This is a genomic window from uncultured Roseobacter sp., from assembly GCF_947499265.1.
Classification (GTDB): Bacteria; Pseudomonadota; Alphaproteobacteria; order Rhodobacterales; family Rhodobacteraceae; genus Roseobacter.
The window spans coordinates 1-57081 of sequence record NZ_CANMNK010000004.1 but is presented as its reverse complement, the minus strand read 5'-3'; the positions used below and the strand labels follow the sequence as shown (position 1 = coordinate 57081).

Annotated in this window: 54 protein-coding genes, 1 tRNA gene, 4 pseudogenes and 1 riboswitch (1 of these 60 only partly in view); of the genes and pseudogenes, 42 read left to right on the top strand and 17 right to left on the bottom strand. The window is 56.1% G+C overall.

All coding sequences use genetic code 11. The annotated features are described in order from the left end of the window. From Q1A63_RS11200 to Q1A63_RS11185, 4 genes are all read right to left on the bottom strand, one after another. A protein-coding gene (locus Q1A63_RS11200; RefSeq protein ID WP_298971873.1) for an acyl-CoA synthetase crosses the window boundary here: on the bottom strand, nt 1–309 show its 5' portion. It extends 1587 nt beyond the left edge of the window; the window shows 309 of its 1896 coding nt (coding positions 1–309); it begins with the start codon at nt 307–309; the stop codon falls past the left edge of the window. Nucleotides 310–492: 183 nt separating this feature from the next. Then, complete coding sequence (locus tag Q1A63_RS11195) at nt 493–2304, bottom strand: ABC transporter transmembrane domain-containing protein (protein ID WP_298971870.1); 1812 nt, start codon at nt 2302–2304, stop codon at nt 493–495. 263 nt (nt 2305–2567) lie between these two features. Beyond that, nucleotides 2568–2641: transfer RNA gene (locus Q1A63_RS11190), tRNA-Gly, on the bottom strand. A 397-nt stretch (nt 2642–3038) separates the two neighbouring features. Next, nucleotides 3039–4100, bottom strand: a complete 1062-nt coding sequence (locus Q1A63_RS11185) for a hypothetical protein (protein WP_298971739.1) — start codon at nt 4098–4100, stop codon at nt 3039–3041. Here Q1A63_RS11185 and Q1A63_RS11180 point away from each other — a divergent pair. From Q1A63_RS11180 to Q1A63_RS11170, 3 genes and pseudogenes are all read left to right on the top strand, one after another. Beyond that, nucleotides 4099–4251 (top strand): hypothetical protein, encoded by a 153-nt coding sequence (locus tag Q1A63_RS11180; protein WP_298971737.1) that lies wholly within the window; start codon nt 4099–4101, stop codon nt 4249–4251. The genes Q1A63_RS11185 and Q1A63_RS11180 overlap by 2 nt on opposite strands. A 113-nt stretch (nt 4252–4364) precedes the next feature. Beyond that, nucleotides 4365–4998: pseudogene (locus tag Q1A63_RS11175) on the top strand (tyrosine-type recombinase/integrase). A gap of 166 nt (nt 4999–5164) precedes the next feature. Beyond that, a complete protein-coding gene (locus tag Q1A63_RS11170) occupies nt 5165–6184 on the top strand; it encodes an IS110 family transposase (RefSeq protein WP_298971734.1) in 1020 nt (339 codons plus the stop codon). Between the two features lie 297 nt (nt 6185–6481). On the opposite strand, the gene Q1A63_RS25655 is transcribed toward Q1A63_RS11170, so the two are convergent. Then, nucleotides 6482–7069 (bottom strand): LysR family transcriptional regulator, encoded by a 588-nt coding sequence (locus Q1A63_RS25655; RefSeq protein WP_366524333.1) that lies wholly within the window; start codon nt 7067–7069, stop codon nt 6482–6484. Between the two features lie 142 nt (nt 7070–7211). On the opposite strand from Q1A63_RS25655, the gene Q1A63_RS11160 reads away from it, so the two are divergent. Together Q1A63_RS11160 and Q1A63_RS11155 are read left to right on the top strand one after the other, a co-directional pair. Then, entirely contained in the window at nt 7212–7631 is a 420-nt protein-coding gene (locus tag Q1A63_RS11160; protein WP_298971732.1) for a RidA family protein, read from the top strand. A 12-nt stretch (nt 7632–7643) separates the two neighbouring features. After that, nucleotides 7644–8093, top strand: a complete 450-nt coding sequence (locus tag Q1A63_RS11155) for a VOC family protein (protein WP_298971730.1) — start codon at nt 7644–7646, stop codon at nt 8091–8093. Nucleotides 8094–8234: 141 nt separating this feature from the next. Here the strand turns inward: Q1A63_RS11155 and Q1A63_RS11150 are convergent, their stop codons facing one another. Further along, nucleotides 8235–9263: an aldo/keto reductase gene (locus tag Q1A63_RS11150; RefSeq protein WP_298971727.1), complete on the bottom strand. Its 1029-nt coding sequence runs from the start codon at nt 9261–9263 to the stop codon at nt 8235–8237. A gap of 170 nt (nt 9264–9433) precedes the next feature. On the opposite strand from Q1A63_RS11150, the gene Q1A63_RS11145 reads away from it, so the two are divergent. Next, a complete protein-coding gene (locus Q1A63_RS11145; protein ID WP_298971724.1) occupies nt 9434–10339 on the top strand; it encodes an AraC family transcriptional regulator in 906 nt (301 codons plus the stop codon). 231 nt (nt 10340–10570) lie between these two features. Continuing rightward, nucleotides 10571–11650, top strand: coding sequence for an alpha/beta fold hydrolase (locus Q1A63_RS11140; protein WP_298971722.1), 1080 nt, complete (start codon nt 10571–10573; stop codon nt 11648–11650). A 231-nt stretch (nt 11651–11881) separates the two neighbouring features. Here Q1A63_RS11140 and Q1A63_RS11135 read toward each other — a convergent pair whose 3' ends face one another. From Q1A63_RS11135 to Q1A63_RS11125, 3 genes are all read right to left on the bottom strand, one after another. Further along, nucleotides 11882–12145, bottom strand: coding sequence for a hypothetical protein (locus Q1A63_RS11135; RefSeq protein WP_298971720.1), 264 nt, complete (start codon nt 12143–12145; stop codon nt 11882–11884). 388 nt (nt 12146–12533) lie between these two features. Next, nucleotides 12534–13973, bottom strand: coding sequence for a LuxR C-terminal-related transcriptional regulator (locus Q1A63_RS11130; protein WP_298971718.1), 1440 nt, complete (start codon nt 13971–13973; stop codon nt 12534–12536). Further along, the gene (locus tag Q1A63_RS11125) at nt 13970–14776 is read right to left on the bottom strand and encodes a LuxR C-terminal-related transcriptional regulator (protein WP_298971716.1); all 807 of its coding nucleotides are present in this window, start codon (nt 14774–14776) and stop codon (nt 13970–13972) included. Before Q1A63_RS11125 ends, Q1A63_RS11130 begins: the two co-directional genes overlap by 4 nt. A gap of 185 nt (nt 14777–14961) precedes the next feature. On the opposite strand from Q1A63_RS11125, the gene Q1A63_RS11120 reads away from it, so the two are divergent. From Q1A63_RS11120 to Q1A63_RS11085, 8 genes and pseudogenes are all read left to right on the top strand, one after another. Next, nucleotides 14962–15375: a nuclear transport factor 2 family protein gene (locus tag Q1A63_RS11120; protein ID WP_298971714.1), complete on the top strand. Its 414-nt coding sequence runs from the start codon at nt 14962–14964 to the stop codon at nt 15373–15375. Then, nucleotides 15375–16547 carry an MFS transporter gene (locus Q1A63_RS11115; RefSeq protein ID WP_298971712.1) on the top strand — a complete coding sequence of 391 codons (1173 nt, stop codon included), beginning with the start codon at nt 15375–15377 and terminating at the stop codon, nt 16545–16547. The genes Q1A63_RS11120 and Q1A63_RS11115 overlap by 1 nt, the downstream gene beginning before the upstream one ends. Further along, complete coding sequence (locus Q1A63_RS11110; RefSeq protein WP_298972639.1) at nt 16547–16729, top strand: hypothetical protein; 183 nt, start codon at nt 16547–16549, stop codon at nt 16727–16729. The genes Q1A63_RS11115 and Q1A63_RS11110 overlap by 1 nt, the downstream gene beginning before the upstream one ends. Beyond that, nucleotides 16684–17094, top strand: coding sequence for an amino acid synthesis family protein (locus Q1A63_RS11105; protein ID WP_298972596.1), 411 nt, complete (start codon nt 16684–16686; stop codon nt 17092–17094). Before Q1A63_RS11110 ends, Q1A63_RS11105 begins: the two co-directional genes overlap by 46 nt. Before the next feature lie 162 nt (nt 17095–17256). After that, a complete protein-coding gene (locus Q1A63_RS11100; protein ID WP_298971710.1) occupies nt 17257–17907 on the top strand; it encodes a tyrosine-type recombinase/integrase in 651 nt (216 codons plus the stop codon). A 93-nt stretch (nt 17908–18000) separates the two neighbouring features. Beyond that, nucleotides 18001–18975, top strand: a pseudogene (locus tag Q1A63_RS11095) (IS110 family transposase). A 911-nt stretch (nt 18976–19886) separates the two neighbouring features. Further along, nucleotides 19887–21089 carry an extracellular solute-binding protein gene (locus tag Q1A63_RS11090; protein ID WP_298971708.1) on the top strand — a complete coding sequence of 401 codons (1203 nt, stop codon included), beginning with the start codon at nt 19887–19889 and terminating at the stop codon, nt 21087–21089. Between the two features lie 24 nt (nt 21090–21113). Further along, nucleotides 21114–23066, top strand: coding sequence for a hybrid sensor histidine kinase/response regulator (locus tag Q1A63_RS11085; protein ID WP_298971705.1), 1953 nt, complete (start codon nt 21114–21116; stop codon nt 23064–23066). Here Q1A63_RS11085 and Q1A63_RS11080 read toward each other — a convergent pair. Continuing rightward, entirely contained in the window at nt 23053–23721 is a 669-nt protein-coding gene (locus Q1A63_RS11080) for a response regulator transcription factor (protein WP_299631592.1), read from the bottom strand. The two genes, Q1A63_RS11085 and Q1A63_RS11080, sit on opposite strands and share 14 nt — an antisense overlap. Before the next feature lie 231 nt (nt 23722–23952). On the opposite strand from Q1A63_RS11080, the gene Q1A63_RS11075 reads away from it, so the two are divergent. Next, nucleotides 23953–24411, top strand: a complete 459-nt coding sequence (locus Q1A63_RS11075) for a DUF6647 family protein (RefSeq protein WP_298971699.1) — start codon at nt 23953–23955, stop codon at nt 24409–24411. 369 nt (nt 24412–24780) lie between these two features. Continuing rightward, on the top strand, nt 24781–25539 hold the full coding sequence (locus Q1A63_RS11070) for a homocysteine S-methyltransferase family protein (protein WP_366524332.1): 759 nt from the start codon (nt 24781–24783) through the stop codon (nt 25537–25539). Nucleotides 25540–26031: 492 nt separating this feature from the next. Here Q1A63_RS11070 and Q1A63_RS11065 read toward each other — a convergent pair whose 3' ends face one another. Further along, nucleotides 26032–28563 (bottom strand): cation:proton antiporter, encoded by a 2532-nt coding sequence (locus Q1A63_RS11065; RefSeq protein WP_299631587.1) that lies wholly within the window; start codon nt 28561–28563, stop codon nt 26032–26034. 517 nt (nt 28564–29080) lie between these two features. Here Q1A63_RS11065 and Q1A63_RS11060 point away from each other — a divergent pair. The 19 genes from Q1A63_RS11060 to Q1A63_RS10975 all read left to right on the top strand — a co-directional run bounded on the left by Q1A63_RS11060 (nt 29081) and on the right by Q1A63_RS10975 (nt 43501). Continuing rightward, complete coding sequence (locus tag Q1A63_RS11060) at nt 29081–29740, top strand: transposase (protein WP_298971692.1); 660 nt, start codon at nt 29081–29083, stop codon at nt 29738–29740. A 113-nt stretch (nt 29741–29853) separates the two neighbouring features. Beyond that, nucleotides 29854–30156, top strand: coding sequence for a hypothetical protein (locus Q1A63_RS25650; protein WP_366524331.1), 303 nt, complete (start codon nt 29854–29856; stop codon nt 30154–30156). Between the two features lie 6 nt (nt 30157–30162). Beyond that, a complete protein-coding gene (locus Q1A63_RS25645; protein ID WP_366524330.1) occupies nt 30163–30402 on the top strand; it encodes a hypothetical protein in 240 nt (79 codons plus the stop codon). Between the two features lie 581 nt (nt 30403–30983). Beyond that, nucleotides 30984–31087, top strand: a riboswitch (TPP riboswitch). Between the two features lie 58 nt (nt 31088–31145). Beyond that, nucleotides 31146–31925: a bifunctional hydroxymethylpyrimidine kinase/phosphomethylpyrimidine kinase gene (gene thiD / locus Q1A63_RS11050; RefSeq protein ID WP_299631585.1), complete on the top strand. Its 780-nt coding sequence runs from the start codon at nt 31146–31148 to the stop codon at nt 31923–31925. Continuing rightward, on the top strand, nt 31922–32902 hold the full coding sequence (locus Q1A63_RS11045) for an FAD-dependent oxidoreductase (RefSeq protein ID WP_299631583.1): 981 nt from the start codon (nt 31922–31924) through the stop codon (nt 32900–32902). The genes thiD and Q1A63_RS11045 overlap by 4 nt, the downstream gene beginning before the upstream one ends. Beyond that, the gene (thiS, locus tag Q1A63_RS11040) at nt 32880–33077 is read left to right on the top strand and encodes a sulfur carrier protein ThiS (RefSeq protein ID WP_299631581.1); all 198 of its coding nucleotides are present in this window, start codon (nt 32880–32882) and stop codon (nt 33075–33077) included. The genes Q1A63_RS11045 and thiS overlap by 23 nt, the downstream gene beginning before the upstream one ends. A 1-nt stretch (nt 33078) precedes the next feature. Then, nucleotides 33079–33849: a thiazole synthase gene (locus tag Q1A63_RS11035; RefSeq protein WP_299631579.1), complete on the top strand. Its 771-nt coding sequence runs from the start codon at nt 33079–33081 to the stop codon at nt 33847–33849. Further along, the gene (locus tag Q1A63_RS11030) at nt 33846–34442 is read left to right on the top strand and encodes a thiamine phosphate synthase (RefSeq protein ID WP_299631577.1); all 597 of its coding nucleotides are present in this window, start codon (nt 33846–33848) and stop codon (nt 34440–34442) included. Before Q1A63_RS11035 ends, Q1A63_RS11030 begins: the two co-directional genes overlap by 4 nt. Next, nucleotides 34439–35395: a HesA/MoeB/ThiF family protein gene (locus Q1A63_RS11025; protein WP_299631575.1), complete on the top strand. Its 957-nt coding sequence runs from the start codon at nt 34439–34441 to the stop codon at nt 35393–35395. Before Q1A63_RS11030 ends, Q1A63_RS11025 begins: the two co-directional genes overlap by 4 nt. A gap of 10 nt (nt 35396–35405) precedes the next feature. Then, nucleotides 35406–36344 (top strand): ABC transporter substrate-binding protein, encoded by a 939-nt coding sequence (locus Q1A63_RS11020; RefSeq protein ID WP_298971674.1) that lies wholly within the window; start codon nt 35406–35408, stop codon nt 36342–36344. Beyond that, entirely contained in the window at nt 36341–37009 is a 669-nt protein-coding gene (gene tenA / locus Q1A63_RS11015) for a thiaminase II (RefSeq protein ID WP_298971673.1), read from the top strand. Before Q1A63_RS11020 ends, tenA begins: the two co-directional genes overlap by 4 nt. Next, on the top strand, nt 37006–37707 hold the full coding sequence (locus tag Q1A63_RS11010) for an ABC transporter ATP-binding protein (RefSeq protein WP_298971671.1): 702 nt from the start codon (nt 37006–37008) through the stop codon (nt 37705–37707). The genes tenA and Q1A63_RS11010 overlap by 4 nt, the downstream gene beginning before the upstream one ends. Beyond that, entirely contained in the window at nt 37704–38357 is a 654-nt protein-coding gene (locus tag Q1A63_RS11005) for a TenA family protein (protein ID WP_298971668.1), read from the top strand. The genes Q1A63_RS11010 and Q1A63_RS11005 overlap by 4 nt, the downstream gene beginning before the upstream one ends. Further along, nucleotides 38354–39097: an ABC transporter permease gene (locus tag Q1A63_RS11000; protein ID WP_298971665.1), complete on the top strand. Its 744-nt coding sequence runs from the start codon at nt 38354–38356 to the stop codon at nt 39095–39097. The genes Q1A63_RS11005 and Q1A63_RS11000 overlap by 4 nt, the downstream gene beginning before the upstream one ends. Nucleotides 39098–39662: 565 nt before the next feature. Continuing rightward, complete coding sequence (locus tag Q1A63_RS10995) at nt 39663–40154, top strand: MarR family winged helix-turn-helix transcriptional regulator (protein WP_298971663.1); 492 nt, start codon at nt 39663–39665, stop codon at nt 40152–40154. 11 nt (nt 40155–40165) lie between these two features. Continuing rightward, complete coding sequence (locus Q1A63_RS10990) at nt 40166–40657, top strand: ricin-type beta-trefoil lectin domain protein (RefSeq protein ID WP_366524329.1); 492 nt, start codon at nt 40166–40168, stop codon at nt 40655–40657. 569 nt (nt 40658–41226) lie between these two features. Beyond that, nucleotides 41227–41448 carry a hypothetical protein gene (locus Q1A63_RS10985; protein ID WP_298971660.1) on the top strand — a complete coding sequence of 74 codons (222 nt, stop codon included), beginning with the start codon at nt 41227–41229 and terminating at the stop codon, nt 41446–41448. A gap of 161 nt (nt 41449–41609) precedes the next feature. Further along, nucleotides 41610–42962: a sulfatase-like hydrolase/transferase gene (locus tag Q1A63_RS10980; protein ID WP_298971658.1), complete on the top strand. Its 1353-nt coding sequence runs from the start codon at nt 41610–41612 to the stop codon at nt 42960–42962. A gap of 89 nt (nt 42963–43051) precedes the next feature. Then, nucleotides 43052–43501, top strand: coding sequence for a YHYH protein (locus tag Q1A63_RS10975; RefSeq protein WP_298971656.1), 450 nt, complete (start codon nt 43052–43054; stop codon nt 43499–43501). Nucleotides 43502–43651: 150 nt separating this feature from the next. Here Q1A63_RS10975 and Q1A63_RS10970 read toward each other — a convergent pair whose 3' ends face one another. Genes Q1A63_RS10970 through Q1A63_RS10960 form a run of 3 tightly spaced genes read right to left on the bottom strand, consistent with a single transcriptional unit; the run spans nt 43652 to nt 48200 of the window. After that, entirely contained in the window at nt 43652–45223 is a 1572-nt protein-coding gene (locus Q1A63_RS10970) for a sulfatase-like hydrolase/transferase (RefSeq protein ID WP_298971653.1), read from the bottom strand. Beyond that, on the bottom strand, nt 45220–47127 hold the full coding sequence (locus tag Q1A63_RS10965) for a TRAP transporter fused permease subunit (protein ID WP_298971650.1): 1908 nt from the start codon (nt 47125–47127) through the stop codon (nt 45220–45222). The genes Q1A63_RS10970 and Q1A63_RS10965 overlap by 4 nt, the downstream gene beginning before the upstream one ends. A 59-nt stretch (nt 47128–47186) precedes the next feature. After that, the gene (locus tag Q1A63_RS10960) at nt 47187–48200 is read right to left on the bottom strand and encodes a TAXI family TRAP transporter solute-binding subunit (protein ID WP_299631567.1); all 1014 of its coding nucleotides are present in this window, start codon (nt 48198–48200) and stop codon (nt 47187–47189) included. Nucleotides 48201–48289: 89 nt separating this feature from the next. On the opposite strand from Q1A63_RS10960, the gene Q1A63_RS10955 reads away from it, so the two are divergent. Next, nucleotides 48290–49201 carry a LysR family transcriptional regulator gene (locus tag Q1A63_RS10955; RefSeq protein ID WP_298971646.1) on the top strand — a complete coding sequence of 304 codons (912 nt, stop codon included), beginning with the start codon at nt 48290–48292 and terminating at the stop codon, nt 49199–49201. A 237-nt stretch (nt 49202–49438) separates the two neighbouring features. On the opposite strand, the pseudogene Q1A63_RS10950 reads toward Q1A63_RS10955, so the two are convergent. Next, nucleotides 49439–50208: pseudogene (locus Q1A63_RS10950) on the bottom strand (glucose 1-dehydrogenase). A 59-nt stretch (nt 50209–50267) separates the two neighbouring features. Between Q1A63_RS10950 and Q1A63_RS10945 the strand changes: the two are divergent. From Q1A63_RS10945 to Q1A63_RS10930, 4 genes are all read left to right on the top strand, one after another. Then, nucleotides 50268–51221 carry a helix-turn-helix domain-containing GNAT family N-acetyltransferase gene (locus Q1A63_RS10945; protein ID WP_298971645.1) on the top strand — a complete coding sequence of 318 codons (954 nt, stop codon included), beginning with the start codon at nt 50268–50270 and terminating at the stop codon, nt 51219–51221. A gap of 220 nt (nt 51222–51441) precedes the next feature. Then, complete coding sequence (locus Q1A63_RS10940; protein WP_299631565.1) at nt 51442–51813, top strand: hypothetical protein; 372 nt, start codon at nt 51442–51444, stop codon at nt 51811–51813. A 51-nt stretch (nt 51814–51864) separates the two neighbouring features. Beyond that, entirely contained in the window at nt 51865–53058 is a 1194-nt protein-coding gene (locus tag Q1A63_RS10935) for an isoprenylcysteine carboxylmethyltransferase family protein (RefSeq protein WP_298971643.1), read from the top strand. Nucleotides 53059–53102: 44 nt separating this feature from the next. Continuing rightward, complete coding sequence (locus tag Q1A63_RS10930; protein WP_299631562.1) at nt 53103–54446, top strand: cytochrome P450; 1344 nt, start codon at nt 53103–53105, stop codon at nt 54444–54446. On the opposite strand, the gene Q1A63_RS10925 is transcribed toward Q1A63_RS10930, so the two are convergent. After that, the gene (locus tag Q1A63_RS10925; protein ID WP_298971638.1) at nt 54438–54932 is read right to left on the bottom strand and encodes a DCC1-like thiol-disulfide oxidoreductase family protein; all 495 of its coding nucleotides are present in this window, start codon (nt 54930–54932) and stop codon (nt 54438–54440) included. The two genes, Q1A63_RS10930 and Q1A63_RS10925, sit on opposite strands and share 9 nt — an antisense overlap. A gap of 218 nt (nt 54933–55150) precedes the next feature. Here Q1A63_RS10925 and Q1A63_RS10920 point away from each other — a divergent pair, with 218 nt between their 5' ends. Next, the gene (locus Q1A63_RS10920; protein WP_298971636.1) at nt 55151–55474 is read left to right on the top strand and encodes a hypothetical protein; all 324 of its coding nucleotides are present in this window, start codon (nt 55151–55153) and stop codon (nt 55472–55474) included. Between the two features lie 496 nt (nt 55475–55970). On the opposite strand, the pseudogene cydB reads toward Q1A63_RS10920, so the two are convergent. Continuing rightward, a pseudogene (cydB, locus tag Q1A63_RS10915) lies at nt 55971–56975 on the bottom strand (cytochrome d ubiquinol oxidase subunit II). Nucleotides 56976–57081: the final 106 nt, after the last annotated feature.

Genomic DNA, 57081 nt, shown 5'->3' with positions numbered 1-57081 from the left:
CCCGCCGAGAAGCGCCAGAACCGTTTCATTGGCATTTGGCATGATGTAGGCGACCACATCGTTTTCGCCGATGCCCAGGGAGCGGAACAGGTTTGCCGCCTGCGTCACCTGCTCTTTGAGATCCGTCCAGGTCAGCGTTTCCGCCTTGTCCCCGGGGCCTGAGAATATCTGGTAACTGACCGCGTTATGGTTGGGAAATTTGCCTGCGGTTTCGCTGAGCAACGCATAGAGCGTTTTTGGCAGTGGACGATCCACCCATGGCATTGCAGCCTCGATCGCATCGCGATCTTCGATCCCGGCAAAGGTCATTCATTTTCCTCCCAAACGCCCGTTTTCGAGCGATTTATCTGTGGCAAAGAAGATGGGGCCTAATGCAATTTAGTGCAAGCTCCGCGATAATCGCCACAGCATCCGGAACGCTGCGTCACACGCCGTGACGCTGGGGCACAAAACCAATGTGTCGGCCTGCGAAGGGCGTGTCAATCTGCGCTGCTACTCTGCAGCCATGCCATCGGTAAACTGCAGCCGGGCCAGACGCGCATAAAGCCCGTCTTCCGCGACAAGCTCATCATGTGGTCCGCTGGCGACCACCCTGCCCTGATCCATCACGACAATCCGGTCCGCTTTCTTAACCGTGGCCAACCGATGCGCAACGATGAGCGTCGTGCGCCCCCGGCTCAGGGTGTCGACTGCGGTTTGTACGGCGCGTTCGCTTTCCGCGTCCAAGGCGCTGGTCGCTTCATCCAGCAGCAAGACGGGCGCATCGCGCAAAATGGCCCGCGCAATGGCGATCCGTTGCTTCTGCCCGCCCGACAGCATCACGCCGCGTTCTCCGAGATAAGCGTCATAGCCATCCGGCAGGGCCGCAATGAAATCATGCGCTGCGGCGGCTTTAGCGGCATTCTCAATCTCCGCATCCGTGGCGTCGGGACGGCCAAAGCGGATGTTGTCCCGGGCCGAGGCCGCAAAGATCACAGGGTCCTGCGGCACCAGCGCGATGGATTTGCGGAAGGCGTCCCGCTGCAGCTGGCTCAGGTCCATACCGTCCAATGTGATTTTCCCCGCAGAGGGGTCGTAAAAGCGCAGGATCATCTGGATGATGGTTGTCTTGCCCGCTCCCGAGGGTCCGACAAATGCCACCGTTTCGCCGGGCTCGATGTTCAGGCTGACGTCATCCAGCGCATTGATCTTGGGCCGTGACGGATAGGCAAAGGTCACATTTTCAAAGGCGATCCGACCGGTCACGGGTTGCGGCAGCGCCAGACCCGTTTGCGAGTCCTGCACACTATCTTGGGTCTGCAAAAGTTCCACCAGACGTTCGGTCGCCCCGGCTGCCCGTTGCAACTCGCCCCAGATCTCTGACAGCGCCGCAACACCCCCGGCCACCATGACCGCGTAGATGACAAATTGCACCAACGCGCCTTGCGTCATGTCACCTGCCCGCACGTCCCGCGCGCCAATCCACAGCACGCCCACGATGCCTGCAAAGACAAGGAAAATCACGATGACTGTCATCAGGGCGCGGGTCCAGATCCGGCGGCGCGCGGAATCGTAAGAGAGTTCGGTAAATTCGGAGAACTTCGACCGGCTGGCCGTCTCATAGGTGAATGCCTGCACGGTTTGCACAGCACTCAGCGCTTCCGAGGCATTGCCCGAAGACGCCGCGATCCAGTCCTGGTTTTCCCGGCTCAGAACCCGCAGTCGGCGCCCCAGCACAAGGATCGGCACCACCACGGCGGGCACAATCAGCAGCACAAGCCCGGTCAGTTTTGCCGAGGTCAGCAGCATCAGCACGAGGCCGCCAATAAAGATCAGCAGGTTGCGCAGCGCGATGGAGACCGATGAACCAATGACCGACAAAAGCAGTGTCGTATCTGTGGTGATCCGGCTCAACACTTCGCCGGTCATGACCTTTTCGTAAAACGCGGGGCTCATGGTGATGACGCGGTCGAAAACAGCCTTGCGGATATCGGCGACAACTCTTTCGCCCAAGCGTGTGACCAAGGCATAGCGCAGACCGGTCCCGATGGCCAAAAGCCCCGCAATGCCCAGGGCGGCCCCGAAATACTGGTCAAGAATGTGCGAATTCGCCGTGTCGAAATTGTCGACGACACGACGCACCGCCAAAGGGAGTGTCAATGAGATGAGCGCCGTTGTGACCAAGGCGGCGATGGCCGCGAACATGAGCCGCCTGTACGGCCACAGAAACGGCACCAGAGCCGCAAGCGCACCGATTTTGCGCGACTTGGCGCGTTCTTCTTTTTGCCCCGGTGCCGCAGGGGCCGGGGGAGTACCGCGAGCCATATCAATTCCTCTTTCGTCGGGCTATTTCATGGCCGTAGGCGTGCAAAGGGTCAAGGCTCCGGAAGCCTAAACGCCCGATCGGGGCCGAAATGCCGCGGCAGACTTCCCGGTATGCGTGTAGGAGGCGAGCGGGAGCGTCCATTCAGGCTGCTCAATTATGACTTTGTGAGGGGCAATTACTACCCGCAACGCATGACTAACGGGCCGGTTCAAAGAGATGCTGTGCGGCGCAAAAAACAGCTCTTTCAGTGGGTCTAGAAAGTTGGAGCGGGCGGCGGGAATCGAACCCGCATCATCAGCTTGGAAGGCTGAGGTCTTACCATTACACAACGCCCGCTCAACAGATTCTGGGTCTATTTCATACCTCTGTGAGCGTCAAGTGAGCCAAGTCAGGTCCGTTAGATGATTTGCAATTCTTCTACCGCCCACGGCCCAGAGCTGCCAATCATTAAGTGCCAAGATGCTGCTGTCGCATGACCGCTTTCCGGACATTCGCTGCAAGTGCAATGTTTAGGTGCTTCCGAACTCACATAAGCGTACGAAACCTACCGTTTGTTGTTTGTTCTTCAAGGTCCGCTTTGCACGCTTCCTAACTGCGACAATCACTCCGTTCGGTGAGAACCCATTGCACACATGACTGGTCTGACCCTGCAGCTTCGGTTTAATCGCGCCGTTGCAGGGAGGTGCCCATTCCGAATTAAGTCAGCAGTCGCGGCAAGTAGCCCTCTCTTTGGTCAAAATCCGAACGTCACGGGATCATGCCGAGCCTCCGGCCGTAATCGCATTAGCGCTTTCGGCAGTAGGATATCAAGGCGCTCTTCTATCAGATGCGCCCGCACCCCAGCATAGATCGCGGCCAGCCCACAAAGCGCGATGATCCCAGCGGCGACATAAAGGTTGTCCCAAGCCTGAAACCAGTCACCAAGGTAGATAGCGAGCGCTAGCATGCCACCTGACACGCCTCCAGGGCGGCGAATATACACAGAGAAGAGCATCATCATCAGGCCGGTGGGCAGCAATAACCACAGATGCGGCGTGGATCTCGGAAAAGAAAAACTGAACACCAACGTAAATACGAGAAATGCAAAAAGCCCTGCTTTGTTCACCCAAAAGCCGTGGTTCCGACGCGCATTGAGGTCAAGCCACCAGCCAAGCGCGCAGCAAATGACTGTCGCGAACAACCACAGTGAATAATCAGCGTACAGATGGTCAAGCTGTTGGCCATAGAAAATGTCGGTGATGTACATACCAAGTACGCACAAAACCCCAAGCCACGCAGGCAGAAAACTGCGGGACCCGATCAGGATTGCCGAGACTACCAGAATCGGGAAAAGCGGTAAGTATATCGTCTGTAAAATGATCGGCGCACCTTCCAGACTGTTCCATGCTTGCCCTGGCCCGTTTAGCCCCCAATTGGCATGTAAATAAGCCGCGACGGCGAAGGCCAAGGTAACCCCCATTCCTGTGACCAATAGTGATGACAAAAGGCGTAGACCAAAGCGAGGCTGTACCACCCTGTCCAAAGCAAAAAGTCCCCCGCTGTATACCAGGCACACCCAAGTCAGACGCTCCATATCGCCTTGCGAAATCTCTGCAGCCAACAAAGTCAGGGCAAAAACGATCAAACTTACCCCGCAGAGCCAAAGCAAATGCACTATCGATAGGCGTAGGCCGGATTGCTGCGCATCCAGCTTTTCAATGGCTTTGCGTTGCGCTTCGGAAATGATACCGTTTTCGACCGCTATGCGTAATTGTTCCATTGCAAACTCCACTCTATTGATTTGAACTATGTTCATGAACACAGTTCAAGTCAACCCGAAACGTTACGTCAAACCAATGAAGAGTGCCTGTGCCCCTCTCACCCTTGGCAAAAAACTACCTTTGGTTTTGGTGGCTTTTTTCGGCAACGACTTGAGAAACCGGACATTCGTGCAAGCAGCAGCATAAAGTAGTTTGGGCTCTAGACCGGACCTCGGATACGACGCAGCATCTTGTGATATGCTGCGTGGGTCAACGTCGGGTTGTCGATTGGGAGGGCATGGCGGATCGGAGGATTAGTCATGGAAACACCGAATTTACCTGCCATTCGCGCGCTTCGTCCCGCCTGGAAAAAAGGTCGCATTGTAGGCTAAAAAACGACCCTTGAAACCGAAGCATGTCTGGGCAATCAGAGTGCGACTGGAACTGGCCGAGAACCATCGCGACCTCGCGTTGTTCAACATGGCAATCGACAGCAAGCTTCGCGGGTGTGACCTAGTCAAGATGAAGGTCGTCGACGCCATGGCGTCCGGCCAAATCAAGGAACGAGCCTCGGTACTGCAGAGCAAGACGCAAAAACCCGTGCGCTTTGAGATTTCCGAGGGCACACGTGCCTCAATCGAGAAATGGATGGAGGATGAACTGATGGTCGACTCAGAACACCTGTGGCCAGGCCGGTTCCATGAGCGCCTGCACATTTCGACGCGTCAGTACGCGCAGATCATCCGCGACTGGGTCACTTCGATCGGCCTTGAAGCGACGGCCTATGGCACCCATTCGATGCGCCGCACCAAGGTTACTCAGATCTACAAGAAGACTGGAAATCTCAGGGCTGTACAGCTAATGCTTGGTCATACCAAGATGGATAGCACGGTTCGGTATCTCGGCGTCGAAATTGAAGATGCATTGGCTATCGCTGAAGCCATTGAAATCTAGATTTTTGGGGCCGCCTGATAAGGCGACCCTTAGCCGACATCCAGCCCGCAGCGTCAATGCTACGCTTGCAGCCTGCATTGCGGATGGGGTGGATGGCTCCTGTTCCCCCGGCGTCACAATGCGCCATACTGCAGTTGTCTATCACTGCTAGGAAAGCAGCCACCCAATGCAGGTTACAAAAGTCGGCCTAGATCTGGCCAAGAACATCTTTCAGATGCACGGGATCACAGAAGATGGGACCGTTGCGTTCAACAAGTCACTCAGGCGTTCACAGCTCTTGGACTTCTTCAAGAACCTTGAGCCCTGTCTCATCGGCATGGAAGCTTACGGATCCAGCCACCATTGGGCGCGGCAGTTTCAAAAGCTGGGCCATAAAGTCCGGCTGATGCTTGCGATGTACGTGAAGGCCTATGTTAAACGTGGGAAGTCAGATGCCATCGACGCTGAGGCGATCTGTGAAGCGGTCACGCGCCCTACGATGCGTTTCGTGGCGATCAAAACCGAGGAACAGCAGGGTGTCCTGTTCCTCCACCGTGCCCGAGACATGGTCGTGCGGCAGCGGACCCAGCTCAGCAACATGTTACGCGGACTGTTGGGTGAGTTCGGGATTGTGATCGCGCAAGGGGTCGGTAGAGCCGTGAAGTTTGCGAAGGCGGTATTGGACGGAGACCTCCCGAGCATTCCCGATGTCGCCATTGATGCGTTAACGAACCTGTGCAACCAGATGGTCGCTCTGCATCTGCGCATTCTCTGGTACGATAAACGCATCCTGCTTGAAGGTCGAAGAGACCGCCAGGTCATGCTATTGCGAACCATTCCCGGGGTTGGCCCGGTCACCGCCGCGGCGATCGTCGCGACCGCTGGCGACGGGCATCAATTCCGCAATGGACGCGAGATTGCTGCTTGGCTGGGACTGACGCCCTTGAACCGATCCAGCGCTGGCAACGAACGTCTTGGGCGCATCTCCAAGATGGGAGACAGATACGTCAGACGCCTATTGGTAGCAGGCATGACAGCACGACTGAGACACATGAAGGACAATCCGGACCGCGTAGATCCATGGGCAATGTCCTTGCGAGAACGAAAATCCCCGCGCGTGGCTACCGTCGCCATGGCCAACAAAACGGCCCGTATCATCTGGGCGGTTTTGACCCGCAACGAAAGGTATCAGCCTCACACAGCATAAACACCCAAAAGGAAGACAAGAGACGCAAGACCATTGAGATGATGGAGCAATGTCAGTCCGCCAACCAAGACACCCCGTCGAATGTCAGGGACACGAAGTTGTCCGTATTGCGGTTTGGGACTTGGCCAGCGGAAACCATCAGGGCCAGCAGCCGCGTGCGCTGCGCCAATAGGCCGGACACACGACTGCATCTGACAGACGATCAAATCAGCTCAAAAATGTCTTGCTATGCAGGAGACATCCATACAGGACGTTCATTCTCGGTGCAATTCCAACGAACCACGCGTCTTGTCGCGTTTACTCTGCGCTCTCGGACGCCAATGCTTCAATGATCGCGCGCGATTGACGGCATTCAGCCAGACCAGGTCGGGTGATGAAATAAATTGGCTCTGAGTTGCCATTTGGACAGACGGCATTCTCTGAAAGACTTCCGTGTCGTGTTTGCCTGGCGAGAAGCAATGCATCAAGTTCGTTGTTCCAGATCAGTTCAATCTCGTCGGTGATCCGTGTATCCCGGACATAAGACTCAAGCTCGGTCGAATGCCGCGGCCATCCTTTTGGAAGCCGCTCGACGACCAGCCGGTCGAGACCGATGCTCAGCTTGCGGCCATTGAGAGCTGGAGCAACTGCTTCCGTGGCGTCTGTGAGGACGTCGAAAGCGCGCGAGATGTCAGGGAGATAAGCAGCGCCTTCCCGCGTCAACAACAACCCTTGAGGGAGGCGCCGGAAGAGAGAGATACCGAGAGACATTTCCAATCGCTTGACCTGCTGGCTGACGGCACCGGCCGTGACGCCAAGCTCAGCTGCGGCAGCCTTGAAGCTCAAATGCCGCGCCGCCGCCTCAAATGCTTTGAGCCCGTTCAAGGATGGAAATCGATAGGTCATGCTGTCTCCTTGGGGCGTCTTAGCATGGACGACCTCCGAACGAGACTGAGATTTTCTGAGTCTCGCGTTCAAATTTTGTCGTTTGAGTAAAAGCAGGCAATCCGGTCAAGTCTTGCCAAAAGTCAGGATGAGGACCTCCATAATGATCAGATACAACCCTCCGACTGGATGGCCACAACTTGGCCGTCCTTTCCATCATGGTGTGATCGCGCCGAAGGGCCACGTGCTCCACATGACCGGACAAGTGGCATGGGACAAAGATGCCAACGTCATTGGCAAGGGCGATTGCGAAGCGCAGGCACGGCAATGCTTCGACAATGTCGAGAACATTCTGAAAGCCGTCGGCGGGCAATTGGAAGATATCGTCTCCTTAACCGTCTTCTATCTGGACCCAACGGACATGCCGGCGATTCAGAAAGTCAGGGCCGAACGCCTCCAAATGGAGCATGGCCCGGTCAGCATTCTAATCCAGGCAGCGGGGCTGATCACACCAGACCTACTGGTGGAAGTCGCGCCAATTGCCGTGATCCCCGACGATCGCTTTCACGAACCAAGATATTGAGGTTGAACGGACATGAACAAATACAGCGGCTTCAGAGCCATTCGCAGCTTGGACTACGTGATCATCCTTTGCCATGACCTCGCAAAGATGAGAGCTTTCTACGAGCAACTATTTGAGTTCCAAATAGAAGAGGATTTCCCCGAACGAATGATGTTCTTTAGGGTTGGGGTCTTGTTTCTTGGCCTACGAAAGCGAGGGCGCGCCTATGATGGACCGAGCGTGCCGTCATCATCCGCTTCCATCCAGATCAGCTTTCGTGTGCCACCCGCTGATGTCGATCTCGCCTATGACAAGCTTGTCGAATGTGGCTTGGACGTCATCGAACCACCTACGAACCAAGATTGGACCCACAGGACCCTGTTCTTTAGGGACCCAGAGCATAACATCGTTGAAATCTTCGCGGACATCCACCCGAGTGAGACTTTGGCTGAAACATCAGGGGTTCATCAAATTGTCATTTGACGGCCCAAACCGGACTTTGAACATGTCAATCATTGCGCCAATGCAGCGTTCCAAAAGCGCACATCCGATCTAATCCAAGAATCCAGCCCTAAGCGCAGCCTGTTTGAGCGGGCCGCCAAGGCGGCCCGCATTGATTCCTTTTTACTGAAGCATATGCGACCGATATTCGCCTTGCCGCTGAATCATCCAGCCTGGGTACTCCGCTGGCAACTGTGTCACCTTGTCCAGCGCCGCAATATCCTCTGATGAAAGGGTGACTTCAACGGCACCAACGTTGTCGGAAAGCTGTTCTGGACGCTTTGCACCCAATATGACGCTTGTGACGACCTTCTGATGCAGTAGCCAGGCCAGCGCCACCTGTGGCACCGAACAGCCCTTATCCTTCGCGATAGCCCGCATCACATCGATTGCATCATAAGCCCGGTCCTTAGCGATCGGCGGGAAGTCGAAACTCACGCGGCGACCTTCCGCGGTCTTTCCTTCTCGATCAAACTTACCGGAGAGAAAGCCACCTGCGAGCGGGCTCCAGACCATCAGGCCGATCTGCTCAGCTTGCAGCATCGGTGCCAGTTCCCGCTCTAGGTCGCGACCCGCAACGCTGTAGTAAGCTTGCAACGACGTAATCGGCGCAAGATGCCTTGCCTCTGCAATCCCAACTGCCTTGACAATCTGCCACGCCGCCCAGTTCGAAAGGCCGAGATAACGGACATGGCCTTGCCGAACCAGCATATCCAATGCCTCAAGCGTCTCGACCATTGGCGTGGCTGGGTCGAACCCATGAATCTGATACAGGTCGATGTGATCGAGATGCAGCCGTTTGAGGCTCGCCTTTGCCTGATCCAAAATGTGCCCACGCGAAGAACCACGCGCATTTGGCCCTTCGCCCATCGGGCCGTGGACCTTGGTTGCAATCACAACGTCGTCCCGAGCGACACCGACATTCTTCAGAGATACCCCGAGGATCTCTTCGCTTTTGCCCGTCGCGTAGATATTGGCGGTATCGATAAAGTTAATGCCCGCATCCAAAGCTGTTTTTAGCAGGCCGTCTGCATCGTCCTGCTGGAGCTTGCCGATCTGCCCCCACATGTCGTCCGATCCGCCGAACGTCATAGTGCCGAGGCAAAGTTCCGAGACAAAGAGACCGCTGTGACCGAGGCGTTTATAACGCATTATATCTTTCCTTCGTTGAAAGTGCCTGGGCCGATGCAGCCGAGGCTCGCCAAAGATATGCGACCTCACAGCCTGTTCATGCCACGCCGATCCTCGCGAAACATTGCACGATCCTCTCAAACGTCCGGGATTGGTCTGGCCACCCATGGGTGACAAGGTAGAGTAACGGCATGACGAGCCCGCATCTTGAAACCTTGACGGAACGCGCTCTGGATCTCTGGCAGATCCATGGGCGTGAGCCCCCTCTGCCCGGCGTTTTTCTTGCCGTAGCCGAAGAACCGACGGGTCCTCTGCACGGCGTTTATCAACCCTCGCTCTGCGTTGTCCTTCAAGGGTCTAAGGTCAGCCGGGTCGGACACAGGAGCTATCGCTACGACGCAGGAAAATGCCTGATTGCCTCATTGGATGTGCCGGTGCAAGCGGAAATCACCACCGCCTCAAAAGCGCGCCCCTACGCGGCCATGATCGTCACTGTCGATCCGGCGGTTGTAGCTGAGCTGTTGCTTGATCACCCCACAACGGGAACAGGTGCCGAAATCACACCTGAGGCACTCGCTGTGCATCCTCTGTCCAGTGACTTGATCGACCCGCTCGAACGGCTTTTGGCGTTGGCAAAGCGCCCCCGTGACATACCCGTCGTCGCACCGATGATACAGCGGGAAATCATATGGCAGCTTCTGAATGGCCCGCAAGCTGGCATGCTTTGCCAAGTCGGCTTGGCTGACAGCCGCGTTGCGCGCATTGGCAAATCGATTGCCTGGGTGAGGGAGAACTTCAATGAAGCGTTGAGTGTGCCCCATTTAGCAATGCTCGCGGGGATGAGCCCAGCGACGTTTCACCGGCAGTTCAAGGCCGCGACCGCAATGACACCGGTTCAGTTCCAAAAGAGTTTGCGTCTTCAGGAAGCCCGGCGATTGCTCTTGTCGGGAGGGGTGGATGTGGCTCAGGTCGGTTTTGCCATTGGCTACGAAAGCCCATCGCAGTTCAGCCGCGAATACCGCCGGATGTTCGGCGCACCCCCTGGTCGCGACGGGATTCAGCTACGCAATATCGTTGCGGCAGAAAGCCACGGCTAGATTGCATCGAACGCAAACCGGCCCATAGGGGACATCTAGTAGCCAATCGCTACGCTGCGCTTTCAGCCTGCATCGCCGACATTCGCTGCGGGTGCAAGGAGGTGGCTGTTTGACTGATCTACGCAGTGGACACAGAGCAAGCGATAAACCAATCGACGCGCCAGAGGCCGCCCACTTGCGTATTGCTCGGTAGCCCCTAAATGTAAACAGTATTTACATGGAGGTGGCGCGATGCTGAAGATACGGGATTGGGTTTTGGCCTCTGCGGTCATCTTTACATTCGCCCCTATACAATCGCTTGCTCAATCCGGTCTCGAAACCACTGGTCGTGTGGTCGAGATCGAGGTTCCAGCACCCGCGCTGGAGGACAATCTTCTTGAAAGCCCTAGCATTCAGGCCGCTGCCATCTATCTACCGCCCAGCTACGACCAGCAGCCAGATAGCCGCTTCCCGGCGGTCTATCTGCTTCATGGCATTTTTGACGATTATGGGGTCTGGACGGAGAATTTTGAGGTGCCAACCATCTTGGATCACCTCATCACAACCGGGCAAATGCCAGAGCTGATCGTGGTCATGCCCAATGGCGGCAACAAATACGGCGGAGGGTTCTACCGAAATTCACCCGTTAGCGGTAATTGGGCTGATTATATTGCTGATGATCTGGTTGGAGCCATTGATGCGCGGTTCCGGACCATTCCGGATGACGATAGCCGCGCTGTTGTGGGCCATTCAATGGGTGGCTATGGCGCGCTTCATCTTGCGATGACGCGACCAGGAGTTTTCTCCGTGGTATGGGCCCTTAGTCCTTGTTGCCTTGCAGCCAACGACGACCTGAGCTTTGGCAATGATGCTTGGCGACGGGCAGCATCGGTCAATCAGCCGGAGGATCTTCAAAAACTGATCGATAGTGGCGATTTCTATCCAATCGCTGTCCTCGGAATCGTGACGGCCTTCAGCCCTGATGCAGAAGCCGCGCCCATCTACGGTAAGTTTCCATTTGAGATCGTTCGCGGAGAGATCATCCTAAACAACGCGACCTTTGATCGATATCTTGATCAGCTGCCGGTTAGGCAAGTGCAGACAGCCCGCGACAATCTTCGCCAACTGAGTGGGTTGGCAATGGATGTCGGTCTCAATGATCAATTCTTGCATATCCCAAAGGGAACGCTTGAATTGTCGCAGCAATTTGGCAGGGAACGCATCCCACACCGTTTGGACGTCTATGCGGGTGACCATCGCGAACAGGTGAGCGAACGCCTGGAGAATATCATTTTTCCCTGGGTCGCTGAGCGACTAACGATCACGGAGTAGACAATAGCATGGTCTCATAGCAACAATGAACTCTCTGTACCACCACCGAACTTGGGTACGAACGGCACGGCCAAAGCCCTCATCCGCCGGTTGGTTTGGATGCTGCGGTCGCGCCCGCATTCCCGCCATTCGCTGCGAAGCGAAGTTCACCAGCACCTCGCAGCGCCCGATGACCGGTTCGCGGGAAAAGCCGCCTTTTATCCATCGGAGCGAAAGTCCGCTGATCTGAATTCAGGCAAGTGCGCGGCGACGAATGCACGCATTAACGGCATCAGCACCGGACTTCGTTCCTCCAAGATTTTCAACGGCACGAGCACGCGGCAATGCCCCTTCAGGGTTGCTGGACGCACCGCCTGGGAAGACCGAATAAACACCAGTTGCCTGTGTCTCCTCGAGGCAGGCATCGACCAGTGCTTTAACCTCACTCTGGGGCAAAGGTTTGCTTGTTGCGCACCCTGCCAAAACCAAAAAAACAGGAAAAAGCAACTTGCGCATTATACTACCGTCATGACTAAAAGAGAGCAGATTGGCGTTTATATTCCTTGTGCTCGTCAGTCAACTGGTAAGTTGCCTCCGACAATAGGCCGAACCCGGCTGTTTTCAGTTGCACCGCAATTTGCTTCCGTCCGGTCATGTTGCAGCATCCGTCACCTTGGGCTCATTGCGGACCTCGGTCGAGTGCAGCATCATAACTACCAGCACAACCTACTCAGATGAGGACGACCTTAACTGACACTCAGTTGGGTTTCTGAATACTGCGGTTGCACCCGCATTCCGGACATTCGCTGCAAGCGCAAATTTTCAACATTCTTAAACCCGCAATCCGCGGGCGCAGCACCATTTCGCAGCGGTTGCGTCAAAGGCTGTTTCAACGAACTATCAGTTATCCAGAAAAACCTGCTTTGAACAATCGCGCCCGCAGTTCGTTCAATTTTTTGAGATCTTTCAAAGGAACACGATCAAGATCTTTGACGCTGATGTCAGGCAGGACGTTCTGACAGGATTTGACGGTGTTGGTCGCGTCTTCTTGGTGGCCTTGCGCCACATGACTCGCGGCCAAGATGAAGTGTGCGAAATACCACGTTGGCATACGATGGATTGCGCGCTCTGCCCATTCGATTGCGGTGGCGTAACGTCCAGCCATATAATGCGCAAGCGCAAGACCGGAAAAACGAAAGAAGATGCTTGGGTCGAGAGGATTTGAGCGGATAGCGATTTCCTGATTGGCAATAGCCGCGTCCGAGCGGCCAAGAATGCCAAGCAATGTACCAAGACTGCCATAGGCCAGCGAGCAGTTTGGGTTCAGGGCCACGGCGCGCTCCAAGGATGCAAGCGACTCATCGTATTTAAGCAGCCCCCAGCACGAAATCCCCAATGCCCAATGCGCATATTCATTGCGGTCGTCCAACTGCGTGGCGCGCCGTGCCAATGCGTAGGCCGTTTCCATTGCAGGCTGGACGTCCGGTACAAACCCCATGATGGCGATATGGTGGTTGATCAACGACAAGATCATGTTCGCCTCGGCGCTCTCAGGGTCAATCGCCAATGCCCGTTCCAGCAACGTCTTGGCGTGGGCATAGCTTTCTGGTGTGAAATCATAAAGCAGATGCCAAGACCGCATTGTCAGTTCCCAGACCGTCAGATCGGGGCGTGTCGCGCGCTCAACGGGCTCTTGAATGGTACTTAGGTGAACAGTTGTCTGGATCGAGGCCACCACGTTACGAGTAATTTCATCTTGCAGATCAAAGACATCCATGAGCTGCCCGTCATAGCGTTCGGACCAAACATGCCCACCGGTTGTTCCGTCGATGAGCTGCGCCGTCACCCGCATCCGGTCGCCTGACCGTCTGACACTGCCTTCAAGGACAAACCGAACCCCAAGTTCTTCGGCGATGCGCCGAACATCAACGGATCTGCCTTTGTACGTAAATGTCGTGTTTCGTGCGATGACAAACAGCCAAGGAGACCGTGACAGGGCCGTGATGATGTCATCACTGATCCCGTCGGAGAAGTACTCCTGCTCAGCATCGCCGGACATGTTTTCAAAGGCCAGCACCGCGATGGAGGGTCTTTCTGGTCGGGTGGGACGTTCGATGGGCAAGTAAGAGAGCCGGGTCGCAACGGGGGTCAGCCGATCACGCAATTCCAATTTCGAGGACACGCCGAGTTTGCGGTAGATGGTGGCCAAATGTGTGCGCACCGTAGACGGCGCAAGACACAAACGATCCGCGATCTGCTGATAGCTTTCGCCTTGTGCGTAGTCCTCCGCGATTTGGTTTTCGCGGGTGGTGAGCGTGCTTGTCTCGTCGAACTTCTCGGTCACGAATGCGCCGCCTGTATCGCTTTGATCATGCGCGCGTTCTCCAAAGCAATCACACTTTGGGCCGCAAACATCTGCGCAAGCCGAGTGGTGTCGTCGGAAAAAGGGCGCACCGTCTGGCGATAGATCGTGAACGCGCCCACCAAACGGTCACCGGCAAGCATAGGAATAGCGATAAAGGACCGCGCCCCGCCGAGGTCCGCTGTGGCATAGCGCAAGGGATCGTCCGTTTGGTAAATTGCCTCGGATTTGACGTCGATGATATTGATGACCACACGCTGGTTGTTCATGCGGCCGGGACCAGTTTCGGGGCTGACGGCGAAGACGCCTTGATCATCCAGCCACGCCCTAAACGGTTTCGGAATTCCTGCAGCGTGATTGGCAAGAAACCTACCGTCGTGCTGATACTCGAACAGAATGCCAAACTCCGCATCACAAAGTTCAAGGGCGTAGGTCAGGATCAATGGCATCACTGCTTCCAGATCACCTCGGGACGCGCTTATGATCCGCAAGACTTCGCTCAGGGCTCTTTCCCGACTGATTGCTTCTTCTAGGCTTAGCGCCAATTCGGACACGATAGCCGCCATTTCGGATTGGCTGCGGGGGTGCGGGGCGTCGCCATTCAGATGGGTTGCCAGTTCCAGTTTTGAGGAGACTTCAAGCTTGCGGTAGATGGTCGCCAGATGCGTCCTCACAGTGGATGGTGCAATGCAAAGCGTGTCAGCGATTGTCTGATAGGTCTCTCCACCCGCATAAGATTGCGCGATCTGCAATTCTCTTTGGCTGAGACCTGATTGTCCAGACACCTAAAATACTCCGAGAAAATCAACGTACTATGAGTGTGATGAGAACGCGTTCAACAAGCAATCCTGCAAATGCTGTAGTTTGAATACTGCATGTCGGATGCTGATTTTACAGCATCTGCACGATACCTAGCACCATGGGCGTTGGGCCAAACTCTCTACAACAGGTAAACATAGAGGATAGCACAATGTCACAATATGAAACTGCAAAAGCCTTTTTTGAAGCTTGCGAAACCGGCAAAGGATGGGAAGGCTGCAAGCCTTTCTGCCACGAAGGGGCGGGATTTTCCTGTCAGGCTGACGCGCTGGCGGAGACGGCAACACTTGCCGAATACGCTGAGTGGATGAAGGGGCTTCTGACCCCCGTGCCAGATGGCCGTTACAAGCTGACAGCCTTTGCGGCAGATGAAACGCGCGGCACCGTTGTTGCCGCCGCCGAATTCCATGGAGCGCAAACCGGGGAAGGCGGACCGGTCGCGCCAACGGGCAAAGCAGTGGTCTCGGACTATGCCTATGTCATTCAGTTCGACGGCGACAAGATCAGCCATATGACCAAAATCTGGAACGACGTACACGCGCTGCGCGGGCTCGGCTGGGCGTGATGCGCTGGCGCGTCCTGGGATTGTTGTTTCTGGCCCGCATCGGGATCGGGTTCCAATTTCAAACCGTGGCTTCAGTGAGTGACGATCTCGTTGTCGCCTTTGGGCTCGACTATGTTGATATCGGCTTCCTAATCGGGCTGTTCATGGCTCCAGGTTTGTTTTTGTCCATCCCTGCCGGGTACTGGGGACGGTACGTTTCTGATCGTATCATGGTGGTGTTCGGGCTCGGGGCACTGGCTTTGGGTGGGGCCGCGTCCTCCCTTGCAACAGACAGCTGGGTTATTGGGATAGGCCGCGTCTGTGCAGGGGTCGGCTTTCTGTTCACCTCGCTATATTTCACCAAGATGGTAGCGGATTGGTTCGAAGGTCGCGAGATCGCCACGGCCATGAGCATCCTGGTGATGAGCTGGCCCTTCGGGATCGCAATGGGACAAGTTGGCCACGCCTGGTTGGCGCAGACATACGGCTGGCAAGTCCCGTTTCAGGCCGCTTCAGTGTATTGCCTGATTGCAGCGTTTGGTGTCTTTTTGCTCTACCGTCCGCCGCATGATTTGCCGGATGCGACAGGCGGAGCGTGGGTTGCGCTGACACGGCAGGAATGGTCTTTGTTACTGTGTGCGGCGGCGGCCTGGGGCGTTTTTAACGCAGCCTACGTCATCTATCTTGCCTTCGCGCCAAAGGTTCTTGAGGGCCACGGCCAAACCGCCATCGTTGCTGCTGGCATCATCAGTATCGGCAGCTGGATCATGATTTTCTCAGGTGCGGTATGCGGGCAGATCGTGGACCGATTTGACGGGCGGAATGCTGTCTTGGCGGTCTGTATGGGTGGAGCTATCGCGGCACTCTTGCTGCTCGGTCTGCCAGGCGCCGGAGTTGGCGCGAGCATTCTGTTTGGACTGATCGGCATGGCGCCTGCCGGGGTCATCATGGCGATGGCAGGGCAAGCCATGCGGCCTCAGGTCAGGGCTTTTGGCATGGGGATGTTCTTAACTGTTTACTATGCGATCATGTGGATCACGCCGCCGGTCGCTGGTGCGATCCTTGACGCAACTGATAATCCGCAGGGCCCCCTGTGGCTTGCAATGATCCTCTTCTTTGCCGTGGTGCCGCTAGGTTTCGCGTTTCAGTTTTTCAGGGGTGCGCCCGTGGTCCGTCAGGAAAGGAAAGTGTGATGTTCAACACACGGAAAACGGTTTTCACCAAGGAGTTCATCACCGCAGATGAAATGGGGCAGTCATGCGACCAGATCACGCGCGTCGCTGCAATGGCCGTCATCAGAAACCCCTTGCTGGCGTCCATCAAGACGACCTGTCGCCGCTTTTCGATGTCGGCGCGCAACTTGGTGAGTCACTGACACAAGAGTTGGTGAGCATGCTGGCTGTACCCGCTGTCTGCTATGGAAAAGCGGCCCTCGTCGGATCTTTGGGCGCGATGGAGCATGGGGCCGCCCTGCTACACCCCGCGCTTGGCAAACCGGTGCGGGCAGCCGTTGGCGGCGGCAAATCCCTGATGCCTTCTAACCACAAAGTCGGGCCGTTGGGCGGGTCCGTTGATTTGCCACTGGGTCACAAGGATGAGGCATGGTCTTTTGACCATATCGACACGATGACGCTCGGGGTGCCTGACGCACCGCGCGCCGACGAAATCGTATTGTGCATCGGACTGTCGGACGGAACACGTGTACATCCGCGGGTTGGAACGGGCCCAAGCCCCACTTGATCGCACCAACGTTCTCAAAGAGGCCATTAAATACAGACGCAGCACCGGTCAAAGAGGGCTCACCGCAGTCCTCGAAGGCAACTCAGCATCTTGTGATAAGGTGCTCTGGTCAACGTCGGGTTGTCGTTGCGTGGGAGGACATGGCGGATCGGAGGATCAGTCATGGAAACACCAAACCTAGCAGCCATTCGCGCACTTCGCCCTGCCTGGAACAAGGGTCGCATCGTAGGTCAGAAGCGCGCGCTCAAGCCGAAGCATGTCTGGGCTATCAGCGTCCGGCTTGAATTGGCCGAGAACTATCGCGATCTCGCGCTGTTCAACATGGCGATCGACAGCAAGCTTCGTGGGTGTGATCTCGTTAAGATTAAAGTCGTCAACGTAATGGCGTCGGGCCAGATCAAAGAGCGGGCCTCAGTGTTGCAAAGCAAGATGCAGAAACCTGTCCGCTTCGAGATCTCCGAAGGAACGCGGGCTTCCATCGAGCAATGGATGGAAGATGAACTTATGGTCGGCTCGGAGTATCTGTGGCCAGGTCGTTTCCACGAACGCCTGCATATCTCGACTCGCCAATATGCGCGGATTGTCTGCGACTGGGTAACTTCGATCGGCCTTGAAGCGACGGCCCATGGAGCCCATTCGATGCGCCGCACCAAAGTTAGACAGATCCACAAAAAGACTGGAAACCTGCCGGCTGTTCAGCTCCTCCTGGGTCACACCAAAATGGACAGCACAGTCCATTACCTTGGTGTAGAACTTGAGGACGCTCTGGCCATCGCAGAAGCCATTGAAATTAGTCCAAAGGGTCGTCTATAGGGGCGGCCCAGAGCATGCGTAATTGGCTGACCCTGAGTTGAGGTCGAGCTCCCGATAGGATCACAGGGAAACTGTGAACAAGGGAGATTTCGAATAGAATATTATGCCGGCTTGGATGTGTCGCTTCGATCCTGCGCGATTTGTGTTGTCGACGGCAAAGGCAAGGTTCTGCGTGAGCGAGACCTGCCCTGCGAGATCGTGGAGATCGCAGCTTACCTAAATGCGCTACCCGTTTCGATCCAGCGCATCGGGTTCGAGTCCGGCACCTTGAGCCAGCATTTGTTCTACGGATTGAAGGCGGAAGGGTTCGATGTTGTCTGCATGGAGGCGCGCCAGGTCAGCGCCGCGCTCTCCGCGATGCGCAACAAGACAGATCGCAACGATGCCCGCGGCATCGCCCAAATCTTGCGGACGGGTTGGTTCAGCCCGGTTCATATGAAGAGCCGGTAGGCGCACGGCGTTCGGGCACTGCTGAGCACACGGAAAGCCCTGCTGAACAAGACCATTGATCTGGCGAACGAGATGCGCGGGTTGCCGAAGATATTTGGCATCCGCCTGCCGAAAACAGTCAAGCATGGCAGCTTCGATGGCGTCGTCCGGCTGGTTTTCTATCAGCACTTCCTTGAACTGGATCGGAGGGTCAAACGCGCCGCCAGTCAGGATGAGGTCTGCATGCGCTTGATGACGGCTCCCGGTGTCGGCCCCATCGCAGCTTTGACCTTCAAGGCGGCGGTCGATGATCCTGCGCGGTTCAAACGGTCTCGCAACGTGGCCGCCCACTTTGGCTTGACGCCCCGACGATACCAATCTGGCGAACACGACAACCCAAGCCGGATATCGAAAGCCGGGGATCGAGACGTGAGGTCAACGCTCTATGCCGCCGCAAACGCGTTGCTTATGCGAACTATGACCGGATCGCAGATCAAGTCATGGGGCATGCACTTGATGCGCATCAAAGGTCGCCGCCGCGCAGTTGTGGCTGTCGCGCGAAAACTGGCCGTTCTGCTCCACCGCATGTGGACAGATGGCACCGAGTTCCGTCCAGAGAAGGTGGAGGGCAGAGCATGATCTAACCGCCCAACGCCAATCTGAACGGGATCGTCCTCACCGGACGAGGTTCGTGGATGAAGCCGAAAATGGCTGCTGCGCCACTTGAAGCGCGTCTCTAAGCAAGGCTCTCCACTGCGAATCCGACACATGCGTGCAGCAATGTCCCAAGTGGCATCAAACAGACTGCGAAGAGAAGCGTGACCCGGATGAGCGACAAAGATCCCAATAGCAAAGGAAAACGAGCTCGACCCAAACGCCCAATTAGAGAAGCTGCCTTTCACCGACCTGTCAAGATGCTGCGACGCTGCCCGCCGAACCAGCCGTTCGCCGCATGCGCAAAATCCCTGGGGCGGTGAACTCACACAGTCGGGACCAAACCTGCCATTAGTGTTGTCGGTTCGACAGGCCGCTTTGCCCACTTTGTGACCGAGGCGTAAATCACGTGGGGCGGATCCCGAAGATTTTTCTTAGTAGGCTGCAATTTTTGACCTGAGGCCAACGCCGACATTCACACTAGCTTTCGTATGGGTTCGAGATACACGCCGTGTTTCCTGTTGCTCCAACAATAGACCTGTGAGGGCTCGACAAAGTATAGACCGCAGTTAGCCCTCTAGGATGTTCAAGTTTTTCAGCCATGGGAAAGACCGCACTTTTTCCCGCGGGCCGTACCTGCCCTAGTTTGTTGAATGCATCAAAGTCGACAGTACAGCTTACCAAACGTAAGATGTTGTGAAACCATTTGGGTTCGCAAGACTTTAAAGAGAACAGGTGACATTTGCGAACCCTGCCATCAAAACAGGTTGGGAGGCCCTTACCCAATGAGACGGCGGCAACTTCTGATTGTTAGCGGGGCTTTAGGGGCGTGCAAATTGTTTACGCCTTCACTAGTCCGAAGCCAAACAGCCGCTAAAACGAAGACGCTTCGCATAATGCGGTGGAAGAATTTTGTTCCGGGCTTTGAGGTTTGGTTCAATGATGTCTTTGTCAAAAACTGGGGCGCGGAAAACGATACCAATGTGATCGTCACAAATGTTGGACTGGGGCAAATCGAGCAACTTGCGGTGGATGAAATTGCCCGTCAGGAAGGCCACGACCTCCTACTGTTCCTCTCGCCAAAGCCATCATTTGAAGATCACACCATCGATCACCGTGAAATACATGAAGAATGCGAGCGGCGTTTTGGCAAGGCACATCCCTTTGTCAATCAAAGCAACGTCAATCCACGCACCGGCGTGCATCACGGATTTATTGAAAGCTTTGCTCCGACATTTCTGACCTACCGCAAAGATATTTGGGACGCGGTCGGAACAATCCCGGACACGTGGGACAACATACGAAAGGCGGGGCGCGCGGCGAAGCTGCTGCACAATGCACCTGTCGGGATCAGTCTTGGCCCGGAACACAATGCTGAACATAGCTTGCGGGCTCTGATGGCAACGTTCGGGTGTTCCGTTCAAAATGAAGGTGGGCGACCCTCTCTTGCGTCGCAAAATACACTGGAAGCGCTAAAATTCGGCAAGGCGTTATTTGAGGAAACGATGCAAGCTGACGTCCTGAACTGGAGGTCGACATCCAACAATTTATCTGTGCTCGCCGGCGATGTCAGTTTGACCATAGACACGATGTCGATTATCCGGGCGGCCGAAGCGAAAAATCTTCCTGTTGAACCCCACCTCGCCCTTGCCACGTTACCAGAGGGACCGTTTGGGCGTGGCGGACCTGCCTATGCCACCAATACCTATGTCATCTGGAAGTTTGCCCGGAATATATCCGGCGCTCAGAAATTCCTGCTCGATTACATGGCTGCATTCGCCGATGGGATCATCCATAGCGGATTTCAGAGCATGCCAAGCTATCCCGGCACTGTGCCGGAGCTGGCTGATCTTGTGGCGGCTCCGAAAGGGAGGTCAGGACGCTATGACGTACTTCTCAACCTCGCGGACGGATTAACCAATCTTGGACATCCAGGGCATTCGAGCGCAGCAACCGATGAGGTGCTCAATCAGCGGATCATTTCAAAGATGTTCGCGCAGGTCGCCAGTGGTGCCGCGACACCGCAAGACGCGATGGATCACGCACAGGCCGAAATTGTCCCGATTTTTCAGAAGTGGCGCGATGCCGGCAAGATCTGAACATTCCAGCGGCCTCAGTCTGCGATGAAGATTCGCAACAAGCTCTTGCTTGCCATCACGGTCCCGGTTGGTTTGCTGCTGCTGCAGATTGCTTTGGTGACGTATTTCGTCCGTGAACTGCAAGTGGCCGTCACATTCATAGCCGAGACCCACGAGACGATTGAAGGCGCATTCACAGCAGGTGATCTTGTGGTCGAATTGCGCGATCAGGCGAAGCGGTTACCGTCTGGTTTCGTCTCGGAAAAAGCATTGGGCGAGGAAGAGCTTGGGGAAATGCGCGCGACCTTCGATGAATTGACGCTGCGGATACAGTCGATTTCATCTGGAACACCACGGCAAGCCGCCCAAGAAAGCTTTGGCGCGCTTGAGCATGCGTTTGCCGGCCTTCCCCAAGAACTGGCCCTTACAGAACGAGTTCTGTCATCGGAAAAGGTGGATATGGACACACTACTTGAGCGCGCAATCTTTCTGGATGCTGCCCTGGTCGATGTCGCTGCGGCGTTGGATGATCTGTCACGAGAATTGCGCGTGCAGTTGCAAGCAGCCGTCGACCGCGAACGTGAGATCCACAACCGTCCTGTTGTTGCCGGGGTTGCCATCGGTGGCCTCAGTGTTTTGATGCTCTTGCTATTCACGTGGTTGGTCGTGGATCGCAATTTTGTCATGCGCTTGACCAGTCTTAGCAGGGCAATGCTGTCAATCGCTGCCGGTGATCTTCGAACATCCCTGCCTGAAGCAAAAGGCGGTGACGAAGTTGATGAAATGACCCGCACGGTCGAGACTTTTCGTGTCACTGCACAAGAAAGAGACAAATTACTTGAAGAGCGCGCCGAAGCTGCTGAGCGCTTGGAAAAACAGGTTGCGGAGCGCACTGCAGAACTTGAAACTGCGAACCAGTTCAAGACCCGGTTTCTCACCACGGCGAGCCATGACTTACGGCAGCCGCTTCATGCGCTCAACCTGCTCATTGATCAGTTGCGTGACGCGCGGAAACCAGATGAACGTCGCCATCTGGAGGAAAAAATATCGGAAGCCGCCGCTTCGACCAACGAGTTGTTTGATGCCTTGCTCGACATGTCGAAACTGGAAGCCGGGGTTGTTAAGGCCGATGTATCCTCTTTCCCGATTTCGTCAATTCTGGATCGTCTCGAAGCCAACTTCACCACAGTTGCTATGAACAAGGGCGTGCGGTTTCGCGTTGTCGGCAGTGACCTTTGGGTCGAAAGTGACGCGATTCTACTGGAACGCATTCTTTTGAACCTGGTGTCGAACGCAGTCAGGGCTACGAATGAAGGTGGGATTATTATCGGATGCCGCAGGCGGGGCAAGACCGTACGGATTGATGTCTATGACACTGGGCCCGGTATTCCAACTGAGATGCAGCACCCGTTGTTTGCGGAGTTTGCCCAGTCGGCTTCGATACATCAAAATGCGTCAGAGGGTCTCGGCCTCGGACTTTCTATTGTCGATGGTTTCGCGAAATTGCTTGACCACAACATTGAACTCGCGTCGACACAAGGGCGCGGCACACGATTTTCGGTGCACGTGCCGATTATCGATGCAGGAAAGATTGCATCCGCACCTTCCGCGCCCTTCGAACCGTTGGCTGGCCAGTGCGTCCTCGTGATCGAGAATGATGCGCTTGCCCGCGAAAGTATGGCGGGCATTTTCGGGGCTTGGGGCTGTGAAGTGCTACTGGCAGAAGGCGTAGCCGATTGCGTCAAAGTCGTATCAAGTGGTCCGACACCTGACCTGATCGTGTCCGATTATCGTTTGGAGAATGGCCAAACCGGCCTCGACGCCATTGTCGAGGTGCACCGCATTGCCAACCGCACCGTACCAGCGCTCCTTGTTACAGCGGAAACCGCGGCCACGCGCCTGCGTGACGCCGCTCAAAGCGGGTATCCGATCCTGCACAAACCGGTTACGCCAATGGCGCTGAGAGCCCTTTCATCGCAACTCATCAAGAACGGCTGACGACCTTCCCCAAAGACAGCCCCAGTGCGGATGCCGCGACAACCGCTTCGGTCCGGTTCGTCGCACCAAGGGCGCGCAGGATCGCAGTGACATGGTTCTTGACGGTCGCTTCCGCGATATCGAGCTGACGGCAAATCATCTTATTGCTCCGCCCTTCCATCATCAACTGCAGTACATCAATCTGGCGCTCTGTCAGGCCAAGCTTTGCAGCGTTCTGTATTGCCGAAGGTGAAGGTTTGGCCGCCGGCGGTACAACCGGTCGGTTCAGGATCTCTGGCGGCACGTAGATTCCACCTGAAAAGACCAATTTCAACGCACTGCGCATCACCTCTCGTGTCGCAGACTTGGGGATGTATCCTGCTGCGCCGTTTTCCAGCACTGTACTCATTTGGGTTCGGTCTTCGTTTGCCGATAGCACGACGACGGATGTCCCTGGATGGTCGCTTCGGATCGACTTCAGAAGCGGCAGCCCGTCACGATCAGGCAGCGCAAGATCGAGCAAAACCAAGCCAATTCCCGGCGTCTCAGCAAGCGCCTTTTCGGCGTCAGCAGCCGTTGCCGCCTCAAATACGACGGTGATCTCGCCAAAAGAACCCAGTACGCCGCGCAGCGCATCCCGGATCAGTGCATGGTCATCGACAATGAGCGCAAGCATGGGAATTCTCCGTCTCTTGGACGTGGATCATACGCCAGTCCTAGGACTATTGCACCATCCAGAATTGCAAGTCGCCACCAGAATTTTAGCTATGAAAACAGTATTTTGCGACTTTCTCCGCATACCGCATGACTTTGGTGGCGCTCCTTCTGGCTGATTGAGCGTGTGTCATGAACCCGCAAATCTGGCGGTACCCGTCGAAAATGATCAACCGTCAAACGGAGGTAATTCATGGATACTTTTTTGACAGTCGTCGTGACCTGGCTATCCATCAACTTCGGTCTGCCGGTCAATTTCGAACATCCCGAGGTCAAGCTGATTGGTCAAAACGAAATGATCGAATTGCGCATTGCTGCATTGGACGACGAGGATGCCGTGAAGTTTCGGAGAACTGTTGAACAAGGGCACAGTATCATCGCCTTCTACGATGATCCCACGCGCACAATCTATCTTCCTGAAGGCTGGTCCGCAGAGTCCCCCGCTGATGTTTCCGTGCTTGTCCATGAAATGGTGCACCATCTGCAGAATGTTGCAGAGATCCCACAAGACTGCCCGGAAGGACGCGAATTGCCAGCCTATCATGCACAAGAACGTTGGCTTCAGCAGGTTGGCACCACATTAGAACAAGAGTTCGAACTTGACGCTATGACGCTGCATTTTCTTACCAAGTGCTGGCATGGACCGCCTTGAAGCGACGTTCCGGGCCATATCTCACACGATGATTTTTTTCCCATGTTCCTTTTGCTAGCCCCTAAGTTCTGTAGTTTTGTGACACATAATCGATTTGCTTGTACGGACGAAAGGATGGCGGTGGTTTGACGGCCAATCGTGACAGGCTTGATTAGCGAGGTGTTGAGTTGGCAATATGCGACAATGGGCACTGATCTGATTGAGAAACGATAAATGAAACGGCGTCTACCTCATGAAACGGACCAGCGATTTCTTGTATTCGCGGCGACTGGGACGGATTTGATTTTCAATCGCGGGGTCGAGTTGCCCGGCTTTGCCTCTTTCCCCCTTGTCGAAGACCCTAAGGCACAACCCATTATTGTTGACCAAATGCGTGACCTGATAGAAGTGGCCGCCGAGCATGGGTTGGGATGCATCATCGATACTCTGACCTGGATGGCAAACAGAGATCGAGCCGCGCCATTGGGATACGACACCGCACGGTTGGCAACTCTAAACCAAAAAGCGGCAGCGCTGATGTGCGATCTTCGCAATGAGACAGATCACGACGACGTTTTGGTGGCGCTGTGCATCGGACCATCGCGGGATGCATATGCAAAGCTTGACCCGATGACAGTCGAGGCCGCACGGGCTTATCATGCCCTCCAGATTGGTTCTGTTGCGAGTACCGATATCGATTTGGTCAATGCCTATACGTTCAATCAAGTGGAAGAGGCAGCGGGCGCCGTGCTTGCGGCCAAGGATTGCGGAGTGCCGATTGCTGTCTCATTCGTGGTGGAAACTGATGGACGTCTGGACAATGGCACCGGGCTTGAGGAGGCGATTGATCAGGTCGATGCGATCACGGGAAATTCTGCCGCCTATTTTATGGTGAACTGCGCGCACCCAGATCATTTTAGTCACGCTCTGACCGGTCATCCTCGTTTGAAGGGGATGGTGGTGAATGCTTCGAGGCTCAGTCATGCGGAATTAGACGATGCCAGTGAATTGGACGACGGGAACCCGAAAGAACTGGGTGTGGAGGTCGCGCGCCTTGTGCACGAATATCCCAAGATCTCCGTCGTTGGTGGCTGCTGTGGGTCCGACTTTCGGCACATGGGGGAGATGGCACGAGCCATCGTGGGCTAACGCCGAAATCACGGCTACTATCCGAAAGCCAAATAAGCTGCGCTCCTTTTCAAATGACTGCTTCAGTGAAGAGATGTGCTACCGCATTTGTTATTGGGTGAATGCCCTGAGTCAGCCATTTTGAGAGCTTCCAGTGTCGGCTTTCAGCACTCGGCGCCATTTGCGAACGTTGCAGCATCGGACACAGTGGGCTCATCTGGCAATTTGCTGCGCGACGCGCGAACGACTGGTCCAAGGCCGAAGGCCGCTATTGAAGCCATCTCTTGGATTAGCTTGGCTTTGCCGCTGCTTCGAAAAGGCCCTGCTGACATCGACGTTTACGCTCCCCCGCAAACAACTTGAGCTAGAATAATCCAATTAGATCAAACACAAACCAAGGCAGACCAGAGGTGCCCGTTCCCGTTGACCTGTACATCAACACTTAACGGGCCAATAGCGTGCTCCTACACGATTTTGAGCGGATTATGCTCAACGGGATCCAACGCCGAGTGCTCAGCGCACCTCATGCCTGCTAGCCCGCGCTATTTTGGGGTCAAGAAACGGGCTGATGTCGACCCCTCGCGCCTGCGCACTCGCCTGAACCGCCTCGCGGAAGATGGCGCTGCGTTTGATCAGGCGACGGAAGCGGCCTTCGTCCAGAACCAGCAACGCCGTGGGCACAATCGCCCTGACTGTCGGCCGATGCCGCCTCCGGCTCAAAAGCGCCGCTTGCCCGAAGATCTCGCCCCGGCCCAGGCGCCAGCTTTGCCCGGCAAGCCTCAGTTCGACCGCACCGGATGCGATGAAGAATGCGCTCCGTGCCGGATCATCTTTCTGGATGATGTTTTCGCCCGCATCCGCGTAGCGGGTTTTTAGCGCTCGAGCTAGTTGCTTAAGGCTTTTCTGGTCCAGATCGCCGAACAATGGCAGCTTCTGCAACAGTTCAATGCGCCGGATTGCAACATCAAGCTTGGGTCGACGCTCCGCCTCAATACGCGCGGCCGCGATGCCTTGCATGAGAACCGAATGCGGCTCGGAACTGATCAGACCATCGTCGAGCATCGCATTGTATTCCCGTTCCTCGAACCGAAGAGCCGTGCGCCGGATAAAGCGCTTCTGCAGCTCCTCGAAATAGCCCGGATATTGCAGTTGCAGACCTTCAAGAGCGGTCTCGACGATCTCGATGCGGCGATCGACAAGATCGCGAAGAATATCGGCAACGCGGCGGCCGTGGATGCGGCGAATGCGTTGGTCGATGAAGTCGCAAACGTCGCGCAGCACCAGTCGCTGCGCCAGGAGGATCTCGAACCGGTGCGCGGTCATCATCGCGATGGGGCGCTGCGCACCGAACCAGTCGTTGAGAATACCCGCCGCGCGGAACTGCCGCCCAAATGTGACCGTACGCAGGGCCGCACGCATATAGCCCGTGCGACCATCGAGGCGCGTGGCCTCGATCAGCCGGTCGATATCGACAATTGCGTCTTCAGCCAGCCGCGTCGACAGGGATCGGTCGCGCATGTGTCGCAAGATGATATCCCTCTCCGCCCCGGCAACAGAGAGCAGCCCCAGGGTGATGCGATCGCGGTCGAGGATGTCCTGCGCGTGTTCCGCGCGCTGCACCGCGTCTTCCAGCTGTGATCCGAACTGCACAGCCTCTGCACGGACGATCTCGGGGTCCAACTCGTAGTTTTCGTTGTTCCGAGCTAGGTCTTCGCGCACGGTCTGCAAGGCAACCGCGACAACCTGCTTGGACAGAGCCTCGTCAAGCGGGCTCAACCGATCAAGCCCCAAACGCCCGATGATCTTGCGAAGTGTCGTACCCTGAACCAGTAGCGTAAAAAGAGTGAAGCCGGTTGCGAGAATGCCGACAATGCGCTGTACCTCATCGGGCACACGCGCGCTTTCGGTCACTGCCAGCGCGAGTGCGAGCGTCACCGCCCCGCGCAGCCCACCCCAGAGCATGGCCACACGGTAAGGTCGCTCGATGATCGGCGACGCGCGCAGAAAAGACAGCAGCGGCAGCAAGCCAAACAAGACGACAGCGCGGGCAACAAAGGCCGCCAGAATGACGACGCCCAATAGTGCAAGATCGCCCAGGCGCAGGTCCGACAGGAATCTCGGGATCAGGATCGCCGCGAGGATGAAGATCAGCGCGCCCGCCCAATAGGCCAGAACGTCCCAGGTCTCCGCCAGCCGAGACCACGCCTGCGGCGTCAAGCGCCCTGGCGCGGCAAGATTTAGAGTGAGACCCGCCGCTACCACGGCGATCACGCCCGACGCCCCCACGGTTTGCTCTGCGCCGATGTAAGCCAGATAAGGCAAGGCAATCGAGATCGAGATCTGCGCAAGCTCATATCCCTCGAACATTGCCATGAGCCAGATGCCAAGGCGCGTAAGGAACCAGCCGGTGACCGCGCCACCCAGCAAGAGAACCGGAAAATCCTTCAGTGCGTCCTGCAGTGTGGGGTCCGGCACGCCGATCATCACAAAGCCCATGAACAGGCCGAACAACGCCACTGCCGCCGCATCGTTCAGAAGGCTTTCGCCCTCGATGATCCGCGAAAGCCGCTGCGGCGCCGCGATGGACCGGAAAATCCCCACGACGGCCGATGGGTCCGTTGTTGAGACGATCGCGCCCAACAGAAGACAGGCCGCGAGCGGTAGCTTGCTAACCGCGCTCAATGCATATCCGACCGACAGCGTCGCAACTAGAACGGCCACCACTGCCATGACGAGGATCGGCACCCAATCGTCCAGCATGCGACGTAGGTTCATACCTAGCGTCGCCTGAAAGAGCAGAGTTGGCAAAAAGAGATACAGGAACACGTTCGATTTGATCGGAAAATCAAGAATGGCCTCGGCGACCGGGTTTAACGCGTCGGTCAGATCGGTCTGCAGGAAGAACAGCGCGCCGGTCCCAATTAATGAGCCAAGCACAGCCAGTATCACGCTGAACGGAAGCCGAATTTTCGCCGCCAATGGTTCGGACAGCCCGATCACGACGAACAGGGCGGCGACAACTGAAGTGACCAGAACGATATCCATACGTTTGTCTATCGCAGCGATAGAGCGTAAACCAGACGGCGCAAAATGGTGCGAGGCATTCCAACAGACGGCCGGTTCATCTTGGCCATTGAAACGGCAAAAAAGGGGCTATGGAGCTTCAAATTTGCGATCTACGCCCAGTTTTAAATGAATCCAGGTGTACGCGTTGTGTCGCTAGCATTGCGTGCTTGGCCATCTATCCTTCTTGAACTGTTTGCTCATCACCCGGCGTCGGCGGCAAACGGGCGTCAACCGAGATCTTGTACATTGTACCACCACACGGCCCAATCCGGACCTTCAGCATGGTCATTGAATGCTGCAGTCGCAGCCCGCATTGCCGACATTCGTTGCAACTACTCGAACTCAACGGTGGTGGACGCTCAGATAGCGGGACGAAGCATGGGTAATCGGGCTGACCAAGTAGAAGGGTCGGGTTCTCGATAGAGTTGCGGCAAATGCTGCAATCTGAGGAGAACGAGATGGATTACTTTGTGGGTTTGGCGTGTCGCTGCGGTCGGTGACTGTCTGCGTAATTGATGCCGACGGCAAGCATGTCTTTGAGGGTGCTGTCGCCTGCGAGATTGAGGATATCGTGGTCTGCCTGCGCGATGTGCCGCCCGGGCAGTGCCGGATCGGTTTCGAGTCTGGCGCGATGAGCCAGCATCTTTACTTTGGACTTCAGGCCGCTGGCTTCGATGTGGTTTGCATGGAAGCGCGCCAGTTGAATGCGGCGCTGTCAGCGATGCGTAACAAGACCGACAAGACGGACGCCAGAGGGATCGCGCAGGTGCTTCGGTCCGGGTGGTTCAGCAAGGCCTTCATCAAAAGCAGGGAAGCACACGCCTACCGGGCTTTGCTGAGCAGCCGAAAGACCGTTCAGAAGAAGTGTATCGATTTGGCTAATGAGGTTCGGGGGCTGTTCCGGATCTTCGGCCTGCGCTTGCCGTCTCGCGTTGATCAGGGATCTTTCGACGAACGGGTCAAACCCATGATTGAGGCCGATCCGGATTTGTCGCGCGCCTTACTGCCGCTGCTGGATGCGCGGGCAATGCTCTACAAGACCTATCGGGAATTGGATAGGCGCGTGAAGCAAGCCGCCAGTCACGACGCGGTTTGCCTGCGCTTCATGGCAATGCGAGCTTCGCTTACATCGCCTACGCAATCGTCTTTGTCGTGAACACAATCTCGCTGTTGTTCGACATCCGCGAGACCACAAAGTGGTTCGGCGGCCAGAAAGGCATCGCCTGACCCAATCCCTCCCCAACCACTTAGCAAATGGAGAACTCCCCAATGACCCGACTCACCGTTGAGACCGCACCAGAAGCATCAAAAGACATGCTGGCTCAGACCGAAAAGACCTTTGGATTTACACCTGGCTTGTATCAAGTCATGGCTGGTGCGCCCCAACTGTTCAAAACATACGGTGCCATCCATCAGGCCTTCCAAAAAACCAGCTTCAACGCAAAAGAGCAGACTGTTGTCTGGCAGACCATCAATGTTGAACATGAATGCACCTACTGCGTCCCGGCCCACACTGCGCTCGCAGGCATGATGAATGTCGATCCTGACCTGAACGAGGCGCTGCGCAACTAGGAACCTTTGAATGACGCCAAGTTGGAAGCCCTGCGCACCTTCACACTGGTTGTTGTTCGCAATCGCGGTCATGTTACCCAAGCTGACTTGGACGCATTCTATGCCGCCGGATATGGCGAGCAGCAGGTCCTTGAGGTCATCCTCGGCGTGGCGCAAAAGGTCCTGAGCAACTACACCAACCACATCGCTCAAACACCAGTGGATCCTGCATTCACTCAATTTACGTGGACGCACAGCGGCTCATAAGCTGCGTAAACAATTGTTGCGGCGAGCGGGGTATGAACCTACGTCTGCCGCAACGTAGATTGAACTTTGCAGAATAGCGCCCGACGAGCCTGATGCCATTCCATGCGTTCTAAATCCATGTAAAGAACCCGACTGTCACTCGACGGCTACTTTGTCCCGCAAGCCGTGAATCCAAACGTAGCCTGGTTCTGTTCTCGCAGCGAAAGTCCGGTCTGGCGGGCCGCACCGCAGCATATGAAAAAACGGCCAAGGTCCACTTAGGGCCGAAGCTAGGCGACGGGTCATAATGGACTTGGATCCTGCAACGCTTCTGACGTCCGTTACGAGTCCAACCCAGACTTTATCTGTCTCGTGCTGCGCGCGCACGCAGCAAGACAATCTTTCTGGGCGCGCGGTTTAGTGTGCTGCGACGCGGCGGGAAAAGCGGTCGTTCTGGCACAGTGCCCCCATCGACAGTTGCACTGCACTGATCGAAGTTTCACCATTTCAAGTTCGGATAGTGGAGAGTGTTGTTTTCGCGATACTCTGTATCATCCAAGATGGCGCGATTGACGACGTCATAACTATAATTTAGTAAGCGCTTAGATCTGTTGGGGTGCCCAGTTCCGGGCTGAGATGCGTTTTTCGCGGACCCATTGAACCTGAACCGGTTAGGACCGGCGGAGGAAACAGCAATGGCGTATAAGACCGCCCGTATAGTTTCCAACACCAGTTTCGAGCCGCACAACTGAGGTGTTGGTAAAGTGATAGCCAAAGCTCTGACAATTGCGGGCTCGGATTCGGGCGGCGGTGCGGGCATTCAGGCTGATCTGAAATCCTTTGCCGCGATGGGTGTCTATGGCGCGTCTGTCGTCACTGCCATTACAGCCCAAAATACGCAAGCCGTTACCGCCATCCACGCTGTGCCGGATGAAATCGTTGCTGCGCAAATAAAGGCCACTCTGGACGACATCGACATTCACGCAATCAAGATCGGAATGTTGGGGACACCTTCCTTGATCCAGGTCGTGGCCGAAGCGCTCAGCAGCTTTTCGGGCCCGGTCGTGCTTGATCCTGTGATGGTCGCAAAGTCCGGCGATACGCTTCTGGCCGATAGTGCGATTGATGCCTTGACAACACAGCTGATCCCACGCGCAACCCTGCTCACACCGAACTTGCCCGAAGCGGAAAAGCTTGTTGGTGTCGGGACACTCCAACAACAATCTGCCCGGTTATTGGATCTTGGCGCGCGGGCCGTCCTGATGAAAGGCGGGCATGCCGAAGGAGCGACATGCGTCGATGCTTTGGTGACGCGCGATGCAACGCATGAGTTTTCGGCGCATCGTGTTGAAACGGACAACACGCACGGCACGGGATGCTCCTTCTCGTCCGCGATTGCCGCATGCCTCGCCCAAGGTCTGACCTTGGAAGCTTCTGTCACGCGCGCGCATAACTGGTTGCATCAGGCAATTGTGCAGGCGGATATGCTGGAGGTCGGGCACGGTCATGGCCCTGTTCACCACTTCCACGCGCTCTGGACATGAGTGATGCGTTCACCATATTGGGCGGCGGTGTCTGCGGCCTCGCTATGGCGGCAGAGCTGTCATCGCGCGGCGCGCAAGTGACCATTTTTGATCCCAAGGGTGCCCCTGGAGAACACGCTTGCTCATGGTGGGCCGGTGGCATGTTGGCACCCGATTGCGAGGGGGTCAGCGCCGAGCCAGAGGTCGTACGGCAGGGCCGCAAGGCTGCTGATTGGTGGGAACGCCATGGGGCGGAGGTCTCGCGTAAGGGAACACTCGTGGTTGCTTTGGGACGCGATCAAAGCGAATTGACCACTTTTGCCCGCCGTGCGCCAAATGCTCGAAGCTTGGACCGCAAGGCGATAAACGCGCTTGAGCCACATTTGGCGGATCACTTCGCCAAAGCGCTTTTCATTGAAGAAGAAGCCCACCTTGATCCCCGCGCCACGTTGGCCACCGTCCATGCGCGACTTCCTCAGAACGGCGTTTCCTTTGTCAACGAAATCAAGGGGCAAATCATCGATTGCCGAGGGCTTGTGGCGAGCGACACCTTGGCGGATCTGCGCGGGGTCAAAGGTGAGATGCTGGTGGTCCTCTGCAAGGATGTATCGCTTTCCCGCCCTGTGCGACTGCTGCACCCACGCTTTCCGCTTTACATCGTGCCGCGCGGGGATGGCGTCTTCATTTTGGGCGCAACCCAGATCGAAAGCGGCGAGCGCAACCGCGCGACACTGCGCTCGGTGATGGAGTTGATGAACGCAGCCTACGCGCTCCATCCCGCCTTTGGCGAAGCAGAACTGCTGGAAATCGGCGTGGATGCACGTCCCGCGTTTCCTGACAATCAACCGCGCATTCGCCATCTCAACGATCGCATCTATGCAAATGGGCTGTTTCGGCACGGGTTCTTGCTGGCCCCCGCGCTGGCGTGCATGACAGCTGATTTAGTGCTTGAGGGCAAAACACCGGAGGTTTGGTATGAAGATCATCGTGAACGGTGAAGCCGTGGAAACTGGATCACCAAACTTGGCGGATTTGCTGGCCGAATTGGGGAAAGGCGATGCAAAGGTTGCCACGTCCCTAAATGAGGCGTTTGTCCCCAAGGCGCTGCGCGAGACGCAGGCTTTGACCGACGGTGACCGGATTGAGATCGTTGCCCCAAGGCAGGGGGGCTGAGATGCCCACGTTCTACGGAAAAGAGATTGCGTCGCGTTTGATGCTGGGGACCGCGCAATATCCATCGCCCGCCATTCTTGCCGATGCATTTCGCCGATCAGATGCCGGGATTGCGACGGTTTCCGTACGGCGCGAGGCCGGTGGTGAAAAGGCTGGGCAAGATTTTTGGGCGTTGATCCAAGACCTTGGCGTCGCGGTATTGCCCAACACCGCCGGGTGCCATTCCGTCCGCGAGGCCATCACCACAGCGCAGATGGCCCGTGAATTGTTCGATACGAACTGGATCAAGCTAGAGGTCATCGGCCACGCCGACACGCTGCAACCCGATCCGTTCGGTCTGGTCGAAGCGGCAGCGCAACTGACTGATGATGGGTTCGAGGTCTTTCCCTATTGCACCGAGGACTTGGTGCTGTGCGAACGCCTTGTCCAAGTGGGCTGCAAGGTCCTCATGCCTTGGGGCGCGCCAATTGGCACCGGCCTGGGGTTGAACAACATCTATGGGCTGCGCAGCCTTCGCGCGCATTTCCCCGAGATTTCGCTGGTCGTTGACGCGGGCCTTGGCCTTCCGTCTCAGGCCGCGCATGCGATTGAGTTAGGATATGACGCCGTATTGCTGAACACGGCTGTCGCCAAGGCGGGTGATCCTGCTGCGATGGCCGAAGGGTTTGCCCGCGCGGTTGAGGCCGGTGCGTTGGCGGCTGAAGCCGACCCGATGGAGCCGCGCGACATGGCCGCACCCTCGACCCCTGTGCTAGGAAAAGCGTTTCTATGACCCTCTCCCGCTTTTACCCCATCTTCGATGATGTTGCATGGTTGCGCCGGATGTCGCCCTTGGGGGTCAAACTTGTACAGCTCAGGATCAAAGAGAAACCGGGTGATATTCTAAGGGCACAGCTGACTGAGGCCCGCGATCTTTGCCGCGCGCATGATGCTGTGCTTGTGGTCAATGACCACTGGCAGTTGGCTATCGAACTGGGCTGCGACTGGGTGCATCTGGGCCAAGAAGACTTGGACATTGCCGATGTGACCGCGATCCGTGAGGCGGGATTGAAGCTGGGCGTCTCGACCCATGATGATGCCGAACTTGACCGCGCCTTGGCCCTTGCACCCGACTATGTGGCGCTGGGCCCGGTCTATCCAACCATCCTCAAGAAGATGAAATGGCACGAGCAAGGGGTTGAAAAACTGACCACGTGGAAAGAACGCATAGGCGAAACGCCTCTTGTTGCCATTGGAGGGATGAGCGTTGAACGCGCCCCCGGGGCTTTTGCCGCTGGCGCCGATATCGTTTCTGCCGTGACAGACATCACCCTGAACGCTGATCCCGATGCACGAGTGCGCGCGTGGTTGGACGCCTGCGCATGACCCGCTACGCCCGCCAAACAGCCGTGCTTGGGCCCGACGCGCAGCGGCGTCTAGCCGAAAGCCGCGTTCTTGTGATCGGTGCTGGCGGCTTGGCGGTCCCTGTCTTGCAATACCTTGTTGGGGCGGGCGTGGGCCATGTCCGTTTGGTGGATGCGGATGTGGTTAGCCTCAGCAACCTGCACCGCCAGACCCTGTTCCGCGAAGCTGACATTGGCCAACCCAAGACAGAAGTGGCGGCGCGCAGCCTGGCGGCTTTGAACAGTGACGTAGACCTCGAAACGGTGGTGATGCGTCTTGATCCATCGAATATCGGAACGCTCTGCAACGGTGTTGATCTCCTGCTGGATTGCGCAGACAGCTTTGCGGTCAGCTACATGGCCTCGGATCATTGCCTTGAAACCGACCAACCGCTGATCAGCGCCAGCATCGTCGGTTCCGAAGGATATGTCGGCGGCTTTTGCGGCGGCAAACCGGGCCTGCGTGCTGTGTTTCCCGACCTCCCTGAAAAGCTTGGGTCTTGCGACAGCGACGGGGTTCTAGGCCCAAGCGTTGGTGTGATTGGCAGCTTACAGGCGCAGATGGCAATAGCCTTGCTTGTTGGAGATCGCACACCCTTGGGCAAATTGGTGACGTATGACGCGCGCGCCTTGCGATTTGGGAGTTTTCGTTTTGACAACGCACGCGATCCAGCGCCCAACCCAGCCTTTATCGCGCCCTGTGAAATTATCGCCGACGACTTTTTGGTTGATCTGCGTACCCGCGATGAAACCGGCCCACCTCTGCCCGAAGCCATACGCTCCTCCGTTGCTGCATTTGGACCGGACGGGCCAACACCCAAACATCACAAACGTGCCGTTTTGGCCTGTCGCAGCGGGCTTCGCGCCTGGCAGGCGGCTGAGCGACTGTCGCAACACTGGCAAGGAGAGATCAAGCTCCTTGCTTTGGGAGACTAAGGAGACCCACATGAAAGTTCTTTTGACCAGCGCCGCAGCTTTGCTGATCGCCGCGCCAGCCTATGCCCAAGACAAGATAACCCTCTTGCTGGATTGGTTTATCAACCCCGATCATGGCCCGATCATTGTCGCCGAAGAGCTTGGCTATTTCGCCGACCAAGACCTTGAGGTCGAGATCATCCCCCCGGCAGACCCGTCGGCCCCGCCGAAGCTGGTCGCAGCGGGCCAAGGGGATATTGCCGTCAGCTATCAGCCGAGCCAGCACTTGCAAGTCGCCGAGGGCCTGCCGCTGATCCGCGTCGGTACGCTTGTCGCGACACCTCTTAACTGTCTGCTAGTCCTGAAAGATGGACCCATTCAAGACATCAGCCAGTTGAAAGGGGCCAAGATCGGCTTCTCGGTCGCCGGTGTGGAAGAGGCCGTGCTAACCGCGATGCTGGGCAAACACGGTGTCAGTCTCGATGATGTTGAGATGGTAAACGTCAATTTCTCACTTAGCCCGTCGCTGATGTCCGGTCAGGTTGATGCGGTGATTGGGGCCTACCGGAATTTCGAATTGAACCAGATGGAAATCGAAGGGGTCGAGGGCAAGTGCTTTTATGTCGAGGAAGAGGGTGTGCCGACCTATGACGAGTTGATCTACGTCACCAACTCCGAGCTGATGGACAAAGATCAGGTGCGCCGCTTCCTGCGCGCCACAGAATTGGCGACACAGCACATCGTGAATAACCCGGAGGCGTCATGGGACCTGTTCAAGGGCTATGCCCCGGAATTGGACGATGCCTTGAACGCAAAGGCATGGGTGGACACGCTGCCGCGCTTTGCCTTGCGCCCCGAAGCACTGGATGAAGGCCGCTACAGCCGCTTTGAGCAGTTTCTGGCGGACAGTGGCTTGGTCGAGGGGACGCGCCCTGTGTCCGCGCTGGCGGTCGATCTGGGTGCGGAATGAGTTACGGTCGCGTTTTCGAAAACTGGCGAGGGGCGACCCCTGCTTGGTCTGATTACACTCAGCATGCGTTTGTTCGGGGGCTTGGGGAGGGCACATTGCCGCCCGAGGCGTTCCTGCACTACCTCAAACAGGACTACGTGTTTCTGATCCACTTCTCACGCGCTTGGGCTCTTGCGGTCACCAAGGCTGATACGGTCGCGGAAATGCGATTGGCTGCAGGCACCGTGAACGGTCTGATCAACGAGGAAATCGCGCTGCACATCAAAATCTGTGCTGATGCCGGGATTGGTGAGGCGACACTATTTGCAACCGAAGAACGCGCCGAGAATCTGGCCTATACGCGCTATGTGCTGGACGCGGGGCATTCGGGCGATTTGCTTGATCTGCTGGCGGCATTGGCGCCTTGCGTCATGGGATATGGCGAAATTGGCAGTGCGCTGGCGACGTCCAAGACCTCCGCGACCTATGCGGACTGGATCAACACCTATGCCGGTGAAGACTATCAACAGGTCTGCCGGGATGTCGGCGCGATGATTGATGCGGCGGTACAGCGCAGACTGGGTGATGACCCCCAATCAAGCCCCCGCTGGTCCACCCTTCAAAACCGTTTTGCGACGGCAACCAAGCTAGAGGTCGGGTTTTGGGACATGGGGCTGACCCCGTGACGCACGCTGTGCGGCTAAACGGGTCTGCAACCATTGGCGGCGTTTCTGTCTTTTCGCACCTTGATCTGTGTTTGGAGCCCGACAAATGGACCTGCCTGCTGGGGGCCAGCGGGGTTGGCAAATCTACGGTGCTCAAGCTCTTTGCAGGTCTGGCGGATGCGGTCGATTTTCAAGGCGAAATCACGGATCCTGGCCGCGTTGCCCTCATGGCGCAGCACGACCTCCTTTTGCCGTGGCTGAGTGCCCTGGACAACGTGATGATTGGATCTCGCCTTCGCGGCGAGAACCCAGATCCAGAGAGCGCAACGCAGCTTCTGGAACAAGTTGGCCTGAAAGAGCATGCGCAAAAGCGGCCCCATGCGCTGTCCGGTGGGCAGAGGCAACGGGTGGCCCTGGCCCGTACCCTGCTCGAAGATTGCCCTCTCGTGTTGCTCGATGAGCCGTTTTCAGCCCTCGACGCGCTAACACGCCTGCAAATGCAGGACCTCACCGCGTCGCTTTTAAAGGGCCGCTCTGTCCTGCTCGTGACCCATGACCCCGCTGAGGCAGCACGGCTGGGCGAGCATATCAAAATCATGACGCCATTAGACCTGATCGACATCGCCGGACCCAGCGGCCCTATTCCCCGCCCCATCGACGCACCAGACGTCCTTGCGACGCAAACGAAACTTCTCAATGACCTCAGGAGCCCGCTATGAGCGCCACAGATACCCTTCAATCTCTGGCCTCTGAGGATTGGCACGCCGCCACGACCCATGCTTTTACCAATGCGCTGGTAGATGGGACATTGGACCGGGACAAGATGGCCGGTTATCTGCAGCAGGATTACCTTTTTGTTGAAGGATTTTTGCGGCTGGTTGCCTCTGCTGTGGCTCGTGCGCCCAGTCTGGCCGATGCGGTCCCGGGCGCACAGTTCCTTGGGCTGATCTGCGGACCGGAGAACACCTACTTCCTCCGTGCGTTGGAGGCGCTTGACGTGCCCCAAGCCAACGAAGTCGCCGCGGAAACACGGGCCTTTCAAGATCTGATGGACGCGGCCCGCCGCTCTGGTCGCTACGAAATCATGCTGTCGGTGCTGGTCGTGGCCGAATGGATATATCTGGATTGGGCCACGCCATTTGAAGACAAGGCAGAGGACCTTCCCTTTTGGCTCGGGGAATGGATTACCCTGCATTCGGGCGAAGGTTTTGCAGGCGTGGTCGCATATCTGCGCGAGCAGCTTGATGCTGTCTGGCTTGGCCTCGATGAAGACGCCCGCGCTGATGTCCAAGCGACATTTACAAAAGCCGTCGCCCTGGAACGCGCCTTTTTCGATGCGTCGTGGGCTGGGTTCCCGGTCGCACGGTGAGCGGTTGGCGCGCAGGGCTTGCAGCAACGCTTCTTGTTGTTTCGCTTTGGCAGGCCGTTGTCTGGAGCACAGGCGTGCCCAGATTCATACTGCCGCCTCCGATGCTGGTTGCAGAGACGATCTGGACCAGCCGCGCGTTGCTGGCCGAACACGCGTTCATCACGATGGCCGAAGTTCTCATCGGGCTTGTTCTTGGTGCAATCCTTGGATTTATGACGGCCATTGCGCTCGTCGCATCTCCTACGGCGCGGGCATTGGTCAGGCCAATCCTCATTTTTAGTCAGTCGGTGCCGGTTTTTGCCTTGGCCCCCATCTTGACGCTGTGGCTCGGCTTCGGGCTATGGTCCAAGATTGTGATGGCCCTCATAATCATCTTTTTCCCGGTCACATCCTCATTCTTCGACGCGCTTATGCGCACCAACAAGGACTGGCTGGGTATGGCTCGTGTGATGGGTGCAAGCCCCACACGCATCATGCTGCACGTGCGCATCCCGGCCGCGCTGCCGGGCTTTGCATCCGGTCTCAGGCTTGCCGCAGTGTATGCCCCAATCGGGGCGATCATTGGCGAATGGGTTGGCGCGTCTCGTGGGCTTGGCTATCTGATGTTGCTGGCCAATGGCCGCGCCAAGACCGACCTTATGTTTGCTGCCTTGCTTGTACTTGCTGTTCTTACGATCCTGCTGCACGCGGGTGTCAACAAGCTCTGTGAAAGGATGCTGGACCACCCAGAAATATCATGATGGCTTAGTGAGTTTTGAGGCAGTTTCAGACCATACCACGACAAATCTCGGCACCCACCAAGCGATGTATCAATGATGACCGGATTGGCGACTTGTGCCGCGCCGCAGTAATAAGCGTGCCGCAAGTGCGAAGGCATGCTGCATCGGCGAAGGCAGAAAATCCAAGGTCCGCAAAGTCCCGCCTTGCGGTCATCGGTGCTGGCTGCGGCGAAAGCTGATGGAGAACCCAAATCAACCGATGCTGCGGCTTGCACCAACGTCCGCTTTCAAGGTCAAAAAAGTTGCGACGGAAATCGCTAGGCCATCCGTTAAATACGCATAGCTGCCGGAGAAACCGATGCTTGATAGTGAACGACTACTACCCGCCATCGCACTTCTCGTCTTTTCTACGATGAGTTTATTGGTACTAGAAACGTCCGAAACACTAGCCATTGAGGGGAAGTCTCCATTGGAACGCTTATCGTCGGCGCTGAGTTCATCGATTGATCGCGACATCGGCTCTCAGAAACTCCATTCCTCAACTCAAACATCTTGGATTCAAGGTAATTTTCCCTAGGCGGCAAGGATGGCTAAGAAACCTCATAAATTTCATTCGCTGCTGCACAGCGCGGACATCCTTGAAAAACGACTTGCGACACTACTGACACCGGTTGGCATTACGACGCCGCAGGCGCGTATTCTGAGTGTTCTCAACCGGACCGGAGAAGTATCGCAGACAGTTTTGACAGAGCGGTTCGATGTGACTTCCGGCAGCATGAGCACCATGATCGATCGGTTGCTCAAACTTGGCATGATCGACCGTCGCAAGAACCCCGAGGACCGTCGAGGCGATCTCATCTCTATTACCGATCAGGGCACGGCGGTTTTGAACGAAGTCCGAGATGTCTGGCAGGATATCGATGAAATGATTGCAGAAAAACTAGGCCCTAAAAACGCGGCACTTCTCGCCGAGCTTACGCGCGAACTGAAGTTCGCACTCGGTGGTCGTGTCCCCGGCCGAGATCTGCCCCAACCGTCGGACCAAACAACAAAGCGGAGAAAAACACATGAAACCTGACGTCTTGCCCTTTGTCTTGGCAGCACTCGTTGCAACAGCCTTACCGACACTCGCCGAGCCTCCGAACGCCGTCGCCCGTCATCTATCTAGCCGACAATCTCGACGAAAAAGATGGACTCGGGTGGTGCATTGATACGCTTGGGAGAGGGTTTGCCGAGCGACTGCAAGCTCACTCCTGCAAGCCACAGGGCGGCGACGTTCAGTTTTCATTCGACGCCGCGGCAGGACAAATTCGTTCGGTCGAGTATCCGGAGTACTGCATGGCGCATAGCCCCAGTGAGGAGAGCACATTCGCCCTTGTCGTTTGCGACGCTTCCGCGGGCGACCAGCGGTTCGTCTACAACTCTGACGGCGGCACGATTCAAACAGTGGCGGATGACAGCACTTGCGTATCCGTTGGTGAGAACAGCAGATCTGCGGGTCCCTTCATGTCGCGAACGCTAGTGCTGGCCGATTGTGCTATGACGGATGGTGTGTTCAAGGAATGGATTGTTCTGGAGTGACACGGAGACAAAATCGCTTAGGCCCGGTCTCTGCCACCTCTGTCAACGACGAGCCACTGCCCGAGGGTAGTTCGCTCCATCGATGGCAAGACACGGCGGGCGTACCGCTTGGCGGACGGAAAAGCTTCAAGAGGTGGTTTGAGACCTTTGCGGGCAAGTTGGTCATTCATTGTGATGTTTTGACCCACGATGGTTCCGGGATGATACAAGTCGTCGAGGTCATCGAGTGATTTGGGCGTTGTCATTCATCAAGCAAAACTGGCTCTTGGTCAGTCTGTTCCTTGGATCATTCACAATCGCGCTGTGGGTTGCCTGCCATGCGATTAGCGACGCGCGATAATTCAACGATCCGCGCGATGTCGATGTCGCCTTAAAAACGTGGATGGCACCACGCTACGTCGTACTCAGGAATGATCTGCCACGCCCACTGGGCATGGAACTTCTGGAGTCGGACCCTGAAGACGACCGGGGCGAGCGGTTGGACGCCCGGCGCGGGATCGCAACATCTCGATGGAAGAACTGATGGCTCTCGTGCGGGATGCGGCTGCCTCGTATCCGGAGGGCCAGGAATGACAGACGCCAAACTCGCTCTTGTTCCGGGCTATGGGGTTTTCCCGGTTTTTGGTGTGGTCCTTTTGGCCTGCCTCTCGGTCCCTTTGCCCGCCTCTATGCTGGTGTTAACCTCTGTGAGCTTTGCAGCGGCCGGAGATATCTTACTCTTGACGGTCTTCTTGGTTGCGACAGTCGCTTATGTCCTCGGCGAACATCTGGCCTACCGGCTGGCGCTCTGATCTGGATCGCGACGTGTGTTGCCCTTGGCTACATATTCGCCTCCAAACTTGAACAAGTCGCAACCATCCTCAGTGACTTTTTCGGCGTCGTCCTGGCGGGATCTGTCGCGGTGGCCTCGGTCATCTTCCTTATACGCCAATGGCAAGCCCAGGCTTTGCCAATGAACCAAGAACCATATTCCCAAATACCTATCTCTCTGAACAGAAAGGTCGAAATCGTGAAATATTGCCTCCCAATCGTCACCACTGTCATAGCTTTTGCGGGCAACGTGGTACTTGCTGAACCCAACATCCTTTTGATCATCGCGGACGACATGGGGCTGGATGCCTCACGATGCTACGATGTCGGAAATCAACAGGCCCCAATGCCGAACCTTGAGGCCATGTGTGCAAACGGCATTGTCTTCGATAACGCTTATGCCCAACCGACATGCTCGCCCACACGCGCGACTATCATGACAGGCCAATATGGCTTTCGCACAGGCGTCGGCGCGCCCATTGCCCCTGACGGTAGTGATGATTTAGACCCCGATACACCCACCTTGTTCGATGCATTGGCCCCGACAGGATATGCGGCAAATGTGATTGGGAAATGGCATATCACAGGCCGCGACATGGGTTACGATCTGCCCCAACAGATGGGTGTTCCTGATTACTTCGGCCTCTTCTATGGCGGTGTGCAGGACTACTTCAATTGGACTGCTGTTGAGGACGGTCGGGAAGTCCAAATCGAAGGCTATGCAACAACCGTGCTGACGGATCGCGCGATCGAATGGATCGAGGGCCAAGAAGACCCGTGGTTCCTGTGGTTGGCGTACAACGCCCCGCATTCGCCTTTCCACCTTCCACCAAACGACCTGCATACGTTCGATGATTTGCCGGTTGACGAAGCCTCAGTCGACGAAAATCCACTGCCATATTACCAAGCCATGTTGGAAGCACTGGACACGGAAATCGGTCGCTTGCTCAATTCTATGAGCGATGAGGAACGCGCGAACACTGTCGTCATGTTCATGGGTGACAACGGCACGCCCAATCAGGTTCTAAACGGCTTGTACGGCGACCATCAGGCCAAAGCCACACTATACGACAGCGGAACACACGTGCCCTTGATTGTGTCCGGTCCTGGAATTGATGCAGGGCGCACCGATGCCTTCACCAACACATCCGATCTGACCGCGACCATCGCAGGATTGACGGGAGCAGAGTTCTCATCCCCCGATTCTTATGATTTCGGCCCAGTGCTGGCCGGTGGCGAGGGCAGTCGTGACTACATCTACACGGACCATTTCACCAACCGTGCAACGCGCGGTGGCGGCATATATGGATGGGCGGTGCGTGAAGACAACTACCGCCTTGTCGTGCCAAAAGACGCGCCGGCAGAGCTGTTTGATTTGTCATCGGATCCGCTTGAACAAGTGAACTTGCTTGCAGATGGCGGAACGGATGAAGTCATAAAGATTGTGGCAGACTTGCAGGCGCGGCGCGATGCTCTGGTGGCGACAGCCAACTAGGTCAACGATCTGACCCTGGGCCAGTCGAGATCTAAAGCTCCTTGCCAGTCAATTTTTCAAGGCTGGCGAGGCAACCAACAGTAGATATCATGAAGCGCTTCCTTACTCTCAGCCTTGTTCTTACCGGCATGGCAGCAACCGCCGATGCCCACGAAGACAGCCCCGAGCGGCTGACCCAAATCGTCGCGATGTTTGCGCCGAATGCAATTGTCGGCATCCCCATCACACCCGTTGCCGCGGAGGCACCGCGCCGCATTGGCAATCTTGGACCAGGCGTCGCGCTCAACGGCGTGCGGACCGATGGTCCGGCCCCGGCAGATGCCATCCTCGCTGCACATACGATTGCACCATTCGACGATTGCGGCGGGCACGTCAATCTTGGTGTTGGATATCACTACCATGCGGTCACCAGCTGTTCGAAAGAGGTCTCAGCAGCAGTTGCGGACCACGCACCCATCATCGGTATCGCGATGGATGGACACATACTGCATGCTCAACTGGACGCTGACGGCATGGAACCATCGGATTTGGATGCGTAGGTTCTCGGAATACGCACTCTGCATCAAAGCTCGCGAATGAGCCCGGCTTTGCCACCGATGCGATAGCAGCCAATGTCCAACCTTCATTCCAAGTTTACCTGAAGTCATCGAACGACTTGGATGAAAATCCGATCGTGACGCCGTCGAATGCTAGGCGCGATACGCTGGCAAGGGGGCTCGGTCTTGTAACTCGATCATTCTACGTAACATCGTTTCGGTGACGGCCTGGCGCGCCCCAACTGCGATAGGAGCGTCGTAAATATTGCTGAGTTCGTCCGGATCAAGCTCCAAGTCATACAGCTCATTCCAGTCTTCCCCCTCCCTTAGCGACATTCGATATTTTTCGGTGACAACCGTCCGGATCCGTTGAGGACGGTCAAAGCCGGTCATGGTGCGCTGACTGTCTTCTTCGACGATGATGGCTTCGGGTGGCTTTGTGGAGAGCAAATCGCGGCCCTGAAGGCCGTTGAAAGGTTGAATGCCAGCGCGGGCAAGGATGGTTGCGGAGATATCGATGGACGAACTGAGCCCGGCATCGGCTTTCGCTTGGGTCTGGTTGGCAGGATCGTTCCAGATAAACGGCACCCGGATGATACCTTGGTAGTGCAACAACAACTTCAGCATCAGGCCATGATCCCCCATGTAATCGCCATGGTCCGACGTGAAGATCACCACCGTACTCTCGGCGAGACCGAGTGTTTCCAACCGCTTCAGGACCCGCCCGATGGCATCGTCGATCATGGTGATCATGCCATAGGTTAGCGCGATGATGGCGCGGGCTTCGTCTTCAGTCACGGCAAAGGGGTTCTGGTTGTCCCTTGGGTCGGTGCCTTTTTGCATCGCGTCTTTCATCGCCTGGATCGGTGGTAGATCGCCTTGGCCGAATGACGCGGGCAAGGGTATGTCGGCGGGATCATACATGTCCCAATATCGCCCTGGCGGCGTGAAGGGGTGATGCGGATCCGGGAAGGACATTTGCAGAAAGAACGGGGTGGCTTGTTTGGCCTGATTCTGAAGCCAGGCTTCGGACCGGTCTGCGATCCAAGAGGTCGAATACCGCTCTTCGGGCACAGCAGTGCGCCAGGCCTGAGGGGCGTTGATGCGATTGTCCGGTAGGGCGTTGTCCGGGCCGGTCATTGTGTCGAAATCAGGTACCTGTTTGCGGGCCCACAACAGGTAATCACCTGACGCCTGATCACCATGGTCAGCAGCAACCTCGACATGATTAAAGCCGTAGAAATCGCCCTTTAACCGGTCGGCCAACGGCGTGTCCCAGTTAGGCGCGACCTCGAGGTCATATTCGTCAGAGTGACGGTTGTTCTTGTAGGCATCGCGAAGATGCGCCGAGGGGGTGGTCAACCCTTCCTTGGCCTCAAACCTGTTGGCGGCAGGCAAGCCGGTGAAGCTTTGCAGGTGAGACTTGCCGATGAGGCCGGTGCTGTATCCGGCGTCACGCAGCAATTCGACAAACGTGGTGTGATCCTTGGATAGCGGGATACCGTTATGGCGCGCCCCGTGAACCGAGCACATCCTCCCTGTCATGATCGATGCCCGGTTTGGCATGCAGATCGGGTTTGCGACATAGAACCGATCCCACCTGGTGCCCGTCGCGGCGATCCGGTCGATGTTTGGCGTTTGCACAATCGCATTGCCGTAACATCCCAGATGATCCGCGCGGTGTTGATCGGTGATGATGAACAGGAAGTTTGGCCTTTTGGTCATTGGGATGTCTCGGAGTTAACGGCTTTGGATCGACCGGCGTAAACATCGAATGCAATCAAGGCCAGCCCGACCAAGATTGCCGGCAGATGGATCATCGGATCTGTTGCCAGGCACATGAACGCGGTTGCAAAGCGGATCACGATTTCTGGCACCGTCAGCTTGCGACGGTCAAATCCGGATAGCGCTGATGAGAAGAGCCAGATGCAAAAGCACGTGCGGGTCACGATCCAGATAAATGGCACCAGACTGAATTCTTCGATGATCAGGATGGTCGGGTAGAAGGCGAAGATGAACGGAATAATGAACTTGGCCATGCCCAGCCGGAAAGACATGAACGCGGTCATCAACGGGTTGGCTTGCGCAATGGGTGCTGCCGCATAGGCGGCAATCGCAACTGGTGGGGTCAGCGATGACGCGACGCCATAGTAAAAGACGAACATATGGGCCGTCAGCATCGAGACGCCCAGTTCCTGAATTGCCGGTCCCATAACCAGGATGATGATCAGGTAGGCCGGCAGCGTGGGCATGCCCATGCCAAGGATAAGTGCGCCCGCCATGGCCACCAGTAACGCCGAGAACAGGCTCTCACCTCGGACCGACGCAATGACATTGGCCAGTTTAAGACCCAGACCGGTGCTATCGAGTGACCCCACAAGGATACCAATGGCGGCAATGGCGATCAGCAATGTGGCACCGGATTCAGCCCCTTTTAGGAAGGAGTGCCAGATGCGGGCCGGATCGTTCCGGACCTCGGGATTGATGACCGAGAGAACCAAAAGAGTAGCGACCGCATAAAAGCCGGCAGCCGAGGTAGAGAGCCCCGCCAGAAGTGATCCGATGACCACAAGGATCGGTCCAATAAACAGAACTGAGTTGATCAGGTCGGTGCGGGTGATCTGATCATCGACGGTCATTTGCTGAACTTCGATGCCTTGGCGGCGCGCTTCGACTGTCACTGCCGAGAAGAGGCTGAAATAGTAAAATAGGGCCGGAAATAGGGCAGCAACAATAATGTTGAGGTATCCCACACCCGTCAGGTCAGCCATCACCAGAGCCGCGGCCCCCATGATGGGCGGCATGATCTGTCCGCCGGACGACGCGGTCGCCTCGATCCCTGCTGCAAAGGTGGGCGTAAACCCGCGTTTCTTGATCATCGGGATTGTGAAGGTACCCGTACCCACGATGTTCGCCACCGTGGAGCCTGACATGGTACCAAACATGGACGAGGCCAGAATGGCGGCATGGGCCGGGCCACCCCGGGTGCGGCGGGTGGCGAGAAAGGCGAATTTCAGCAAAGTGTAGCCCGCACCGGTCCCTTCGAGAAGCACACCGAAGATGATGAAGATGAACACCGTGCTTAGCACGATATTCGTGATCGAGCCAAATACGCCTTTGTTGGTGTTGTACCAAAGCGCCTCGGCCACCTCTTTCAGGGAGAACCCGGAATGCGCCATGACGCCTGGCAGGTCCTGACCGAAAAGAAGGTAGACCACCCCGAAAGTGCCAACGCCAAACAGCCCCCAGCCCCACAATCGGCGGCACAACTCAAGAAACACCGCAAGTCCGGCCAGCGCTGGCCATGCGTCACGATTGGTCACGTCATAAAGCGCAGTTTCCATTTCGGTCTGGACGAAATGAAAGGACCAGATTGACCAAAGCCCGGCAACGATCAGGGCAACATCAAAGACGAGTTGCAAAGGGGTCGTGCCGTGCCGGCGCTTTTGGGAGACCGCCACCGCAACAAACAGGGCCAGACCAAACCCAAGGGCGCGGTGCAGTTTCGGGTCGATCAGGCCTATTCCCGATGAATAGAGCGCGATCAGGCCAAGAGCAAAGCAGGCCGCGGCAGAGGCAAAGGCGAATAACCGCAGCGGGAGGCTGGCTTTGGTTGCCGCATCAGACATCGGATCCACTTTCGTTACTGAAATAGAGGCCGGACCGTGTGTCGGCCAGGATCAAAAGATCACTTACCGGGGCGCAGTTCGTCAGGAATGTCGAACCCGGCCTCTTCGTAATACCGCAAGGCACCGGGGTGCAGCGGCACGTTCACCGATGTGAAGGCAGACTCTTTCGTGACTTCTTTCAGGAAGAACGCAGTGGCATGGACCTCGCTCAGGTTTTCCCAGAACGCTTTGGCCGCGTTGTAAACCACATCATCAGAGACACCGGCATGGGTGCCAACGAACTGCGTGAAGCCAAGGGCCGTGATCTCGCCGGTCGTCAATTGACCTTTGTAAACGCCGCCATCGAATTGCAACATCCCGCGACCCGGACGACCAAACAGCGCCTGCATCTCTTCGCTCCCAACCTTGTCTTCGGGGATCGACAGAACCAGGAATTCGCCCGACAGGCCAAAGCGTTCGATGTTGGCCGAACCGATTTCCGCGGGGCGCACCATCATGTCGATCTTGCCGTCTGCAAGGGCCGCGTAGCCTTCGCCCCAACTTAGCCGCACGGCGGTATAGTCTTCGCCTGCCACATATCCCGTGATGATCTTGATCAGTGCTTCGGAGGTGGCCGAGGCCGATCCAGCCGGTGGACCGGTGAAGACAGTCTTGCCCTTGATGTCCTCCCAGGTCTCAATGCCCGATCCGGCCAGTGTTACCGGATGGTAGGCCCCGGCTTTAAATCCCAAGATGGCGCGAATATTCTTGGCCAGTTCAGGTGCATCTTCAATGTTTTCGTACATCCGCTTCTGACCAGCCATCAGATTGACCAATGACGGAACGGTCGAGAAGAAGTCGATATCGCCCTTTGCCCCTTTGAGCATGGACTTGGTCAATGTCTGCCCGGCGTTGACCTGGATCTCAACACCGGCTTTTCCGGCCTGATTGGAAAACGCCACGAACATAGTGTGGACCGGATCGCCAACACCGGCTGTCTCGCCCTTGAAAATTTGCGCTGACGCTGCGACCGGTAAGGCCAAAGCAATCGTAGCGGCCAGCAAGCCCCGGCTCATTGACTTGAATTGAAACATGGTGTCCTCCCATAGACGTTTTGAGGACGGTAGCACTTCAGATTGATATGGAATAATCAAACTTTTGACCTTATTCATATCACTTAGGCATGAAACTTGACCCCAAACACCTTGCCCAACTCTCGGTCATCGTTGAGGCTGGATCATTCCAGTCTGCTGCCGGGCGACTTGGCACAACCCAACCCGCGCTTAGTCGGAATATGAAGGCGTTGGAGGCCCGGCTTGGAACACCCTTGTTTCAGCGCGAAGGGCGACGGTCGATGCCCAACTCCCTTGCGTTGCGGCTTGCCCGGAACGGGCTGGCCATCCGGCTGGCCGAGGAACAGGCCGGAATCCTTGCGGACCAGTCGGCCAGAGGTTCGGTAGGCGAGCTGCGCATCGGTGCACCCCCGATCGTATCGGGCCGCTTCCTCAGCAATGCGCTGACCCAATTTATCAAGACCAACCCGAATTGCAGTGTCGAGATACGCACCGGACTGGTCCATGAACTGCGCACAATGTTGGAACGCGGACAAGTCGATCTTGTTTTCGGTCCTGAGAGCCTTGCTGAACCTGTGGATGGGTTGGAATTCGAAGAACTGATCGACGATGGCGTCGGTGTCATGTGCAGATCGGGGCACCCGCTGGCCACGCGCAAAAGGATCATGGCATCTGATCTTGAGGCCCAAATCTGGCTTGCACATTCACGGGGCAGTCTACTGCGACAACAGACCGAAGCTGCCATGATCGCGTGCGGCGTACGTTCGATGCGGATCGGATGCGAGACAGATTCCATCCGCTCGGTTCTGGAGATCGTTTCCGAAACCGACCTGATCACCACCATGCCAAAGGCTACAACCGCCCCATACCTTGAGGATCGTTTGATATTCCTACCGTTTCACAATCCGCAGTTTCACAGACCTTTAGGCGCCATCCGTCGCGCGAACAGCTTGTCCAGCAGAATTGAGGATCGATTTATCCGTATGCTCCGTCAAACTGTCGGCGGTCTACTACCGCACTAATGCAGCAGTTTGTTTTTCGCCATTAGGTGGAGTGAATTGGCCGCCAAACCAAGGATTGGAAGCACTTTGAACCACAAAATGCGCGCTCGGGGCACAAGAAATTAACTCGCTCTTGCCACGAGCTAACACTGGTTGGTCGGTCAATAGGATCCGCCTTCGGCCCTCCAAATTACAACTCCTTTGCGTTTGCAGCGAATGTCGGCAATGCGGGCTACAAATCCAGAATCCCAGAACATCCTACGTCGCAATGAAGCCGCCATCGACGGCAAGAACATGGCCAACAACAAAGGACGCGGCATCCGAGGCGAGCCAGACGACCGCATTGGCCACTTCCTCCGGCTCTCCCATGCGGCGGATGGGCAGGCCTGCTGCGACGGCTTTCATGTCCATGACCTTGGATGATAACATCATGTCCGTCACGACCCGTCCGGGCGCGATCGCATTGATCCGCACACCTTGTTCTGCCGCTTCCATCGCCGCCGATTTGGTCAGTGAAATGACAGCGGCCTTCGACGCGGAATAGATCGAAAAGCCCGGATTAGGGTTCTTCATCCCGCTAACCGACGCGTTGACAACGATCGCCCCCCGCGTCCTTTCATCGCCTGAATCTGGCGCCGCAGTGACAGAAAGACCGCCCGGACATTGGTGTCGAACACACGTGCGTAGACGTCCACCGTCTGGTCGACCAGGGGGGCCTTGGCTTCCTGATATCCGGCGTTGTTGAAGGCAATGTCCAGCTGCCCGTATTCGTCCAGGATACCGTCGTGAAGAGCCTCGATCTGGGTCGGATCGGTCAGATCCGTCTGGATAAACGCGGCGCGTCCGCCTTGCGCCTTTATTTCGTCAATCGTTGCCTCTGCCTTGTCCCTGCGCCGCGCTGCGATGATGACCTGTACGCCGCGTGCCGCGAAGGCCCGCGATGCCGCCGCTCCGATCCCGGTCGCGCCACCTGTGACGAGGGCGACCTTTCCAGCGAAGGTGTCATCAGGGTCAGCGATGTCGTTCATGCTTGCGTCCTCGTATCGATCAGAGATAGTTGTATTATACAACTATACAGGAAACCTGCATGAAATCCAACACAGCAACCGACATCGAACGGATCCGTTCGGCCTCTCGCAAGCTGGTGCGGGAGCTCGGTTTCATGGAGCAAACTCTGGCGGGCACCAATCTGTCCCCGTCTGCGGTTCATGCCCTGATCGAGATCGCGGAAGGCCGCGCGACCACGGCGCGGGATTTGTCAGACCTTTTGCGCCTTGAAAAATCTTCGGTCAGCCGATTGTTGAAAAAACTGATCGACACCGGAGACGTTGTCGAAACGCAGGACGAGGACGACTTTCGCATCAAGCGATTGACCCTGACGACAAGGGGGCGTGATCTCTTTGCGGCCATCGCGAAATCGGCTCAAACGCGGGTTGGTCAGGCGATTGTGCCGCTTGCGGAAGACACCGTTCGCACCTTGATTGCTGGTTTGGAAGGGTATGCTGAGGCTTTGGCGCGCTCGCGTTCGGACAGCACGGCGCCTGATGAACCGGAGATCGCCGAGGGCTACCGCCCGACATTGTTGGCGCGTGTCGTGGAGATGCACGCGCACTACTACAGTGGGCTGGTCGGGTTTGGACTGCCGTTCGAGACCAAGGTGGCGTCGGAACTGGCCGAGTTCATGACAGGCCTTGATGCACCGACAAACGGCATCTGGCATGTGGCGTCGGGTGGCAGGATCAGAGCATCGATTGCGATTGACGGTCAGGATCTGGAGGGCGATATCGCACATCTGCGGTGGTTCATCGTGGACGACACCTTGCGCGGTACAGGCATCGGCAAGCGGCTGCTGGACGCGGCCATCGCCTTTTGCGATGCGCAGGGGTTTTCGGAAACGCATCTTTGGACGTTTCAGGGCCTCGATACCGCCCGCGCCCTTTATGAACGTGTCGGTTTCCAACTGGCCGAAGAAAAGGCAGGCCGACAATGGGGCGCAGAGGTGATCGAGCAGAGGTTTGTGAGGATCGGTCAACTTGATTGAACGAGCCGCAGGCTCGCGCCGAATACACTTTGGGCTCCTTCCCGCCCCACCATGCAGAGAGCGGATAGTCATACGAAATTCGGTGATGGTCCGGAAGGAGCCCATTTTGATCAATCCTGCAGAACGCATGAGCGTCCGGTTCTCTTCAAAAAAAAACCGTCGGCAAGCACATCTGAACGCACCGATCTGTGCGGTCTCATGAAATTGGCCTGTCATCATAATGGACGTGCGTGTAGTTTTCTTGAAAAAGACGGTTCATGGGCACCTTAGAGTGGTTTTCAGTATCAGAACATTCGTGGTATTTGTGCTGTCGACAGCCATGGTCGTCGCCGTCATGCTGCGTGCCGTTAAGGCTGTCCAGGGCCTTCAAAATTCAGATGAAACGGCGTTTCTCGCTTTCCCGCTTGCCGTAATGATCCCAGCTTTGGCCTTTTCATACTTGGCGGTGCGTCGTGGAATGTCCTCTCAAGAGGGTGTTTTGATGCAGCTTGGAACAATGATCCAGTTGCTGCTCATCATCGCGCTACCGCAGTTCGCGCTTTATCTTGCGTTGGGCTTTCCGGTTGTTTTTTTTGCTGGTGGAGATTTTTGAGACGCGGTTTCCGGCGCAGATCCGATCTTGGGTCAAAAGGCAGGTTATCTCATGTTAGATTTGGGCCTGCCCGAACCGCTTATGCTGGCCCTTCGATGGCTGCTTTTACTTGGGCCAATATGTTTGGTGCTGTACTTCGCTTTCCTCCGCGAAACCGAACAGCGCGCAAGAATAGGCGGTTTGTTCGCCTTTCTCTATGGCGTGCCGTTGATTTTTATCACGCATTCCATAGCCATATACTTCGGCTGGTGGCGCTATGGGTGGGATGCTTTGATGCTAAACGGTATTCCAGCAGACATCCTTATTGGTGGTGCAATACTGTTTGGTCCGGGACTGTTCTTCGCATTTCCTAGGGTTGGCCCGCTCATGATATGCCTGCCGATCATCATTGGCTTGCACGCGACCCTGTTTAGCTCCTTGGAACCACTCGTGTACGCTGGTCCAAATTGGTTGATAGGTGTGGTTTTCGTCTTTGTGACGGCTCACATTCCCGCGATCTACTTGGCCAAGTGGACGGCAGAGAGTCGCCATCTTCCGATGCGGTGTGCGTTGCTCGCAATTATGACGGGCGGTATGATTCTTGCCATTTTGCCTTCGCTGATCATGCAGGCGATGGGCGGAGAATGGGCGATGCTCGAGCGTCCGATATGGAGTACCGTTATCTCAGCAATACTCTTGGGTCTTGCGTCAGTAATCGGTCTATCTGCGAACAAAATGCTCTGCTTGCAAGGTGGCGGTACACCAGTCCCTCTCGATCCCACAAAACTCCTCGTGCGGTCTGGTATCTATGCCTATGTCTCAAACCCCATGCAGCTTTCTGCGGCACTTTGCTGGGTCATCTTGGGCCTATACCTGCAAAACATATGGGTTGTCGCCGCTGCGGGCATGGCATGGGTTTTTGTCCAAGGCATGGTGCGTTGGCACCATCGGCACGATCTTCTCAAACGTTTTCCTGAAGGTTGGCCTGAATACAAAGAAAACGTGCCTGAGTGGATTCCACGCTGGAAGCCGTGGGTGCCGACACCCGCCAGTTTCACCGTGCACAACCCCAGTGCAATTTGGCCGAAAGCGCTCCATGGCGCTACGGGCCTTTCTGTTGAATCGGGCAAGGGTTCCGCGACCTATCAGCCAGCGGGTGAAAAGCGTCAGTTCATAGGTATTGAGGCGAATTTATTCGCACTTACGCACATAAACTTCGTATGGGCCATCGCCGCGCATGCTGCTTTGATCATTTTGTTGGCTTGAAAGTATGTTCTGGCTCAGGCCGTCCAACCAGCGAAGGTTGGGGTATGACTGAACCAAGGCTGCTGCCTTCAAACCCATCGGCATTGATGCTGGGGCTGGATAGCCTAGTCGCCATTCGCAGCGATCAGCTGAGTTTTTACGCACGCATGCAGGAAAAGCATGGGGATCACGTGATCCTTCGTCTCGGTCCCTACAGATCACATTTGTTCTTCCATCCTATTCACATTGAGGCTCTGCTCGCTGGCAATTCGGGCTCTTTCATTCGCTTCAAGAAGCTCACGGATGTTGTCCGGCAGTGGAATGGCAACAGCCTTCTTGTGGAAGAGGGGGAAAGTTGGCGAACCCGCCGTAGGAAGGTTTTGCCAGCCTTTCAGACGCGTAGATTGCCCGCGTATGGGCAAGCCGCCGTTCTGGAGGCGGAGCAGTTGTGTCGCTCGATGCGCGACGCGCAGGCGTCAGCTACAGTACGCTTCGACACCGATGCTGTGATGGCCAAGCTAACTTTGGACATCGCGACGCGAACGTTATTTGGTGCGCCGCCGCGCGAAAATGGGTTTGAGATAGAGCGTGCGATCCAAATCTTGTCGGACACCGCATTCTCGGAATCGACTTCGCCGGTCACGTTGCCAGACTGGTTGCCGCTGGAACGAAAACGCAAAAAACGCTGGGCCATGCTAGTCATGGATGATCTTGTTTCTGGTCTTGTTCGCGCAGGGATCGCGCGCGAGGAGAACGCAAGCAGTGGGGACTTACTTGGGTCACTGATTGAGCATCACGAAGGAGATTTCACCGATATCCGAAATGATGTCATGTGTCTTCTGATCGCTGGGCATGAGACGTCTGGTGCATTACTAAGTTGGCTCTTTGCGTGTTTGGCGACGCTCCCAGAGTGCCTCGGTGCCGTTCAGGATGAACTTAGACTGGTTCTTGGAGGAGCATCACCAACACCAGAAGTGATTTCTGAACTGCCGGTTTTGCGTGCTACGATCAACGAGACTCTTCGGCTTCACCCGCCTGCGTACACGCTGTTTCTTCGAGAAGCTGCTGAGCCGGTTGATCTGAATGGTGTGAAGCTTGCGAAAGGCGACTTGGCTCAAATCATCCCGTTCACGACGCATCGCGATCCGCGTTTCTTTCCTGATCCAGCCGCATTTGATCCAAAGCGATTTTTGAAAGACCCGACTTGGCCACAGTTTGGGTATCTGCCGTTTGGCGCAGGGCCGCGTGTCTGCATCGGTCAAAATTTTGGACTTATGGAAAGCTGCCTCGTCGCGGCAACGATCTTGCAGCGGATGTCGCCTTTGCCAATTAAGAACTTGCCAAGACCGTCCGCCAAGTTCTCTTTACGTCCGGCTGGTGGATTGGCGATGGATTGGCGTCTAGTCTAGGAAGCGATGGCGCTGTTCGGGAGTTGGCAAGAGGCAGTCTTTCTCTTCCCCGAACCAACGCAATCGATTTCTTGCGACGATATCGTATATACCGTCTCGGATGGGGCGAGGAACGATGCGTAGAACACGGAACAAAGACCACGGTTTCTTGAATTCACCTAACAACGCCAAAGACGCGTCTGATTTTGTAAGAGCCTGTCCTTCCTGGATAACCAAGTAGGTCAGATCGAGGTCTTCTGGTTTGAAACCATACCCAACCGCAAGGGACATCCCGATAGCTTTTCGAGACGACGCGAAGCGTATATCTTCAGAAGCCCCATGTCTCAGAATAAATCTGACCCAATGGCTGCAAAGAATACAATCACTGTCGAAGATAACTATGACGTTTTCATCGAAACTGGTTTTATCAATAAAAGGACTGTCCGACAGGGTGCACGCTTTCATTCCCGTTTCCACCCCTTGAATATATTGATCTGTTTCGAACATAGCCAGATTGAGAATGACCAACGAAATTTTGCTGTAGTTCGTATGTGCAAAGCGACCGTTGGCGCAATCGCAGCTAAATGGTGCTTCGTCCCATAGAACCGCCGTCCAGCTTGAATTTGTTTGAATAACATCGCCGGATGATGGCTCTGGAGCAAACTTGACCGATGCTGCGACGTGTAGGAATATCGGCTTTCAAGTATTTGGTTCATAGGTTCAGCATGCCTGAACATGATCTCGTTCCAATAAGCTTGGATGGCTACGTCGCTTTCTTTGGTGCACTCATCGTGGTTATTGCGGCTCTATTTTGGTACCTGCAGCGAAAAGAGAGGCAGGCTCGCAAACAGTTTTTTAGTAAGTTCGAGGATGCTGAACTTAGGATGAGCCCATATCAAATCGGACTCGTATACCGAGTGACAAACACGGACGAAAATGCGGTTTCCGTTGTTCGAATTTGGCGCGGAAAATCACAGGTCGTCGATGCAAAACAACAGACACTAGACGCCAGTCAGTTGATCCCATTTGATGAAACTCGCTTCTTTTGACGCTCCTCAACCTGCATTCTCACCGTAGAAGTCATGAATCTTGCTGGTTTGCAAAAGCAGCCATTTGTTTAGAATTCAACAACGGCAGCAAAGTCCCGCAGAGCGGCCAGTCTGGTTCTCGACCGACCGCCGGCGGCGTGAAGGTCCGCTTCAAGGAAGGCGCACCGCGGATCTGGGCTCGCAGTGAACGGCGGCTAAAGGCCGCTCAGTTCGAACCCCGTAAAGTGATGGATAGTAGATATTCAACATATATTTCAAAAATTTACTAGATTTCGTGTGCAAGAGATGTTCACTTCATGATCGTGATGTAGCGAAGTGAGTCGCAGGTTTGGTGGACTTTCCGTTTTGACGAGATTGGTCTTCGAGATCGCTCAATTAATGGGTCGCCTTTAGAGAAGTACCGCTCTTATTGTCATTGCAACAATGCCAAGAAAAAGCACGCTTGCAAGCCAAAGACCGACGAACCAAAGCCATTTCGAAAGTTGCACACGGCTCATCAGTGATACTCTTCCGATGGGTTCATCTTTCCGCGAAATACCCAGTAGGCATAGGCGGTGTAGGCCAGGATGATGGGTACTAGGATCGCAGCACCAACAAGGGCGAAGGCAAGGCTCGACTCCGGGGCGGCGGCGTCCCAGATCGTCAGGGATGGCGGAACCATCATAGGATAAAAGCTAATGCCGATCCCGATGAAGCTGACAAAGAAGAATCCAAGGGCAGAGAGGAACGGCTAAAGGTCCTTTCCGTCGTTCAGACCCGTGAAAAAGGTCCAGGTCAATCCTAATATGATCAAGGGCACGACCATCACGAACAGACTGCCCGGCAGGTTGAACCAGCGCTGGAAATACTCTGATTCCTGAAACGGGGTCAGGAGGCTCACGATACCGATCAGGACGAGGGTTGCTGTTCCAAGTCGCCACGCATAGCCGCGCACTTGGATTTGAATGTCGTTCTCTGTTTTCAACACAAGCCATGTCGCGCCGAACAGCGCGTAGCCGACGATAACAGCGAACCCGGTTAGAATGGAAAAAGGTGTCAGCCAGTCAAACCAACCGCCGGCATATGCGCGGCCATCGACCTCGATCCCTTGCACAAGAGCGCCAAGGGCGATGCCCTGACAGAGCGCGGCTACGAACGACCCGCCGAAGAACGCAGCATCCCAGAAGCCTTTGCCCCGCACCGTGCGCCAGCGGCGTTCAAACGACACACCCCGGAAGACAAGGGCAAGCAGCATCAGTGTGATCGGCATATAAAGCGCGGGCATCACGATTGCGTAGGCCAGAGGGAAGACGGCAAATAGCCCGCCACCCCCCAGCACGAGCCAGGTTTCGTTGCCGTCCCAGACAGGCGCGACCGAGTTCATCATCATGTCCCTGTCCGGCTCGGATTTTCCAAACGGAAACAGGATGCCAATTCCAAGATCGAACCCGTCGAGAATGACGTAGACCAGTACGGCGAATGCAATCAGGCCAGCCCAGATGAAAGCGAGATCGATTTGCATCGCCGGGGCAATACCGGCGGTACGGATGGTGTCTAGCCCCCTGATCCTGGGCCACAAATTTGGGCTTTCTCTAAAATGGTTTCTGGGACGGGTGGACGCATGTTGA

Excerpts from the sequence above, each read along its gene's own strand:
- Q1A63_RS11100 (WP_298971710.1), top strand. The coding sequence starts at position 17,257 with ATGGAAACACCAAACCTAGCAGCCATTCGCGCACTTCGCCCTGCCTGG.
- Q1A63_RS10975 (WP_298971656.1), top strand. The coding sequence starts at position 43,052 with ATGAAGCGCTTCCTTACTCTCAGCCTTGTTCTTACCGGCATGGCAGCA.
- Q1A63_RS10960 (WP_299631567.1), bottom strand. The coding sequence starts at position 48,200 with ATGTTTCAATTCAAGTCAATGAGCCGGGGCTTGCTGGCCGCTACGATT.
- Q1A63_RS11135 (WP_298971720.1), bottom strand. The coding sequence starts at position 12,145 with ATGCGCAAGTTGCTTTTTCCTGTTTTTTTGGTTTTGGCAGGGTGCGCA.
- Q1A63_RS11080 (WP_299631592.1), bottom strand. The coding sequence starts at position 23,721 with ATGCTTGCGCTCATTGTCGATGACCATGCACTGATCCGGGATGCGCTG.
- Q1A63_RS11155 (WP_298971730.1), top strand. The coding sequence starts at position 7,644 with ATGAACAAATACAGCGGCTTCAGAGCCATTCGCAGCTTGGACTACGTG.
- Q1A63_RS10935 (WP_298971643.1), top strand. The coding sequence starts at position 51,865 with ATGTTAGATTTGGGCCTGCCCGAACCGCTTATGCTGGCCCTTCGATGG.
- Q1A63_RS11115 (WP_298971712.1), top strand. The coding sequence starts at position 15,375 with ATGCGCTGGCGCGTCCTGGGATTGTTGTTTCTGGCCCGCATCGGGATC.
- Q1A63_RS11195 (WP_298971870.1), bottom strand. The coding sequence starts at position 2,304 with ATGGCTCGCGGTACTCCCCCGGCCCCTGCGGCACCGGGGCAAAAAGAA.
- Q1A63_RS10930 (WP_299631562.1), top strand. The coding sequence starts at position 53,103 with ATGACTGAACCAAGGCTGCTGCCTTCAAACCCATCGGCATTGATGCTG.
- Q1A63_RS10970 (WP_298971653.1), bottom strand. The coding sequence starts at position 45,223 with ATGACCAAAAGGCCAAACTTCCTGTTCATCATCACCGATCAACACCGC.
- Q1A63_RS11075 (WP_298971699.1), top strand. The coding sequence starts at position 23,953 with ATGGATACTTTTTTGACAGTCGTCGTGACCTGGCTATCCATCAACTTC.
- Q1A63_RS11030 (WP_299631577.1), top strand. The coding sequence starts at position 33,846 with ATGACCCTCTCCCGCTTTTACCCCATCTTCGATGATGTTGCATGGTTG.
- Q1A63_RS11045 (WP_299631583.1), top strand. The coding sequence starts at position 31,922 with ATGAGTGATGCGTTCACCATATTGGGCGGCGGTGTCTGCGGCCTCGCT.
- Q1A63_RS11020 (WP_298971674.1), top strand. The coding sequence starts at position 35,406 with ATGAAAGTTCTTTTGACCAGCGCCGCAGCTTTGCTGATCGCCGCGCCA.
- Q1A63_RS11070 (WP_366524332.1), top strand. The coding sequence starts at position 24,781 with ATGCGTGACCTGATAGAAGTGGCCGCCGAGCATGGGTTGGGATGCATC.
- Q1A63_RS10945 (WP_298971645.1), top strand. The coding sequence starts at position 50,268 with ATGAAATCCAACACAGCAACCGACATCGAACGGATCCGTTCGGCCTCT.
- Q1A63_RS11025 (WP_299631575.1), top strand. The coding sequence starts at position 34,439 with ATGACCCGCTACGCCCGCCAAACAGCCGTGCTTGGGCCCGACGCGCAG.
- Q1A63_RS11120 (WP_298971714.1), top strand. The coding sequence starts at position 14,962 with ATGTCACAATATGAAACTGCAAAAGCCTTTTTTGAAGCTTGCGAAACC.
- Q1A63_RS10985 (WP_298971660.1), top strand. The coding sequence starts at position 41,227 with ATGACAGACGCCAAACTCGCTCTTGTTCCGGGCTATGGGGTTTTCCCG.
- Q1A63_RS11150 (WP_298971727.1), bottom strand. The coding sequence starts at position 9,263 with ATGCGTTATAAACGCCTCGGTCACAGCGGTCTCTTTGTCTCGGAACTT.
- Q1A63_RS11160 (WP_298971732.1), top strand. The coding sequence starts at position 7,212 with ATGATCAGATACAACCCTCCGACTGGATGGCCACAACTTGGCCGTCCT.
- Q1A63_RS10965 (WP_298971650.1), bottom strand. The coding sequence starts at position 47,127 with ATGTCTGATGCGGCAACCAAAGCCAGCCTCCCGCTGCGGTTATTCGCC.
- Q1A63_RS11145 (WP_298971724.1), top strand. The coding sequence starts at position 9,434 with ATGACGAGCCCGCATCTTGAAACCTTGACGGAACGCGCTCTGGATCTC.
- Q1A63_RS10940 (WP_299631565.1), top strand. The coding sequence starts at position 51,442 with ATGGACGTGCGTGTAGTTTTCTTGAAAAAGACGGTTCATGGGCACCTT.
- Q1A63_RS11185 (WP_298971739.1), bottom strand. The coding sequence starts at position 4,100 with ATGAACATAGTTCAAATCAATAGAGTGGAGTTTGCAATGGAACAATTA.
- Q1A63_RS10920 (WP_298971636.1), top strand. The coding sequence starts at position 55,151 with ATGCCTGAACATGATCTCGTTCCAATAAGCTTGGATGGCTACGTCGCT.
- Q1A63_RS11140 (WP_298971722.1), top strand. The coding sequence starts at position 10,571 with ATGCTGAAGATACGGGATTGGGTTTTGGCCTCTGCGGTCATCTTTACA.
- Q1A63_RS11085 (WP_298971705.1), top strand. The coding sequence starts at position 21,114 with ATGAAGATTCGCAACAAGCTCTTGCTTGCCATCACGGTCCCGGTTGGT.
- Q1A63_RS11035 (WP_299631579.1), top strand. The coding sequence starts at position 33,079 with ATGCCCACGTTCTACGGAAAAGAGATTGCGTCGCGTTTGATGCTGGGG.
- thiS (WP_299631581.1), top strand. The coding sequence starts at position 32,880 with ATGAAGATCATCGTGAACGGTGAAGCCGTGGAAACTGGATCACCAAAC.
- Q1A63_RS11005 (WP_298971668.1), top strand. The coding sequence starts at position 37,704 with ATGAGCGCCACAGATACCCTTCAATCTCTGGCCTCTGAGGATTGGCAC.
- Q1A63_RS10995 (WP_298971663.1), top strand. The coding sequence starts at position 39,663 with ATGGCTAAGAAACCTCATAAATTTCATTCGCTGCTGCACAGCGCGGAC.
- Q1A63_RS25655 (WP_366524333.1), bottom strand. The coding sequence starts at position 7,069 with ATGACCTATCGATTTCCATCCTTGAACGGGCTCAAAGCATTTGAGGCG.
- Q1A63_RS11110 (WP_298972639.1), top strand. The coding sequence starts at position 16,547 with ATGTTCAACACACGGAAAACGGTTTTCACCAAGGAGTTCATCACCGCA.
- Q1A63_RS11170 (WP_298971734.1), top strand. The coding sequence starts at position 5,165 with ATGCAGGTTACAAAAGTCGGCCTAGATCTGGCCAAGAACATCTTTCAG.
- Q1A63_RS11180 (WP_298971737.1), top strand. The coding sequence starts at position 4,099 with ATGAACACAGTTCAAGTCAACCCGAAACGTTACGTCAAACCAATGAAG.
- Q1A63_RS11090 (WP_298971708.1), top strand. The coding sequence starts at position 19,887 with ATGCGGTGGAAGAATTTTGTTCCGGGCTTTGAGGTTTGGTTCAATGAT.
- tenA (WP_298971673.1), top strand. The coding sequence starts at position 36,341 with ATGAGTTACGGTCGCGTTTTCGAAAACTGGCGAGGGGCGACCCCTGCT.
- Q1A63_RS25650 (WP_366524331.1), top strand. The coding sequence starts at position 29,854 with ATGACCCGACTCACCGTTGAGACCGCACCAGAAGCATCAAAAGACATG.
- Q1A63_RS11065 (WP_299631587.1), bottom strand. The coding sequence starts at position 28,563 with ATGGATATCGTTCTGGTCACTTCAGTTGTCGCCGCCCTGTTCGTCGTG.
- Q1A63_RS10980 (WP_298971658.1), top strand. The coding sequence starts at position 41,610 with ATGAACCAAGAACCATATTCCCAAATACCTATCTCTCTGAACAGAAAG.
- Q1A63_RS10955 (WP_298971646.1), top strand. The coding sequence starts at position 48,290 with ATGAAACTTGACCCCAAACACCTTGCCCAACTCTCGGTCATCGTTGAG.
- Q1A63_RS10925 (WP_298971638.1), bottom strand. The coding sequence starts at position 54,932 with ATGTTCGAAACAGATCAATATATTCAAGGGGTGGAAACGGGAATGAAA.